A 40,995-nucleotide genomic window follows, 5' to 3' on the forward strand; every position below is an offset into this window, starting at 1 on the left:
AGCCACCCCGCGAGAAGCCCTGCATCAGCTACTCTCAGACCAAGAAAACAGCGGTGTTGCATCGACCAGTTGAATCCACCCCCGGTACGCCGGGCGCAATTGTCCGTTCGGGCAACAGTTGGGGCCGGTGTGGGTTTAGACGCGGGGCAGCAGCGGGCCGCGGGCGACCAAGGTGGTGGAGGCCTGGGCGACGGGTTTGACCACGACGAGGTCCAGGTTCACGTGCGCGGGCAGTTCGACGGCGGCCAGGATGGTGGCGGCGACGTCGTCGGCCACGAGCGGGTGCACCACGTTGGTGTAGGCGGCGGCCGCCTTCTCGGGGTCGCCGCCGAAGCGCACCAGACCGAATTCGTCGGTCTGCACCATGCCGGGCGCGATCTCGATCACCCGGATCGGTTCGCCGCTGAGCTCCAAGCGCAGCACCTCGGTCAGGGCGTGCGCGGCGAACTTGGCGGCGTTGTAGCCGCCGCCGCCGATGTACGCCGTGTGCCCGGCGGTCGAGGTGATGTTGACGATGTCGGCGGACGCGGCAGCGCCGGCGGCCGCGGCATCCGTTGCGGCGGCGATCGAGGCGCGCAGCAGCGGCAGCAGGGCGGTGGTGACCCGTTTCAGCGCGAGCACGTTGATCTCGTACATCCAGGCCCAGTCGTCGATCGACCCGGCCTCGACGGAGTCGAGCCCCTTGGCGCCGCCGGCGTTGTTGACCAGAGCATTCACCGGGCCGGAGGCGGCGAGGTAGTCCCGCAACGCGTCGACGTCGGCCTGCACGGTGAGGTCGGCGGCGAACACCGCCGCGCCGGTCTCCTGGGCCAGCGTCTCGAGCCTGTCGGCCCGGCGGGCCACGCCCACCACATCCCAGTCGTGCTCCCGGAACAGGCGCACCGTCGCCGCTCCGATTCCCGAACTCGCACCAGTGACCACGACTCTTTTTTTGCCCATTGCCCCATTCTGCCCGGAGAATGGACCCGATGAGTTCGCCGACAGAGACCCCGCACCACGCCGGCCCGCACAAGCCGAAGCGCCGCGTACCGCTGTGGGACAACGCCCGCTGGATCGCCATCACCCTGATGGTGATCGGTCACGCGATCCTTAAGCTGATCGGCGAATCCGACACCGCCTACGGCGTCTACCTGTTCATCTACGCGTTCCACGTTCCGGTTTTCGTGGCCGTCAGCGGCTACTTCGCCAAGTCGGGACCGCCGGGCCCCCGCCAGATGCACCGGCTGATCACCGACGTCGTCTTCCCGTACCTGATCTTCGAAAGCATCTGGACGCTGGTGGAGTGGGCGCTCAGCGGCACCCTCAAGGTGGACTACTCGACCCCGTCCTGGACGCTCTGGTTCCTGATCGCCCTGGCCATCTGGCGGGTGGCGCTGCCCTACCTGGTTCTGATGCGGTATCCGCTGCTGATCAGCATCGCCATCTCGGTGGGCGCCGGCTACGTCGGTGACATCGACAGCACCTTCTCGTTGTCACGCACGCTGGGGCTGCTGCCGTTCTTCGTGTTCGGCTGGAAACTGCGCCAGTGGCCGCTCACCGCCCGGTGGATGCACCTGCGCCCGGCCGCGGTCTGGCGCTGGCGTTCCGGCGCGATCGCCCTCTTCGGCGCCCTCGCCCTGGCCGTCACCGTCAATATCATCGGCGTGCGGGACCTGCGGCTGCGGAGCTTCACCCTGTACGACGAGGCGTACTGGCAGTTCGGCTACGACCAGTTCTGGGCCGGGGTCATCCGGCTGGGCCTGATGATGGCGTCGTTCCTGTTCATCCTGGCCTTCCTCATGCTGATGCCGCGCCGGGCGACCTGGTTCACACCGCTGGGCGCCGCGACCATGTACATCTACCTGCTGCACACCTTCCTGCTCTACCCGCTGCGGGAAACCGGGGTGCTCGACGGTCCGCAGCAGCCCTGGGTGCTGCCGGCCGTGATCCTGCTGGCCATCCTGATCTCGGTGGTGCTGTCGTTGCCCGTCGTGAGGCGCGTCTTCCGGCCGCTGGTGGAACCGCGACTGCGTTGGCTGTTCAGGCAGGAGCCGTCCACCCACACGGGCACCATCGTGCTGCCGCACGGGCCCGGCAGCAGATGACGTAGTGTTTCGCGAACCGTTGTCGCGCGGCATAGCCCTGCCTATGGTTGCAGCAGAGCAACGGAGCGTCTGGTTCCGCCGCTGTAGATTCCTCGGGCTTGCCGGCCCGACCACGAACAGGGAGACCGACCCATGAGCGATTCCGCAGACTGGAAGTTCGAAACCAAGCAGGTCCACTCCGGGGCCCGCCCAGACCCGGTGACCAACGCGCGGGCCACGCCGATCTACCAGACCACCTCCTACGTCTTCAACAACGCCGAACACGCCCAGAACCTGTTCGCGCTGGCAGAGTTCGGCAACATCTACACCCGCATCCAGAACCCGACCCAGGCCGTGGTCGAGGAACGGGTCGCCGCCCTCGAAGGCGGCACCGGCGCCCTGCTGGTGGCCTCCGGCCAGGCGGCGTCGACCTTCGCTGTGCTCAACATCGCCCAGGCCGGCGACCACATCGTGTCGTCGAGCTCCATTTACGGGGGCACCTACAACCTCTTCAAGTACACCCTCAAGAAGCTCGGCATCGAGACCACCTTCGTCGAAGACCAGGACGACGCCGCGGAGTGGGCCAGAGCGGTGCGGCCCAATACCAAGCTGTTCTTCGCCGAGACCATCGGCAACCCCAAGATCAACGTGCTCGACATCGCGCTGGTCGCCGAGGTCGCGCACACCAACGGGGTGCCGCTGATCGTCGACAACACCATCGCGACGCCGTACCTGATCCGCCCGTTCGAACACGGCGCCGACATCATCGTGCATTCGGCCACCAAGTTCCTCGGCGGCCACGGCACCATCATCGGCGGCGTCGTCGTCGACGGCGGCCTGTTCGAGTGGTCGGCCAACGTCGAGAAGTTCCCCGGCCTGACCGAACCGGACCCGTCCTACCACGGCGCCAGCTATACCACCGCGGTCGGCGACGCCCTCGCGTTCATCATCAAGGCCCGCGTGCAGTTGCTGCGCGACCTCGGCAGCGCCATCGCCCCGGCGAGCGCCTGGCAGCTCATCCAGGGCATCGAGACGCTGAGCCTCCGCATCGAGCGGCACGTGTCCAACGCGCAGACCATCGCGGAGTTCCTCGAGAGCCACCCCGACATCGCGTCGGTCAACTACGCGGGACTGCCGTCCAGCCCCTGGTACGCGGCCGCCAACAAGTACGCCCCGCTGGGCGTGGGCGCGGTGCTGTCGTTCGAGCTCAAGGGCGGGGTGGATGCCGGGCGGGCGTTGGTGGACAACCTCAGCCTGTTCAGCCACCTGGCCAACATCGGTGATGTGCGCTCGCTGGTGATCCACCCGGCGTCGACCACGCACGCCCAGCTCACCCCGGAGCAGCAGCTCACCGCGGGCGTCACGCCGGGCCTGGTGCGCCTGTCGCTGGGCATCGAGAACGTCATCGACCTGCAGGCCGACCTCGAGGCCGGCCTGGCCGCCGCCCGCGCCGTGGTCGCGGCATCCCGCGCGAACGCGTAGAGCTCGCCGACGTTCACCCGCCCGCATGACGTAACAATCGGCGGCCACGGCCGAACATGGCCACAATGGAGCCGTATGGAATGGCAATACTCCGCGGACACCGTCCCGTCCAGCCTGGTCACCGACGCGCAGGCGCGCTCGCTGCTGGGTAAACCGCCCGTCACGGGCGCCTGGCGTGACGGTGACCCTGTGGGCGGCCGCCGGTTCGTGGACATCGGCGCCCTCGACCTCGAGGCGGGCGGGCACCTGGCCGGCGTGCGGATCGCCTACGAGAGCTGGGGCGAGCTGAATCCGGCCGGCGACAACGCAGTTCTGGTGCTGCACGCTCTCACCGGGGACAGCCACGTCGTCGGCCCGCCGGCGGCCGGGCATCCGACCGCCGGCTGGTGGAGCGGCATCGTCGGCCGGGGCCTCGCGATCGACACCGACCGGTGGTTCGTGGTGGCGCCGAACATGCTCGGCGGCTGTCAGGGCAGCACCGGCCCGGCGTCCCTCGCGCCGGACGGCTCCGAGTGGGGCCCCCGGTTCCCGTACCTGAGCATCCGCGATCAGGTGGCGGCGCAGGTGGTCTTCAGCGACCGGATCGGCGTCGAACGCTGGGCCGGGATCGTCGGCGGTTCCATGGGCGGCATGCACGTGCTGGAATGGGGCATCGAACACCCCGGCCGGGTGACCCGGCTGGGCATCCTGGCCGCCCCGCCGGTCACGACGGCCGACCAGATCGCCCTCAATTCGGTGCAGATCGAGGCCATCCGCACCGACCCGCTCTTTCGTGCGGGCGACTACTACGACGCCGAGCCCGGCGATGGCCCGAGCCGCGGCCTCGCCCTCGCCAGGCGGATGGCGCTGCTCAATTACCGCAGCCCGTCGGAACTCAACTCCCGGTTCGAGCGCAGCTGGCAGAGCGACATCACCCCGCTGGGCGGGCACGGCCGGTTCGCCGTGGAGTCCTACCTCGACTTCCACGGCAACAAGTTCACCCGGCGGTTCGACGCGAACAGCTACATCACCCTGGTCGAGGCGATGAACTCCCACGACATCGGACGTGGCCGGGGCGGAGTCGACGCCGCACTGGCCCGCATCACGGCCCGCACCCTCGTCGTCGGCATCGACAGCGACAGGCTCTTCCCCCTGGACGGCCAGCGTGTCATCGCGGCCGGACTGGGGAGCGGCGGCGACCCCGTGGTGATCGAGTCCGGCTACGGTCACGACGGATTCCTCATCGAGGACCAGGCCATCGGCGACCAGCTCCGGTGGCTGCTCGGCTGAACCGCGGAAGGGTTGACACGCAGTGCGTTCGGGAGAACTCTGGCGCCATGAAACCCGGCCCGCTCATCATGTTGCTGATCGGCACGATCCTGACCCTGATCGGCTTCGGACTGACCGCCACCGGCACCGTTGCCGCCGTCGCCGCCGGCGTGCAGGGTGAAAACGGCTACTTCTCCACCCGCACGGTGCCCCTCGTCACCAACTCCTACGCACTGACCAGTCCTCCGCTCGGTCCCGTCACGACCACGGGAACGACCCCGCCGCTGAACCTGGACATCGCCAGGATCCGGTTGGTGGCGACGGGAGCCAACGACGACCCGGTGTTTCTCGGGATCGCGCCGCAGGCCGACGTCGACAGCTACTTGGCGAACGTGGCACACACCGAGGTGCGCGGCATCGAATCCACGCCGCTCCGCGCGCGGTATGCAGACATTCCCGGCTCAGACCGGCCCGAACCGCCCGCCGAACAGGACTTCTGGACCGTCAGCGCAGTCGGGCCCGGCAGCCAGGAGATCACCTGGCCGGTGCAGCCCGGGGCCTGGGCCGTCGTGGTGATGAATGCCGACGGCAGCAGCCCGGTCGCCGTGCAGGTCAGTGCCGGTGTGCGCTCAGGTCTCCTGGCGCCCGCGGCGATCACCCTGCTGCTGGTCGGCATCATCACCCTGGTGATCGGGCTGATCCTGGTGATCCTCGGTGTGATCGGCCTGGGCCGCAACGGTCCGGCGCCCTCCAGCCGCAGCGGCGCCACGCCAGCACCGGGCGGTGCGACCGGGCAGCCCGGCGCCGATCCCGACAGGCCGGGCGCCGACTATCCCGCACGGCTGAACGGATGGCTCGACCCCGACGTCTCGCGGGCGCTGTGGCTGGTCAAGTGGATCCTGGTCATCCCGCACGTCATCGTGCTGTTCTTCCTCTGGTTCGGGCTCTGGATCGGCACGATCGTGGCCGGGTTCGCCATCCTGTTCACCGGACGTTACCCGCGGGCGATCTTCAACTACAGCGTCGGCGTGCTGCGCTGGAACTGGCGGGTGAATTTCTACTCGTACTCCGCGCTCGGCACCGACAGGTACCCGCCGTTCACCCTCGCCGCCACCGACTATCCGGCCGACCTCGAGGTGGACTATCCGGCCCGGCTCTCGCACGGACTGGTCCTGGTCAAGTGGTGGCTCCTGGTGATTCCCCACCTGTTCATCGTGGCGATCCTCACCGGCGGCAGCTGGGGCTGGACCGCGAGCGGCAACAACGGCTGGACCACCGCCACCAGCACCGGTTTCTCGCTGCTGGGCATCCTGGTCCTCATCGGCGCCGTGATCCTGCTCTTCAGCGGACGCTACCGGCGCGGGATTTTCGATCTGATCATCGGACTGAACCGCTGGCTGTACAGGGTGATCGTCTATGCCGCGCTGATGCGCGACGAGTACCCGCCGTTCCGGCTCGATCAGGGCCCGCTCGATCCAGGCTCCGCCGTGGCTGGATCACCCGCACCGGCCGCCCCCGTCGCTTCCCATGACGGTCGATAGGCCGCTCCCCGGCCCCCGGCCCCGCAGCGGTCCCGATCGTGCCGACAGGTTCCTACGCAATTGGCTGCTGTGGGTCAGCCTCGGCGAAAGCGTCGGGTTCCTCGTCCCGGCCCTGGCCCAGCTGACCTTCGCCGGTTCATCCGTGCTGGCGCCGGCGTTGATCTTCGCCGGCGCTGCCGAAGGCACCGTGCTCGGCTGGACGCAGGCGACCGTGCTCCGCAGCCGGGTGCCGGCACTGAACCGCCGCCGCTGGGTCGGCGCCACGGCCATCGCCGGCGCCGCGGCCTGGTTCATCGGGCTGTTGCCCGCCGAGTGGGCCGAGGTCTGGCAGCGCTGGCCGGCAGCAGCCCAATTCACCGCCGGAATCCTGCTCGCCACTGTGCTGCTGTGCGCCCTCGGCTTCGCCCAGTGGTTCGAGCTCCGTCGGCACCTCAGGGGTGCCGGCTGGTGGATACTCGGCAGCGCCGCCGCCTGGGGCGCCGGCCTGGCCGTGTTCTTCGCCGTGGCCACACCGCTGTGGCAGCCGGGCCAGCCCGGCGCGCTCATCCTGCTCATCGGGGTTCTCGCCGGGATGTTCATGGCGGTGGCCATGGCCCTGGTCAGCGGCGTGGTTCTGCACCTGCTTCTGCGCCGGAAAGAAAGTCCACGTCAACAGCCGTAAATCCGCCACCGGGGCCGATAAGGTGACGGATAGGGCACTCATGAGGAGTACTGCAGCCATGCCACGTATTGCCAGAGAGCGTGATCGCGTCCTTCGTCGGACCGCCCGGATAACCGGGCTGACCGCTTCGGTGACGTCGCTGGCCTACCTGGCCGTGCCGGGCGGGCTCGATATGCCCGTGGTCCTGTTCGCCGGGTCCCTGATCCTGTTGATGGTCGGGTGCCAATACGTCCTCGGTCAGAGCGGCGCACTCCGTTGGGCGGTGTGCATCGTGCTGCTGAGCAACGCCGTCATCCTCGTCGTCGGGCTGGCCGCCAGGGTTGATGTCGGTCTCAACCCCGTCGAGGAGGCCCTGATCGCCACCCTGGCTGCCGGCGCGGCCAGCTGTGTCGCGCCGGTGCTCGTCGTCGGCCCCGGACGCCAGCTCATCCTGTTCGGGTCGTTCGGCATGACCGTGGCCGGGGTGGCGTTCGTCACCATCTCGTCTGGCGGGTCGGTGCTGCCCCTGGTCCTGACCGTGTGCGGCTGGGCCGCCCTGTCCCTGGGCGGCTGGTGGATTGCGCAGAGCGTGCCCCGGGTGCTGCAGCGGGTCGCCGCGATCGGGCGCGCCCACCAGGCCGAACGTCATGCCAGCGAACTCGAAGCGCAACGCCGGCAGGGCGCCAGGTTGCTCCACGACACCGTGCTGGCCACCCTCACCCTCCTGGCGCATTCGGGTGTGGGCGTCAGCCCCGCCGCTCTGCGACAACAATCCGGCGATGACGCCCGTCTGCTCCGCCAGTTACGTCTGGGCGCGCTGCCCACCCCCAGCCGTTCCGGGGTCTACACGCTGGAACCGTCCAACACGTCGATGCTCGGCAGCACCCTCGAGTCGGTGAAGCAGCGTTTCGGCCGGATGGGACTCGAGGTCGACTGGCACGGCAGCGGCCAGGTGCTGCTGCCCAGCGACGTTCTCGACTCGTTCCTTCTCGCCCTCGGCGAGTGCCTCGAAAACGTGCGCAGGCACTCCGGCGTCACCAGGGCCGACGTCACGATCTCCGACGACGACACGACGGTGCGCGCCATGGTGACGGATGCCGGTCGGGGGTTCGACCTCAGCGCCGTCGGCACCGAACGGCTCGGGTTCGCCGAGTCCGTCGTGGCCCGCCTTCGCGACGTCGGCGGCAGCGCACGCCTGTTCTCCTCCCCGGGCTCTGGCACCACCGTCGTGCTCGAGGTGCCCAAGTGACATCGGCGGCGACCCCGGCACCGCCGCACTCCGGCAGCTCGTCGGCCCGAGCGCACAAGCAGTTGCTCGACGACCAACGCGACGAGCGACGCCGCACCTTTCGCCGGCCGCAGCGCACCGTTCAAACCACCCTGGCCAACCGCACCGGGCTCGGTAGCCGCCACCTCGGCTTCGGCATCTCCCTGAGCAGCGGGTTCTTCGCCGTGTTCCTGCTGTGGCGGTTCGCGAGCCAGTGGGAGCGATATCCGAACCCGTTGCCGACCCTGGCGGCCTGGATCGTTCTGCTGCTCGCGGCCGTCGTGACGCTGATCCTCGTCAACAGGCTGCCCGACCGGATGCCGACCTGGTTGTTCCTCGCCGTGCTTGCCCTGGGCGAGGTCGTCGTCGGGCTCGACCTGGCCGGGTACGGTCAGGGCACCGCAGCGGGCACCTATCCCACCGCCGCCGCCGCCGTCGGCGCCCTGCTTGCCGTGCTGGTCTCGGTGCGGCGCGGACGGGAGATCGTTGCCGCGACGCTGGTCCTCGGCGCCGTGATCGCGGCGGGCTCGGTCACCGCGGCACGCTACGACCCCGAGCTGATGGCGCCGGCCATCCTGACCATCGGCCTGTGCGTGTTGCCGCCGCTGATCGGGGCGTCGGTCGTGCGAGGTTTCCGCCGCATCGTGCAGCGTGAGTTGGACCTGGTGCTCGTGCAGAGCACCATCAGCCAGCCGTCCTCCGCCGTGGGCATGCTCGCATCCGAGGAGCTGGCCCGCATCGACCTCGACGCCGAAACCCTGCTCGACGACGTCGCCACCGGACGCACCGCCCTGCCGCTCAGTTCGACGAAGTCGGCGGCGGCGGCGATGCTCGCCACCCAGCTACGACTGCACCTCATCGAGGGCCGCCGGGAGACCTGGCTACACCACGCCCTCACCGAATCCGAGTTCCTCGGCCCCGCCGTCAATCTCGATGACCCGTCAGGGTTGGCCGGTCAGCTCTCGCCGACTCAGCGCGATGCGCTGTTGCTGGCCATCTGGCTCCTGATCAGCGACACCGACGGTGCCGAACCGACGGTTTCGCTGGTTTTCGGACCTTTTGGCCGTACCAACGGCCATATTATCGGTGAAATGCTTCGGTTTCCGATCAAAATGATCATCGAGGGGGTGCCTCGTCGACGGGTGGACCCGGAGACATGGCAAGCTATCCGAGTAGTGGGCCCTCATATCGATTCGGTGCGCAGTGGACATCTCCACGTCGACATCGAATGCAGTATTGACAATCCTGCGGACGCGTGACCGGGCCGGTTGGCCCGGGATGCTCCGACAGGGAAAAATGCAACAGGAGGTAGCAGTGACGAACACAGCAGCGACGCTCATCGACAATCCCATCCGGTTGGCCCTGGTCGACGACCACCGGATGCTCCTGGGAGCGCTGACGGAGTGGATCAGAGGCGCCGCGGACGACATCAACATGGTGGCCGCCGTGACCACCTGGCCCGAGCTTCTCACCCACCCGGAGTTCCCGGTCGATGTGGTGCTGCTCGACCTGGACCTCAAGGACAACATCCCGGTCTCGCTGAAGATCTCCACCCTCAAGACGGCCGGGGTGAAGACCGTGCTGATGAGCACCTACTCCGAACCGGCTCTTGTGCGCGAGGCCCTCGCCGCCGGCGCTCTCGGCTACCTCGTCAAGACCGAGGAGGCCAGCACCATCGTTGAAGCCATCCACGCCGCGAACGTCGGAGAATCCTACATCTCCGCCGAACTCGACCTCGCCCTGCACGCCGGAGCCGCCGGCAGCTCGCCGCGGCTGAGCGCCCAGGAACGCCGGGTGATGGCGTTGTACGGAGCCGGTGAGCCGGTCAAGGCGGTCGCCCACCAGCTGGGCATCTCCGAGGAGACGGCGAAGTCGTACCTCAAGCGGATCCGCGAGAAGTACCGTCTTGCCGGTTTTGATGTCGGAACCAAGGTAGCCCTACGGAAGCGCGCCATCCACGACGGCATCCTGCTGCAGTCCGACTAGAACGCCACTGGCCGGGTCGGCGCGGCGCTCAGTCCGTGCCGACCACCGTGATCAGTGCGGTGCCGTACGGTACGTGCTGACCCCGCTTGCGACGGACCCTGTCGATCGCGAAGGTGACCACGGCCAGCGCCAACCCCACCACGCTCAGGCCGAACCCGACCCAGATCGGGGCGAGATAGCCCAGCCCGCCCGCGATGACGATGCCGCCCAGAAACGCGCCGAGCGCGTTGCCGAGGTTGAGCGCCGAGTGGTTGAGGGCCGCGGCGATCGACTGGCTGTCGTGTGCGACATCCATCAGCCGGGTCTGAATGGTCGGCGACAGCGCCGCCGCCGACGCGCCGACCAGGAACACCCCGGTCAGCAGCCCGGCCAGGTGCTGCGCGGAGAAGGCAAGCAGCAGCAGGGCCGCGAGCATGATGGCGAAGAAGGCGTACATGCTGCGCCGCACACTGCGGTCGGCGAACACGCCGCCGGCGAAGTTGCCCACGGTCATTCCCAGGCCCACCACGACGAGCACCAGCGGCACCGCGAGAGCGGGCAGCCCGGTGACCTCGATCACCAGCGGGGCCACGTAGGTGTAGACGGCGAACAGACCGCCGAACCCGACGGCGCCGATCAGGAGCGCGAACCAGACCTGCAGGCGCCCGAAGGCGCGCAGCTCGTTGCGCATGGTGGCGCCGGGGTTCCCGGCCTGGAACGGCACGGCCACGATCACGGCGACGAAGGTCACCGCGAAGAGGGCAGCCACGGCTATGTAGGCGACCCGCCAGCCCGCAACCTGGCCGAGCCAGGTGATCGAGGGCACGCCGATGACGTTGGCGATGGTGAGGCCGGAGAGCACGATCGCGACACCGCGTGCCCGCTTGCCCGGGCCCATCAGCTCGGCGGCGACCAGCGACGCGATGCCGAAATAGGCGCCGTGCGGCAGGGCGGCGACGAATCGGGCCACCAGCACCAGGCCGAAGGTCGGCAGCAGCGCGGAAGCGATGGTGGCCAGGGTGAAGCAGGCCAGCAGAACGAGCAGCAGCTGTTTGCGTGGCCACCGGGCCGCGGCCGCGGCGATCGTGGGCGCCCCGACGACGACACCGAGAGCGTATGCGGAGATGAGCCAGCCGACCTGGGCGTTGGCGGCATCCGGCGACGACGCGTAGAGGCCGGGCAGCAGGTCGGCGGCCAGATTGGGCAGCAGCCCCATGGCGACGAACTCGGTGGCGCCGATCGCGAAGCCGCCGAGGGCGAGAGCCAGGAGGGCGAGGCGAACGCGGGTCGGCGACAGGCGCGTCGACCCGTCAGAGAGTGAGGGCATCAATCCAGACTACGGGGCGGTCGTGTCTGGACGGTGACGCGGCGGCGCCAGGCCGGTGTCAGGATGCTCCGCCGGCCTCGTCCATAGCCGCCTCGAGGCGGTCCAGCTTGGCGGTGAGCTCACCGGAATAGCCGGGGCGGATGTCGGCCTTGAGCACCAGCGACACCCGGGAGCCGAACGCGCCGACGGCATCCGTCGCCGCCTTGACGACGGCGAAGACCTCGTCCCAATCGCCTTCGATGGTGGTGAACATCGAATCGGTGTGGTTGGGCAGGCCCGATTCGCGGACGACTTTCACCGCAGCGGCGACGGCATCGTGCACCGAATCGGTGGGGCCGCCGGAGGGGGCGACCGAGAATGCGACGAGCATGACTACTCCTTGAGGATAGGGCGATGCGCTGTGGCACCGGGACTGGCGGCGGTGCTCTCTGACAGTGTTGCGGAGGCGGCGCCGAGCCGCCAGATGCGAACGAGCATCCAGCCCAGCAGCACCAGCTCCAGGAGGTTGCGCACCGACAGGATCAGCACCATGGCCGGGGTGGTGGCCAGCAGGTCGTTGTAGAAGTACGGGTAGACGATCTGGGTGAGCGCCGCCATCGCGAGGGCCGTGAGCGCCGGGCCCCGCCAGGCTCGCCAGGACGAGACCAGGCCGAGGATCAGCGGGGCGGCCAGCCAGGTGATGAACTGCGGCGAGCCCACCTTGTTGACCGCGATCAGGGTGAGCACCAGGGCCAGCAGCAGCGGCGGGAACAGCAGGTCGGCCGATGCACCGGCGCGTTGGGCGCGCCAGCCCAATAGCAGCACCACGCCGACGCAGAGTGCCAGAAGCGGGGTCAGCACCGCCGCCGCCAGGTCGGTGCCCGCACCGATCACCTGGTAGGTCAGGATCTGCTGGTCGTAGTACACGACGGCGCCGGGGATGCCCAGGGCCGACTGCCACAACCACCAGGACGCCACCGGCGCCTCGATCTGGATCCCCCGGTTGGTCTGCTCGGTCACGAAGCTGAGGATCGTGACCCCGCTGCCGGCGGCGAGGGCCGCTCCGATGATCAGCGCGGAGGTGCCGGCGAAGGCGGCCAGCACCTGCCAGCGCCGCCTCGAGGCCACCACCAGCGCGATGATCGCCGCGACCGGCCAGACCTTGACCCAGGTGGCGACGGTCAGGAGCACCGCTCCCCAGAACGGCCGGCGGCGCAGCCAGAGCAGGCCCAGAATCGCCAGCGGTACGGTCACGGAGTCGATCCTGGCCAACGCGATGGGGCCCAGCAGCAGCAGGAACAGCAGCCACCACCAGGCGGCCAGGGCTGCCGCCGGACCCGGCCGGCGACCGGTGAGCGCGGCGAAGGCGACCCCGTTGAGCACGGTCACCAGGCCGAGCCAGGTGAGCGCGTACGGCCCGGCGCCGAAGACCAGCGATGCGAGAATCGGGGCGAGGGCCAGGATCGGGTAGACGAAGTCGGTGTTGATGCCCAGGCTGACGGCGCCGGATGTCGTGGCCTCGGCCCAACCCAGGTACACCCGTTCCACGTCGCCGAGTGGCCAGCCGATGCCGCTGAGGTTCAGAGCGATGAGCACCGCGTGCACGATCGCGAAGCCGCACCACAGCAGGGCGGGGCGGCGCAGGAATTCAGGCACGCTCCACTGTGGCACACTCCACTGCGGCGGGTCAGGCCAGCAGCGCCGCGATCGTCGGCGGAACGGCCTGGGCAACGTCGAGCGCCACGATCGGGCCACCGCCGGACGCCCGGTGCGCCGCCGCCGCGTGCACGAATGCGGCCGTGGCGGCGAGCGCGGCGAGCGCGTCGGCATCCGCCTGGATACGCGCGCTGTTCGTGGCCAGCAGGGCACCGAGGATGCCGGCCAGCACGTCACCGGAACCGGCCGTCGCCAGCCAGGCGGGGGCGCCGGATACCGTCAGGCGGATACCGGACGGTGAGGCCAGGTGGGTGACGCTGCCCTTCACCAGCACCGTGACATCGAGCAGGACGGCGGCGCGGATCGCCCACTCCCCCGGCTCACCGGCGATGTCGTCGACGGTGACATTCTCGCCGGACCGGCCCAGCAGAGCGGCCAGTTCCCGGTAGTGCGGGGTGATCAGCCGGGGGCCGGTGCCGGCACCGACCAAATCGAGCGCGCCGGCGTCGAGCACCGTCGGCAGACCCTGACGGAGCGCCTTCTGCAGCTGTTTGGTGGTCTCCGGGCTGCGGCTGCCGGCGTCCATGCCCGAGCCGAGCAGCCAGGCCTGCACCCGGCCGTCGACCGTCACCACCTCCGGACGGCGCTGCATCACGAGGGTCCCGACCCGGCGGGGACCGAGGTAGCGCAGCATGCCCACCCCGGTGCGGCTCGCGGCTTCCACACCGAGCACCGCCGCGCCCGGGTACTCGGTGGAACCCGTGCGTACGCCCAGCACGCCGCGGCTGTACTTGTCATCGGTCGCCTGCGGCACCGCGATCCAGTCGCGGGCCTGGGCGGCCTCCCATTCCAGCCATCGTCGAGGTTTCGCCATGCACTCACGATAGGTTGTTTCGGTGTCCGATATCAGCACCGTCCTCGCCCCCGCCGCAGCCGATTCCGCCGCGGCGGTCTCCCTGTTCGACCCGATCAGCCTGCGCGAGGTTGTCATTCGCAACCGGCTCTGGGTCGCGCCGATGTGCCAGTACTCCGTCATCGAGCGGGACGGCGTGCCGACCGACTGGCACCTGGTGCACCTGGGCTCGATGGCCGCGGGCGGCGCCGGGCTGATCGTCACCGAGGCCACCGCCGTCAGCCCGGAGGGCCGCATCACCGACCGGGACACCGGGATCTGGAACGACACCCAGGCGTCCGCCTGGGCGCACATCGTCGACTATCTGCACAGGCAGGGCGCCACCGCCGGCATCCAGCTTGCCCACGCCGGCCGGAAGGCGTCCACCTGGCCGGCCTGGGGCACCAGCCTGCACGGCAGCGTGCCCGCCGACCAGGGCGGCTGGCCGACGCTGGGGCCCTCCGCCATCGCCTTCCCCGGCTACGCGGCACCGATGGCACTCGACCACGCGGGCATCGATACCGTCGTCGCCGACTTCGTCACGGCCGCTCGACGCGCCATCGTCGCCGGCTTCGACGTCCTGGAACTGCACGCCGCCCACGGCTACCTGTTGCACCAGTTCCTGTCCCCGCTGAGCAATCTGCGCACCGACGAGTTCGGCGGCTCACTGGAGAACCGGGCCCGCCTGCTCCTGCGCGTGGTGAAGGCCGTCCGGGCCGAGGTCGGCGAGAGTGTTCCGCTACTGGTGCGGTTCTCCGCAACCGACTACACAGTCGACGGTTGGAGTGTGGAGGAGACCGCCGTCGTCGCCGGGTGGGCCGCCCAGGCCGGGGCCGACTTCTTCGACGTGTCCTCCGGCGGCAACGTCACCGGCGTGCAGATTCCCCTGACCCCCGGGTACCAGGTTCCCCTGGCGCAATTCGTCAAGGACACTGCCGCCGTACCGGTCAACGCCGTCGGGCTCATCACGACGGCCGCACACGCTAACGAGATCGTTGCCTCCGGCGCGGCGGATGCCGTCATGCTCGGCCGCGAGTTCCTTCGCGACCCGCACTTCGCCCTCCGCGCCGCCGCCGAGCTGGGCGTGCCACTGGACTACTGGCCCGGCCAGTACGCCAGGGCAGCCTGGCCGGCGGTCTAGCGACCTATACCTCCTGGGCGACGCAGAGGATGTTGCCCTCCGAGTCCTTGAACCAGGCGGCACGTTCCTGGTCGGTGGTGGCAATGCCGTTCTCGGTTTTCAGGCCGGGCAGGTCGTACTCCTCGAACACCACGCCCGCCTCCCTCAGCCGGGCGACCTCGGCGTCGACGTCGTCGGCCATCCAGATCAGGGCCGTGTTCTTGGCCGTGCCCGCGTTCTCGGTTTCGTACACCAGCACCGACCCGCCGGAGGGGGTGCGGAAGCGCATCTCGCCCTCGCGGACGTCGGTGGGCTCCAGGCCGAGCTTGTCGGTGTAAAAGGACCGGGCCCGCTTGATGTCCCTGGCGGGCAGGACCGCCACGGTTTCCAGTTGACTCAACATGAGTGTGTCCTCGCTTTCCAGCTATGCCTGTCAGGGTACGCCGGGTGCCCCGGGCCCACGAGGGGGCCCGGTCGTCGCCGGGCGAGAAGAACTAGGCTGGACCGAATGACCCACCCGAGTGAGACCGCCACCAGCCGGCCGACCGACATCCGCCTGATCGCCAGCGACATGGACGGCACCCTGCTCGACGCCGACGGAGCGGTCCCCGGGCGCTTCTGGCCGCTGCTGGAGAGCATCCTGGCGGCCGGGATCCTGTTCTCCCCGGCAAGCGGGCGTCAGTACCAGACGCTGCAGGCCGTCTTCGGCGACCGGGACGGGCTGGTCTACATCGCCGAGAACGGCACCAACATTGTGCGGGACGGCGTCAGCATCGCCATCGAACCCGTCGTCGGATCGATCATCGCCCCGGTCGTCGAGTGGGTGCGGGCCCAGGCCGCCGCCGGCGCCGACCTGGGCATCGTGGTGTGCGGGGCCAGGTCCGCGTACATCGAACGGACCGATGAGGCTTTCGTCGCGCAGGTGCGTCCGTACTACGCGGCCCTGGCAACGGTCGCCGATGTCACGGTGGCCGCCGCGGACGATGACGTGCTCAAACTGGCGATTTTCGACGCCGGCCGCGCCGAGACCCGCACCGGACCGGCCGTTCGCGCCCTCGACCTGGCCGCCGATGTTGTCGTCTCCGGCGCCAACTGGGTCGACGTCATGCGGCCGGGAGCCAACAAGGGCACGGCGCTCATCCGTCTGCAGCAGCACCTGGGCATCAGCCGGGAGCAGACCATGGCCTTCGGCGATTACCTGAACGACGCCGAGATGCTCGACGCCGCCGGGCACTCCTATGCCGTCGCCAACGGCCACCCGAGCATCCGCGCGCGGGCCAGGCACCAGGCTCCGTCGAACCTGGATGAGGGCGTCATCACGAGCATCCTCGCGGCGTTGCCGGCGCTGGCAACGGCCTGACACCTAGAGCCGGCGGGTGGCGTCCTGCACTTCGCCGACGAGCTCCTCGATGATGTCCTCCAGGAACAGCACTCCGGTGGCGTCGCCGGTGACGGTGAAGGTGCGGGCCAGGTGTGCGCCGGAGCGGCGCATGGTGGCCAGGGCATCCTCGAGGTCGGTGTCCTCGAAGATCGACACCAGTTGGCGGATCAGCTTGGCCGGGATCGGGTCGGTGTAGCCGGTCCTGCCGGTGTCGACGGGGTCGACCGGGTCGACGTCCAGGCCGAGCACGTCCTTGAGGTGAATGTAACCGCTGGGCTCGCCGGATTCGTAGTCGAGCACGTAGCGCGAGAATCCGTGCCGGGTGACGGCCTTCTCCACGTCGGCGGGGGTGGCCGATTCCGGCAGGGTGACCAGCTGGTCCAGCGGCACGGCGATGTCCTTGGCCGTCTTGGTGGTGAACTCGAACGCCGCCGACAGCGCGCCGGAGTCGTCGCTGAGCACGCCCTCCCTGGTGGACTGCGTGACGATGGTTGCCACCTCGTCGAGAGTGTAAGTGCTCGTAGCCTCGTTCTTGGGTGCAACACCGAACAGGCGCAGCACGCCGTTGGCGGTGGAGTTCAGGGCAACGATGACGGGCTTGACGAGGCGGCCGAAGAACACCAGCGGCGGGGCCAGGATCAGGACGGCCTGGTCGGGGATCGAGAATGAGAGGTTCTTGGGCACCATCTCGCCGAAGACGACGTGCAGGTACGACACTATGAGCAGCGCCATGATGAACGCGATGGTGCCGATGGCCTCCTCGGGGAGCCCGGTGAGCTTCAGCGGGATCTCCAGCAGGTGGTGGATCGCCGGCTCCGACACGTTCAGGATCAGCAGCGAGCACACCGTGATGCCCAGCTGGGAGGTCGCCAGCATCAGCGTGGCATGCTCCATGGCCCACAGCGCGGTCTTGGCGCTGCGCTTGCCGGCCTCCGCGAGGGGTTCGATCTGGGAGCGGCGCGCTGAGATCACGGCGAATTCGGCGGCGACGAAGAACGCGTTGCCGAGCAGCAGCACGAACAGCCAGCCGAGTCCGGCCCAGTCGTTCATCGGCCGCTCACCCGCTTGGTCTGTGATGAAGTGGTCACTGGTGCCTTCTGGATGGTGCGCACGGCGCCGGTCGCGGGCGCGCCGGGTTCGACAGGGTCAGGGGTGTAGCGCAAACGGTCGATGCGACGGCCGTCGAGCCGTTCCACCCGCAGTTCACCGGTGGCGATGCGCACGAGGTCGCCGACGACGGGCAGCCGGCCGAGTTCGCTCATCACGTAGCCGGCGACGGTCTCGTATGGGCCGTCCTCTGGCACGGTCAGGCCGGCCCGCTCGTGCAGCTCGTCCGGCCGCAGCATGCCGGGGAAGGTCAGGGAGCCCTGCGAGCGCACGATGCCGGCCCTGGTGCGGTCGTGCTCGTCGGCGACCTCGCCGACGAGTTCCTCCACCAGGTCCTCCAGGGTGACGACGCCGGCGGTTCCGCCGTATTCGTCGACGACGACGGCCATCTGGAAGCCGCGGCCCCGCAGCTCGCCGAGTAACCCGTCGAGCTTCATGGTCTCCGGCACGCGCAGCGCTTCAGACTGCAGGGCCGACACCGGCACGTCCGAGCGTCGTTTGCGCGGTACGGCCACGGCCTGCTTGACGTGGACGATGCCGACGACGTCGTCGGCGCTCTCGTCGATGACGGGGAAGCGGGAGTAGCCGGTCTGCCTGGTGAGGTCGATGACGGCCTGCGCGCTGGCGTTGCGCTGAATGCTGGCGAGCCGGGGGCGGGGGGTCATCACGTCGGATGCGGTGTGCCCGGAGAACAGCAGGGTGCGGTGCAGCAGGGTCGCCGTGTCGGCCTCAAGCAGGCCGGCGCTGGCGGACCGGCGCACGAGCGAGGAGAGTTCCTCGGCAGTGCGGGCCCCGGAGATCTCTTCCTTGGGTTCGATGCCGACCATCCGGAGGAGGCCGTTGGCGCTTTCATTCAGCACGGTCACCGCGGGCTTGAACACCGTGGTGAACACGGTCTGGAACGGGATGACGACCTTGGCGGTCTGGATCGGCAGCGCCAGGGCGAAGTTCTTGGGCACGAGCTCACCGACGATCATCGAGACCAGGGTCGCGAGCACGATGGCGACGGCCGATCCCACCACCGGCACCGCGGGCTCGGGGATGCCGACGAGGCCCAGCGGTCCCGCGAGCAGGGAACTGATCGCGGGCTCCAGCGCATACCCGGTGAGCAGGGTCGTCAGGGTGATACCCAGCTGGGCGCTGGAGAGGTGCGTCGAGGTGATCTTGAGCGCGGCGATGGTCATCGCCAGGCGGGTTTCCCCGCGGTCGCGGCGTGCCTCGAGGTCGGATCGGTCGAGGTTGACCAGCGCGAATTCGCTGGCCACGAACAGGCCCGTGCCCAGGGTCAGGATCAGGCCGATCCCGAGCATGATCCACTCATACACGGGCAGCACCGCCGCGGGTCACGGGCGAGGGTTTATGGTCGGGTGAATTCGCAGAAGGGGGGTCGTCCATTAGAGGGTCAACTATACCGGGGCTGCCTGCGCGGTAACACGCCTGCGTTACCAGGAAACCACGAGCGCCTTGCCCTCTTCGTAGCCGGCTGCGGACTGGATTCCGACCTTCGCCCGGTCGTGGAATTCGGCCACGCTGGCCGCCCCCGCGTAGGTGAACGAGCTGCGCACCCCGGAGGTGATCATGTCGAGCAGGTCTTCGAGCGAGGGACGCAACGGGTCCAGGTAGATCTTCGAGGACGAGATGCCCTCGGCGAACAGGGTTTTGCGGGCCAGTTCGTAGGCGTCGAGCCTGTCGAAGCGCTGCTGCACGGCCTTGGTCGATGCCATGCCCCAGCTCTCCTTGTAGAGGGCGCCGGATGCGTCCGTGTCCAGGGTGCCCGGCGCTTCGATGGTGCCCGCGAACCAGGACCCGATCATCACCGACGCGGCCCCGGCGGCGAGCGCGAGCGCCACGTCGCGCGGGTAGCGCACCCCGCCATCCGCCCAGACGTGTGCGCCGAGCTTGCCGGCGGCTTCGGCGGTCTCGATCACGGCGGAGAACTGCGGGCGCCCCACGGCCGTCATCATCCGGGTGGTGCACATGGCGCCGGGCCCGACGCCCACCTTGATGATGTTCGCCCCGGCGCCGACGAGGTGCTCGACGGCGTCGGCGGTGACCACATTGCCGGCCACGATGGGGATGCCGAGCTTGAGCTCCGAAACCGTGCGCAGCGCGCGGATCATGCCGGCCTGGTGGCCGTGCGCGGTGTCGAGCACGAGCACGTCGACGCCGGCGGCGGCGAGCGCGCGGGCCTTGGCGGCGACGTCGCCGTTGATCCCGACGGCGGCGGCGACGAGGAGCCGGCCGGACGCATCCACGGCCGGCTGGTACAGCGTGGAGCGCAGGGCGCTCTTGCGGCTGAGCGTGCCGATCAGCTTGCCGCGCAGCAACACCGGCGCGAAGTCGAGGTCGGCGGCCGTCATCACGTCGAAAGCGCTGCGCGGCCCGTCGATGTCTTCGGCGTCGAGGGAGGTGAGCGGGCCGTGCAGCAGATCGCCCAGGCGGGCGTCCGGTAACGCCGAGGCGAGCCTGGCCGCGTCGATGCAGCCCAGGTAGGTATCGTCACCGTCGTGGATGACCAGGCCCTGACCGGTGACCGGCGGGACCTGGCGCAGCGCGTCGGCCACGGTGGCGTCGGGGGCGAACACGAACGGGGTGTCGTACTGCACGGGCTGCGACTTCACCCAGCGGATGGCCGCATCCAGGTCCTGCAGGTGCATGTCCTGCGGCAACACGCCGAGGCCGCCACGCCGGGCGAGAGATGCCGCCAGCCGGGGACCGGTCACCGAGTTCATATTGGCCGAGACGATCGGGATCGTGGCCGCGGTGCCGTCTCCCGGCGCGAGGGACACGTCGAGCCGACTGCTGATCGCAGACTGGCTGGGCACCAGGAAGACGTCGGAATAGGTCAAATCGTGGCGGGGAACCGCTCCATAGAACTGCATGTTTTTAACGCTAGTCCTCCCAAGCCGTACCGGTGCAGCACCTCGATGGGATTAGTCTTGATATCAACACACTGACCCGGCGGTTGTGATCGCCATGGACAATCAGAATCAACGAAGAGAGTGGGCGATCAGCTGTGTCGAACCAGTTGACCGGCGGTGGGTCCGAAGAAACGGCCTCTGCTGAATTCGGAGCCAACGAATGGCTCGTAGACGAATTTTACGAACGTTACCTCATCGACAAGAACTCGGTGGATCGGGCCTGGTGGCCGATTCTGGACAGTTACCACCAGAGTGCAACGGCGCCGAAGCAGGCAGAGCAGGACGCCCCGGCCTTCGAGGGTGCTGCCTCGAGCATCGCCCCCGCCGCCGCAGAGGTTCCCCCGCTGGCAGAGGAACCCGCGACGCCGACGGCCGAAGCGCACCCGATCACCGCGCCGATCCCCGTTCTCGGCGGCCCGCGCACGGCCCGCACCACGTCGATCGCCCCCAAGCCGGAGCCGGTTCCCGCCGACGCCCCGATCACCACCCCACAGCCCGTGGTCTCCGCCGTCGCGCCCACTCCCCCGCAGGATGTCGTCACCCCGCTCCGCGGCATGGCCAAGAGCCTCGCGGCCAACATGGCCACCAGCCTCACCGTGCCCACCGCGACGAGCGTGCGCACCATCCCGGCGAAGCTCCTCATCGACAACCGCATCGTGATCAACAACCACATGAAGCGGGCCCGCGGCGGCAAGGTGTCGTTCACCCACCTGATCGGGTGGGCACTGATCCGGGCGCTCAAGATGTTCCCCAGCCAGAACGTCTACTACGACGAGCAGGACGGCAAGCCCTCGGTGATCGCCCCCGCCCACGTGGGACTGGGCATCGCAATCGACCTACCCAAGCCCGACGGCACCCGCTCGCTGATGGTCCCGGCCATCAAGCGGGCCGACACCATGACCTTCGGCGAGTACCTGACCAGCTACGAAGACCTGGTCGGCCGCGCCCGCAAGGGCAAGCTCACCGCCGACGACTTCTCCGGCGCCACGGTGTCACTGACCAACCCCGGCGGCATCGGCACCGTGCACTCGGTGCCGCGGTTGATGAAGGGCCAGGGCTGCATCATCGGCGCGGGCGCGCTCGACTACCCGGCCGAGTTCATGGGCGCGAGCGTCAAGACGCTCACCAGCCTGGCCATCTCCAAGACCATCACCCTCACCAGCACCTACGACCACCGGGTCATCCAAGGTGCCGGCTCGGGTGAGTTCCTCAAGATCGTGCACGAGCTGCTCATCGGCCAGCACAACTTCTACGAAGACATCTTCGCCGCGATCCGGATCCCGTACGACCCCATCCACTGGGCCCCCGACATCAGCGTCGACCTGGCCAGCGCCGTCGACAAGACCGCCCGCGTGCAGGAACTGATCAACGCCTACCGCGTGCGCGGCCACCTGATGGCCGACATCGACCCGCTCGAGTACCAGCAGCGCACCCACCCTGACCTGGACATCGCCAGCCACGGCCTCACCTTCTGGGACCTGGACCGCGAGTTCATCACCGGTGGTTTCGGCACCAAGCGCACGATGCTGCTGCGCGACATCCTCGGCGTGCTGCGGGACTCGTATTGCCGCACGACGGGCATCGAGTACATGCACATCCAGGACCCGGCCCAGCGCAAGTGGGTGCAGGAGAAAATGGAGAAGACCTACGTCAAGCCCACCCACGACGAGCAGATGCGCATTCTCGGCAAGCTCAACGAGGCCGAGGCGTTCGAGACGTTCCTGCAGACCAAGTACGTCGGCCAGAAACGCTTCAGCCTCGAGGGCGGCGAGTCCACTATCGCGCTGCTCGACGCGATCCTGCAGGGCTCCGCGGAGGCCGGCCTCGACGAGGTCTGCATCGGCATGGCCCACCGCGGCCGCTTGAACGTGCTCACCAACATCGCCGGCAAGACCTACGGCCAGATCTTCCGCGAGTTCGAGGGCACCCAGGACCCCCGCAGCGTGCAGGGCTCCGGCGACGTCAAGTACCACCTCGGCACCGAGGGCACCTTCCGCGGCACCAACGGCGAGGAGGTGGCCGTGTACCTGGCCGCCAACCCGTCCCACCTCGAGGCCGTCGACGGTGTGCTCGAGGGCATCGTGCGCGCCAAGCAGGACCGCAAGCCCATCGGCACGTTCTCCACCCTGCCCGTCCTGGTGCACGGCGACGCCGCCATGGCCGGCCAGGGCGTGGTGCTCGAGACCTTGCAGATGTCTCAGCTGCGCGGCTACCGCACCGGCGGCACCATCCACCTCGTCGTCAACAACCAGGTCGGCTTCACCACGCCTCCCGGTGAGGGCCGCACCTCGGTGTACTCCACCGACGTGGCCAAGACCATCCAGGCCCCGATCTTCCACGTGAACGGCGACGACCCCGAAGCCGTCGTGCGGGTCGCCGAACTGGCGTTCGCGTACCGGCAGGAATTCAAGCGCGACGTCGTGATCGACCTCGTCTGCTACCGCCGACGCGGCCACAACGAGGGCGACGACCCCTCGATGACGCAGCCGTTGATGTACAACCTCATCGAGGCCAAGCGCAGCGTGCGGAAGCTCTACACCGAGGCGCTGGTCGGACGCGGCGACATCACCCAGGCGGAGTTCGAAGCGGCCCACGCCGACTTCCAGGACCGCCTGGAACGGGCGTTCCTGGAAACGCACGCCGCCCAGACCTCGTCGATCCCGATCATCACGCCCGGCGAAGCGGCCGCGGCGGCCCGCGGACTCGCCGGCCACGGCGCCCCTGACGACGCCGTCGGTGAACCCGAGACCACCGGGGTGCCCGAAAGCGTCGTGCACCTCATCGGCGACACTTTCAACAACAAGCCGGCCGGGTTCACCGTGCACAACAAGCTGCAGCAGCTGCTGCAGAAGCGCCTCGATATGAGCCGCAACGGCAACATCGACTGGAGCTTCGGCGAACTGCTCGCGCTCGGGTCGGTGCTGCTGGAGGGCACTCCGGTGCGGTTCGCCGGCCAGGATGCCCGCCGCGGCACCTTCGTGCAGCGTCACGCGGTGCTGCACGACCGGATGAACGGCCAGGAGTGGTTGCCGCTGGCAAATCTCAGCGAGAACCAGGCCAGGTTCTGGATCTACGACACCCTGCTCAGCGAATACGCGGCGATGGGCTTCGAATACGGTTACTCCGTGGAGCGGGCCGATGCCCTCGTGCTCTGGGAGGCCCAGTTCGGTGACTTCGCGAACGGCGCCCAGACCATCATCGACGAGTTCATCTCCTCGGCCGAGCAGAAGTGGGGCCAGCGTTCCAGCGTTGTGCTGCTGCTCCCGCACGGCTACGAGGGTCAGGGCCCCGACCACTCGTCCGCCCGGATCGAGCGGTACCTGCAGATGTGCGCCGAGAACAACATGACCGTCGCCCGCCCGTCGACGCCGGCGTCGTACTTCCACCTGCTGCGCCGCCAGGCGTACATGCGTCCGCGTCGCCCGCTGATCGTCTTCACACCGAAGTCGATGCTGCGCCTGCGCGGAGCGACCAGCCCGGTCGCCGACTTCACCAGCGGCAAGTTCGAACCGGTGATCGACGATGCGCGGATCCAGGACAAGGCCGCCGTCAAGAGGGTGCTGTTCATGGCCGGCAAGCTGTACTACGACCTGCTGGCCGACCTGGAGAAGAACCCGAACCCCGAGATCGCCCTGGTGCGCCTGGAGCAGTTCTACCCGCTGCCCGGCGCCGAACTGAAGCAGGTCGCCGAGCAGTACCCGAACGCCGAACTGGCCTGGGTGCAGGACGAGCCGGAGAACCAGGGTGCCTGGCCGTTCTTCTACCTGCAGACGAACAAGCTCGGCACGCGCCCGATCCGCCTGTTCTCGCGGGCCGCGTCCGCGTCTCCCGCCGCCGGTTCGGCCAAGCGTCACGCCGCGGAACAGACCGAGCTGCTCAAGAGCGCACTCACCCTCTAACGCAACGCACACGAAGAAGGGCCGCACCCGCCAGGGTGCGGCCCTTCTTCGTACGAGGCGGTCAGGACTTGGCGAGCTTGCTCGGCCACCAGATCTTCGGGCCGATGTCGTGGGCCAGGGCCGGCACCAGCAGCGAGCGCACCACGAAGGTGTCCAGCAGCACCCCGAACGCGACGATGAACGCGAGCTGGGCCAGGAACAGGATCGGCAGCACGCCCAGCGCGGCGAACGTGGCGGCGAGCACCAGACCGGCCGACGTGATCACCCCGCCCGTGGCGACGAGTCCGCGCAGGATCCCGGTCCGGGTCCCGAACCGGATGGACTCTTCTCGCACCCTGGTCATCAGGAAGATGTTGTAGTCGATCCCGAGGGCCACCAGGAAGACGAATCCGTACAGCGGAACAACCGGGTCAGCGCCGGGGAACCCGAGCAGGCCGTCGAAGACCCACGACGCCACACCGAGCGCGGCGGCGAACGAGAGCACGACGGTGGCTATCAGCAGCACCGGCGCGAGGATCGAGCGCAGCAGCAGCATCAGGATTACCAGGATCACGCCGAGGATGATCGGGATGATCAGGTTGCGGTCATGGATGGCCGTGTCGGTGGTGTCCACGGCGATGGCCGTGGTGCCGCCGACCAGCACGGTGCCGGCCACGTCGTCCAGGGCCACCCGGAGCTCGCGAACCGTGGCTTCGGCCGGGGCGGAGTCGCCCACGTCGGTGAGGGTCGCCTGCAGCATCACGTCGCCATCGATCACCGTCGGCTCGCCCACCGGGGTGCCCGGAGGGCCGAACGCCTGCACACCGTCGCCGGTCACCGGCAGGGTGCCGCTGACGGACTCCTCGGAGAGCACGGTGACGGAATCGATGCCGTCGTTGGCGAGCAGCACATCGGTCATCGCCTGCAGCTCCGACTCCGGGCCGATGATGACGGCGGGGGTGCCGGATCCGCCGGGGAAGTGCTCCCCGACCACGGCCTGGCCGTCCCGGGCCTCTGAGGTGCCGAGTACGAATTCGCTCTGTGAAACGCCATCCGCCTTGAACTGGAACGCGCCGATGGCGGCGACGGCGAGAAGGAGCGTGCTTGCGACCCAGATGAGCCGGGCCCGGCGGCTGATCAGCCTGGCCAGCCACGGCCAGGCCCCCTTCGCGTTGTCGCCGTCGAGGCCGGGGTGGGCGGAGCCGAGTTTCGGGCGCACCGGCCAGAACGCGGCACGGCCGGCCCAGAGCATCAGCGCCGGCAGCAGGGTCAGTGCGGCCAGGAGGGCGAAGCCGATACCGATCGCGGCGACCGGGCCGAGGGCCTTGTTGGAGTTCAGGTCGCTGAACAGCAGGCACAGCAGACCCACGATCACGGTGCCGCCGGCGGCCAGGATCGGCTCGAACGAACCGCGCAGGGCGACGAGCGTCGCATCCCACTTCTTCTCGTGGTCCCGCAGGGCTTCGCGGAACCTGGCGACGTAGAGCAGCGAATAGTCCGTCGCTGCCCCGATCACGAGGATGAACAGGATGCCCTGCGTCTGTCCGGTCAGGATCAGCACATCTGCGCTGGCCAGCGCGACGACCACGAGCACCGAGGCGCAGAGCGCCGCGAGGCTGGTGAACAACACGATGACGGGCAGCAGCGGCGATCTGTAGACGATCACGAGGATCACCAGCACGGCCGCGAGGGCGGTGAGCAGCAGGATGCCGTCGATGCCGGCGAACGCACCGGTGAGGTCGGCGATCAGGCCCGCCGGTCCGGTGACATAGGTATCGACGCCCTCGATGGGGTTCTCAGCGAGGTAGGCGCGGATCGACTCGACGGTGTCGGCCGGGGTGATGGCGGTGTCGAGGGTGAGGATCGCCTCGGCCGCTTCCCCGTCCTCGGAGAAGATCGCCGGCGACACGCTTTCGGTGACGACGCCGTCCAGCTGGGCCAGGTCGGCGATCTGGTCGGTGATCGCGGCCTGGTCGGCCTCGGTGAGTCCGCCGGAGCGTTCGTAGATCAACACACCGGGCAGCACGTCATCCCCCCGGAACTCGGCCTGCAACGCCTGCACCTTGGTGGCGTCGGCGCTGGCCGGCAGCTGCTGCACCTGGTCGTTGGTGGACACGTCACTGATCCGGCCGAACGACGCCCCGCCGGCACCGAACATGACGAACCAGACCAGGATCAAAATCGTGGGTATCAGGATGCGCAGCCAGAGCGGCACCCGGCTGCCGGAGCCGGTCCGTCTGGTCCGGCGCTCCGGGTCTGAGTGCGGTGCGGGGTCAGTCGTCTTCATCACAGTCCCGAGCGTAGGCGAGCGTGCAAACCGCTGCGTCGTCCGAAAGTTGGAAGATCGTGACCGGGAAATCGAAAAAGGCGGCACCCGCACCCTGTGGGTGCGAGTGCCGCCTTTTCACTCCGGGGAGACCCCGCTGCTGTTACGCCTTGCGACGGCCCACGGCGAAGCCGTAGATGAGCAGAACGATGATGGATCCGCCGATGGCGAGAAGCCACGTCTGGATGGAGAAGAAGTCTTCAAGCGGTGCGCCGAAGAGGGCGCTACCGAGGAATCCGCCGAGCAGTGCGCCGACAACGCCGAGCAGAAGGGTGATGAACCATCCGCCACCCTGGTTGCCCGGGAGGATCAGCTTGGCGATGGCGCCCGCGAGGAGGCCGAGAAGAAGGAATCCGAAAAACCCCATGGAGTGTCTCATTTCTGTTGGTGTGGGTACTGCTGGTGTTTCGGACGTGCTGTGCATGTCCGACCGGGCTCTTGCGAGCCGGCTTGATTACGCGGCCGGGAACCTAAGCGACGTCATTGTCTTCGGGTTCCTTGGCCACGTAAATGTCTGTGATGGTCACGTTCACGGTTGACACCGCGATTCCCACCAAACCTTCGATGGCTCGCGTCGTCGCGGCGCGGACCTGATCGGCGAGAGCCGTCAGGGGCACCGGATAGTCGGCGACGAGCACGATTTCGACGGCGACGTCGTCGTCGCTCACCGTGACGGAGATGCCGGGGTTGACGTCGGCACTGCTGATGGCGTCGAGGATCGCACCGAGGGCCCTGGTCGGCACGCTGCCCAGGGAGTGCACGCCCGCTACCTCGCGCACGGCCAGACCGGCCACCTTGGCGATGACGCTGTCCTTGATGGTCGTGACGCCCTGCCCCACCCTGTCGACAGCACCGTCGGTCACCTCGCCGGCGTTGGCCGGCAGGGTGGTGGCCGAGGTCGGCTGCTCGGGGGTGCTACTGAACATCTGGAAACTCCTTGGTAGTCCTCGATGAGGGCAGAAATTGCATCGTCTAAGTTACGACGCGGCCCACGCTCGATTCGTCACGGATTCGCAGGAAAGTTTTTTCAGCGCCGAAGATCTACACTGATCTGGTACCACCCGCTCCCCCGAGACTGGAGATGTCATGAGCACATCCACGAAGCCGACCGAGGAGCTGGCCGCAGCCGTCGAACAGGTTCCGGGCGTTGACGAACTCTACCCGGCAGCGCCCATCGTGGCCACCGTGGTGCACCAGGTTGTCGGGGCGATCACGGCGAAGCCGACGGCTCCGGAATTCGTCACACTGACCGAGACGGACGAGGGCGTCACGGCATCCGTCGCCATCGGCATCGCGGACGCTGACGCGGCGACGGAGGTCTGCCGCAGGGTCTACGACACCATCGAGGAGTACTTCGTCGAGTCAGGCGACCCTGCCGTGACGACGATCGAAGTGAAGGTGGCGCGGATCGGCTAGTGCGCCTGCCGTCAGTGCGCTGACTGGATGGCACGCAGCCGCAGCAAGACCTGATCGCGCAGGTCCTCGGGAGCGGTCTCCTTGCAGGCCCGCTGCATCACCTCGGTGAGGGTGCGCCCGACGTGGTGTTCGCTGCGACAGTCCGGGCAGTGCTCCAGGTGCTCCCGGATGTCGATGGCGTCCTCCTTGCGGAGTTCGTTGTGCAGATACTCTTCGAGTTCGGCCTTGGCCTTCTCGCAACCGCAATCGGTCATTTTCCTGTGCTCCCGGATGTCTTCTTGATCGGTGCGCTCTGGCCGGTGCCGAGTCCGCGCTCGAGGGCGTAACCGGCCAGCAGCTCGCGCAGCAGGCGGCGGCCACGGTGCAGGCGACTCATCACCGTTCCGATGGGGGTCTTCATGATTTCGGCGATCTCCTGGTAGGAGAAGCCTTCGACGTCGGCGAAGTACACCGCCAGGCGGAAGTCCTCCGGGATCGATTGGAGGGCGTCCTTGACGGCGCTGTCGGGCAGGTGGTCGATCGCTTCGGCTTCCGCGGAGCGGCTCGACGTCGCCGTCGTGGATTCCGCGCCGCCCAGCTGCCAGTCCTCGAGGTCGTCGATGGTGCCCTGGTAGGGCTCACGCTGCTTCTTGCGATAGGTGTTGATGAAGGTGTTCGTGAGGATCCGGTACAACCACGCCTTGAGGTTGGTGCCCTGCTCGAACTGCTTGAACGACGCAAACGCCTTGACGAAGGTTTCCTGCACGAGGTCCTGGGCGTCAGAGGGGTTCCGTGTCATCCGCATCGCCGCTGCGTAGAGCTGGTCGATGAACGGCATGGCCTGTGCTTCGAACAGGTCCCGCGTGGCAGTTGTATCTGTTGTCATCACGGGCAATTCTAAGCCGTCGACGCCACTGGGCGTCGCGGCCGTGCGTTCCATAAGCGTGGATGCGCTCACGTGACCTCCTGTGCCTCACTGTGTATCGGCAATCCCGACTATTCTGATAACCGATGTTGATCTCGAGATATTCCAAGCCGGAGTTCGATCCATACGGCGACAATTCGCCCGAAGAGACGGATGCCCTGTGGGCGGCCCCCGTCGCGCCGCGAGCGCTGACGGCAACCCTGTCGCTGCCCGGCTCCAAGTCGCTGACCAACCGTGAACTCGTCCTGGCTGCCCTGGCCGACGCGCCCTCGGTGCTGCGCGCCCCGCTGCACTCGCGGGACAGCGACCTCATGGTTGCCGCGCTGCGGCAGCTCGGCACAACCATCGAGTCCGTCGACGGTGACGGCGAATATGGCCCCGACCTGCGCATCACGCCCGGCGAGCTGTTCGGTTCCACCACGATCGACTGCGGTCTGGCCGGCACCGTGATGCGGTTCCTGCCGCCGGTGGCCGCGCTCGCGCTGGGCCCGACCACCTTCGACGGTGACGCCGGCGCCAAACGCCGACCTATGAAGACCACGATCAGTTCATTGCGCGCGCTGGGCGCCGACATCAACGACGACGGTCGCGGTGCCCTGCCGTTCACGGTGCACGGCACCGGCGGCCTGGACGGTGGCGAGGTGACCATCGACGCGTCCTCCTCCAGCCAGTTCGTGTCCGGCCTGCTGCTCGCGGCCCCCCGCTTCACCAACGGCCTGCGGCTGCGCCACTCCGGCGAGCGCCTGCCGAGCCTGCCGCACATCGAGATGACCATTCACACCCTTGCGCAGCGCGGCGTCACCGTCACCAGCCCCGAGGTCGGCGTCTGGTGTGTCGAACCGGGTCCGATCCGCGGCACCGAGGTCGACATCGAACCCGACCTCTCCAACGCCGCCCCGTTCCTGGCCGCGGCTCTGGTCGCCGGCGGCAGCGTCACCATCACGGGCTGGCCGACCACGACCACCCAGGTGGGCGCCCACCTGGCCGAACTGCTGCCGCGCTTCGGCGCCACCGTCACCGTCGACGGCGACAGGCTCACGGTCACCGGCACCGGCCGGATCACCGGGGTGGACCTCGACCTGTCCACCGGCGGCGAGCTGGCCCCCACCCTGGTGGGCCTGGCCGCCCTGGCCGACTCCCCGAGCACCATCACCGGCATCGGCCACATCCGCCACCACGAGACCGACAGGCTCGCCGCCCTGGCGACGGAGATCAACAATCTCGGCGGCCACGTCACCGAACTGCCGGACGGACTCGCCATCGAGCCGCGGCCGTTGCACGGCGGCACCTGGCACAGCTACGACGACCACCGGATGGCCACCACCGGAGCGCTGCTCGGGCTGGTCGTCGCGGGTGTCGAGGTGGAGAACATCGGCACGACGGCGAAGACCCTCCCGCAGTTCGCCGAGCTGTGGCACGGCCTGGTGTCCGGGCCGGTCGCTTCGTGACGGGCACAGAATGACCTGGTGGTCGAGCCCGGATGACGATGAGCCGGAGTTCGACGAATCGAGCGTGCGGATTCGCCCGGGCCGTAAGGGCACCAAACCGCGCACCAAGACCCGGCCGGAGCACGGCGACGCCCTGACCGGACGAATCCTCTCGGTCGACCGCGGCCGTTACACGGTGATGCTCGACGAGAACGAACCCACCGAACGCCGGGTCACCGCCGCGCGCGCCAGCGAGTTGCGCAAGCACGCCGTCGTCACCGGCGACCGCGTCGACATCGTCGGCGACACCACCGGCGCCGAGGGCAGCCTGTCCCGCATCGTGCGCATCGTGGCCCGCGAGACCCTGTTGCGCCGGAGCGCCGACGACACCGACGCCGTGGAGCGCGTGATCGTGGCCAACGCCGACCAAATGCTCATCGTGGTGGCCGCGGCCAACCCGGAACCGCGCATCCGTCTCGTCGACCGCTACCTCGTCGCCGCCTACGACGCCGGGGTCTCCCCCATCCTCTGCATCACCAAGACCGACCTCGCCGACCCCGCCGAGTTCCTGAACAACTTCGCCGGCCTGGACCTGCCCGTATTCCAGAGCCGCGACGACGCCATGCCCCTCGAGGAAATCTCCGCGGCGCTGGTCGGCCACGACACCGTCTTCGTGGGCCACTCCGGCGTGGGCAAGTCCACCCTGGTGAACGCCCTCGTGCCCGACGCGCACCGCGCCGTCGGCGTGGTCAACACCGTCACCGGCCGCGGCCGGCACACCTCCTCGTCGACGATCTCGCTGCGGCTCGAAACGGAGGCCGGACGCGGCTGGGTCATCGACACCCCCGGCGTGCGCTCCTTCGGCCTGGGCCACATCAACACCGACAACATCCTGCGCGCCTTCACCGACCTGGCCACCATCGCCGAGAAGTGCCCGCGCGGCTGCACGCACCTGCCCAGCTCGCCGGACTGCGCCATCAACGAGGCCGTGGCTGCCGGGACCCTGGGCGACACCGGGAAGGCCCGCCTGGACTCGCTCCAGCGCCTCCTGGCCACCTTCGCGGCCGCGCCGGCGCACCGCCCGGGTGAGAACTGACCGGTAGCGTGGGTTCCATGACGGATTCCACGCGGCTCGCAGCCGGCGACACGGCCCCAGACTTCACCCTCACCGACCAGGACGGCGCCTCCGTCAGCCTGGCCTCCTACCGCGGCCAGAAGGTCGTGGTGTACTTCTACCCGGCCGCCATGACCCCGGGCTGCACCACCCAGGCCTGCGACTTCCGCGACAGCCTGGGCTCGCTCGCCGCAGCCGGCTACCAGGTGCTCGGCCTGTCCAAGGACACCATGGCGAAGCTGGCGACCTTCGCCGAAAAGGATCACCTCACCTTCCCGCTGCTCAGCGACGAGGACCTCGCCGTTCACCGCGCCTACGGCGCCTGGGGAGAGAAGAACCTCTACGGCAAAATCGTCACGGGCGTGCTGCGCTCGACCTTCGTGATCGATGAAGCCGGTCTGGTGACACTGGCCCTCTACAACGTGAAGGCCACCGGCCACGTTGCCAGCCTGCGCAAGAAGCTCGGGATCTAACTAGGGCTCGCGGCGGCTCGTGGCCTCGACCACGCTGCGGGTCAACAGCAGCACGATCACGAGCACCGACGGGATGAGCAGCGCCCAGCCGAGGTCCGGCCTGGCGTACAGGCCCTGAAAACAGCCGATGGCGACGAAGACCTGAACCAGCTGCCAGGTCACGGCCGCCGCCCGGATCCAGGAACGCCCGCGGAGCGCGCCGACGGTGATGGCCGACACCCAGACCGCGGCGACGATGGTGAGCACCAGAATCGCCAGTGCGCTGGCGAAGGAGGCGGGCTGATCGGTCAGCAGCTCCAGGATCAACCACAGCACGGCCGCCCAGAGCAGGGCGGCTTCGGCGGCCAGGAGCAGCACCAGCGCGATGAGCGCGCGGGACCGACGGGCCGGCCTGGGCGCGTCCAGGCCGTCCTGGCTGGGGTCGAACGGTTGTCTCACAGCGATATCCCATACAAAACTATTGATTTGACATCCCTATTATGGGACCATATTTAAGGCCCGGTTGACGCTCACAGGGTGGTGAGCAGATCTCTTCGCAGATCTGACCTTCCTGCAACCTGGGCATCCCCGCATCTTCGGCCGATCGGCCAGGCATCCCCCCGCAATAAAGGAGCACCCCTATGGATTGGCGCGATAAAGCAGCCTGCCTTACCGCTGACCCGGAACTTTTCTTCCCGGTCGGTAACACTGGTCCCGCAGTCGACCAGATCGAGAAGGCCAAATCCGTTTGTGCCCGCTGCAACGTCACGGAGGTTTGCCTTCAGTACGCTCTCGAGACCGGGCAGGATTCCGGCGTCTGGGGCGGCCTCAGCGAAGACGAGCGCCGCGCCCTCAAGCGCCGCGCCGCCCGCGCACGCCGCGCCTCTTAGAGCCTCTCCTCTAGCTTCTGAACGGGCGAGCAGCTTCGGCTGCTCGCCCGTTTTGTTGTATCGCGACGCGGTGCCGCCGGTTGATTCGATCAGTCGAATTCCATGAAGCGCAGCGGGATCTCGATGGTGACTTCTGTGCCGCTGTCCATCATGGTGTGCCAGTCGATCGTGCCGCTGAGCTCACCCTGAATGAGCGTGCGGACGATCTGGGTGCCGAGCCCGGATCCGACCTTGCCCTCCGGCATCCCCGAACCGTTGTCACGGACGCGCACGGTGAGGGTCTCCTCGTTGCGCTCGGCCTCGATGGCGACCTCGCCCTCCCGGCCGGCGAGTCCGTGCTCGACGGCGTTGGTGACGAGCTCGGTCAGTGCCAGGGCCAGCGGGGTGGCGTAGGCGCTGGGCAGGATGCCGAAGCTGCCGGACGACTTCGGGTGCGCCGTGGTGTTGTGCGCGGAGGCCACTTCGGCGATCAGCAGCAGTACCCTGTCGAACACGGCGTCGAAGTCCACGTTCTGGCTCAGGCCCGAGGACAGGGTGTCGTGCACGACGGCGATGGCCGCCACCCGGCGCATGGCCTGGTTGAGGGCCTCGCGGGCGGTGTCGGAGTGGGTGCGCCGCGCCTGGATGCGCAGCAGCGACGCCACGGTCTGCAGGTTGTTCTTGACCCGGTGGTGGATCTCCCGGATGGTGGCATCCTTGGTGATCAGCTCGCGCTCCTGGTGCCGCAGCTCGGTCACATCGCGGGAGAGCACGATGGCGCCGATCCGTTCGCCCCGGTTGCGGATCGGGATGGCGCGCAGCGACACCGTCACCCCTCGGGCCTCGATGTCGGTGCGCCACGGGGCCCGGCCGGTCACAACCAGAGGCAGGGACTCGTCGACCACGGCCTTGCCGGAGAGCAGGCTCGTCGTCACCTCGGCCAGCGACTCGCCCTCGAGTTCGTCGGCGAAGCCCATCCGGTTGAACGCGGAGAGCGCGTTGGGGCTGGCGAAAGTGGTGACGCCGTCCAGATCCAGCCGGATCAGGCCATCCGACGCCCGGGGGGCGCCGCGCCGAGGACCGGTCGGGGCACCCAGGTCGGGGAAGTCGCCGGAAGCGATCATGGCGAACAGGTCGTTCGCGCAGTCGTTGAAGGTCAGCTCCTGACGGCCGGGGGTGCGCGTCTCGCTGAGGTTGGTGTGCCGGGTGAGTACGGCGATGGGCTCCGGAGTGATCTCGGCGCCGCTGGAACTGATGCGGCGGCGCACCGGGATGGCCCTCACCCTGGTGGGGGTCTCCTCGTACCAGTCCGGCGCCGTGGTGTCGATGATCTTCGCGGTGTCGAAGGCCTCGGTCACCTGCTTGCGCCATTCGGCCTTGATCTCCTGGCCCACGAAGTCCCGGTAGAACAGGGTGGCGGCGCTGGACGGCCGGGCGTGGGCGACGGCGACGAAGCTGCCACCGAGCGTCGGCACCCACACGACGATGTCGGCGAAGGCGAGGTCGGCCAGCAGCTGGCCGTCGGAGACCAGCATGTGCAGCCAGTCGACGTCCTCCGCGCTGTTGCGGCCTTGGGCAAGTACGAGATCACTGAGCGTCGACACGTGACCAGCCTATGTGGTGCCGCAGCGGCGGATACGCCATGCTCTCGATATGACCTCTGCTGTTCCTCCGACTCCCGCATCGCCCGCCCGGCGAGACCCGGCGCTCTGGGTGGTCCTGGGCCTGATCATCCTTCTCGTCGCGGTGGCTCTCGTCGTGGTGTTCACCCAGAGCGAGCCCGCCCTCCTCGACGCCGGCACGCCCGGCGGGGTGGTGCAGCGATATTCGACGGCGGTGTTGGACGGCGATGAGACGAGCGCGGCCCGCTACCTGAGCGCTGCCGTACTGGCGGACTGCGACAGCGGGGAGACCGCGGCGGACTCGTCGGCCACCGACGACATCCGGATCAACCTCGTCGACACCACCGAACGAGGCTCGACCGCCGACGTGCGGGTGCTGATCGTCACCTCGTACGGCAGCGGCCCGTTCGGGTCGTCGGAGTATGAAGCAGAGGAGGCCTTCGAGCTGGTGCGGGTCGACGAAGACTGGCTCATCGACGAGGCGCCGTGGCGACTCACCGTGTGCCCGCCCCGCAGCCAGGGAGACACCCCGTGACCGCGATGACGGCGGCGACCTCGCCGCGACCAGGTGCCGCACCGATCGTGCGCAGGGTCATGGTGTACACAATCCTCTTCGTGCTGGTGGTGCTCACGGCGAGCGGTGTGAGCGACCTGTTGGGCCGGCTGTTCGACGTGGTCACCGGTGAGCAGCTCGCCGGCACCGACACCGTCGGCCTCGCGGTGTCGCTGACCTTCACCCTGATCGCTGGACCGTTGGCGGCGGTTCTGGGCTGGTTCGCCTGGCGCCGCCTGGCCGATCCGCCGGAGCGGGCGTCGCTGGCCTGGGCGTTGTACCTGGTGGGCATGGGCACCCTCGCCCTGGTCGTTTCAGCCACGGCGCTGCTGAGCGCCGTCGCCGCCGCCGTGACCGCTGAGGCCGTCACAGCCGAGACGGCGACGGGTCTGGTCTGGGCGGGCGTGTGGGCCGGGCACGGGTTTGTGCTGCGCCGAACCGACCGGCGGCCCACTCGGCTGCCCGGCACCGCCGCGGTGCTCGGCGGCACGTTCGGGCTGGTGATCGGGGCCGGCGGCGCGGTGACTGCGCTCACGATGCTCGTGGACGAGGCCCTCGCCGTCGGGCTGGGCACGGATGGTGCGGCCGGGTCAGTGGGGTCGCCCTGGTGGACCGGTGCCGTGCAGGCCCTGGTCTGGGCGGCCGGCGGCGCTCTGGTCTGGTGGTGGCACTGGCGCCGCGACGGTGGCCGCACCGCCGGGACCGCCCTGGCCGGGGTGGCCCTGGTCGGCGTCGGCATCCTGGGTGGTGCCCTGCTGACCCTAGCCGGTACCGGCACCGTCGTGTTCGTGCTGCTACGGCTGGCCGTCGACCGCACCGACGCCGTTGCGGTGGTGTGTGAGCCGCTGGGGCCGGCGATTGCTGCAGCCCTCGTCGGCGGCCTGATCTGGGTCTATCACCGCGGGGTGGTGCGTCGGCGGACCGCCGCTGTGCGCCAGGCGAGCACCCTCGTGACCAGCGGAATCTCGCTGGTCGCCGCCGCGACCGGGCTCGGAGTCATCGTGAACGCGCTCCTGGCCACCGCGACCACTCCGCTGTCCGGGTCGGACCCCCGCACCCTGCTGCTCGGCGGCATCAGCTCGCTGCTGGCCGGCGGGCCGGTGTGGTGGCTCACCTGGCGGCCGGCCACCGGGCCGGCGGCCGACCCTCGCCGTTCCGCCGGCCGCAGCGTCTATCTCGTGGTGGTATTCGGCATCAGCGCCATCGTCGCCCTGATCACACTCCTGGTCATCGGCTTCCGGCTCTTCGACACCGTTCTGGCCGGCGACCCCGGACTCCTGGACCGTATCCGAGCGCCCCTCGGATTGCTCGCGGCCACCGCTCTGGTGGCGGGATATCACTTCACGGTCTGGCGCCAGGACCGAGCCGCGGTCGCCGCGACCGCTCCCCCGGCTCCGCCTGCCAGCGCCCCGGCCGCCCCGCCGGCCGGTGTGGTCGGCGAGCTGGTGCTGGTCATGGGTCCCGGCGCGGAGCCCGTCGTGACGCATCTGCGCCGACTCACCGGTGCACCCGTGGTCTATTGGCAGCGGGCCGGCGGGACCGCGGTGTTGCCGAATCCGGCGCACGTCGAGCAGGCCCTGCACGGCGTCAGCGGCGACAGGGTCCTGCTGATAGTCGGCGTCGACGGCACACTCACGGTGATCCCGGTGGCGGCGGCTCAGGTGGCCTGAGCCGTTCGCCGCCAGGCGAAGACCCGGCGCCACGGCCGCCGGGCGGGGTGGGCATCCGGGGCCGGCAGCAGTTCGTCGCGGACGAGGGCGAGGATGCCCAACCTGGCCGGTGACCGCGGCGCCGCGTCCCGCAGGGTGCGCCCGGACAGCACAGCGGCATCAACCCCGGCCTGGTCATGCGGCACCAGAACGGCCGCGTCGATGCCGCCGAACCGCCGCAGCGCACTGCTCACCTGGGCGGCGGGAGCCGGGCCGACGGCGCTGGAGCGCACCCTGTTCATCACGACGTACACCCGATGGGTGCTGATCACGTCGGTGAGATCGCTCCAGGCGCGCAGGAACCTGGCCATGCCCACAGGGTCGGCCAGACCGCAGGCCACCACCCGGTCGGCGATCCCCAGGGCGGCCAGTGTCGCCGCGTTGCGGCGGGGCGCGAACAGGTCGCTCGAGATCTCCTCGTCGCTCTCCAGACTGAACCCCGTATCGAGCACCACGTAGTCGGCCCAGCGCCGCAACGCCGAGATCGTGCCGCTGACCCGTTCCGCCGACAACTCGGGCCACCTGGACGGTCGTCCGATCCCGGTCAACACCCAGAAGGCGCCCCGTGGCGAGTTGTAGCGGTGGGCGATGCGTTCCAGTTCGACCGGCGTGAGGGTGTCGGAACCGGACAGCCGGCAGGCCGCCGCGAATCCAGGCGCCTCATCGAGGAGGCCCAGGCTCGGCGCTATCGAACCGCTGTAGGTGTCGACGTCCGCCAGCACCACGGTGTGACCCGCGGCCGCGATCTCGGCCGCGATGTTGATGGCCAGGGTGGTGCGGCCAGGAGCCCCGGCCGGACCCCACACTGCGATCACGGTGCCCGATCCGGTGAGTCCCGCGGTGACGTCGTCGGTGAACGCGTGCGGGTCCGACTCGAATGCGTCGGATGCGTACGGGTCGGATGCGTACGGGTCGCCGGCCGCGGAGTCGGCGGTGGGGGTCTCGGCCCTGGGTCGGCGGCGGGCCCGACGCGCCTCCGGCCGATCGGCTCGCCGGCCCTCTTTCGCCCGTCGTCCGGAGCCGGACCGTCGGGGCAGTACGGGAGGGACGGCGTCGGGCGGTGGGTCATCGTCGATGCGCAGCGGGATATCGCCGCCCTCCGTCAGCACGCGTTCGATTTCGGCCCAGGCGGCCTCGGCGTCGACGACCTCGTGCAGCCCGAGCTCGGCGGCGTAGCGGCGCTCCGCTTCCGTCGCGGCGAGGGCGACGACGCGGATGCCGTTCGCGTCGCTGGCCGCGAGTACCTCGATGGTCAGGGTGCCGGCCGTTGCTCCCACTATCAGCGCCTCTGGGTCGTGCCGGTCGATCGCGGCGAGGAGTTCGCGCACGTTCGCCGGCCGGGCGACGATCACGTGCCCGTGCTCGATGATGTCGGCGAGCAGCCGGTCCTCGGTCTCCCGGTCCAGGGCCAGGGCTAGCAGCGTCATCGTCAGCCTCCGATCGGGGCGTTCACGGCCACGAGGGACAGCGCCTCGTCGTTGGCAATCGCCTCCAGCACCGCCGCGACCTTGTCCTTGGGCACCAGCACCTCCACGGCTCGGCCGTCACCGGACTGGATCAGTCCGGACGGCTCCAGGATGCGCACGATGGCCGCACGACCGACGAGGACGGCCGGAGGGCCGAACAGGCCGCTCTCGACCTCGCCGGCTGACCACACATCCACGACGGACCCGGCCGCCAGGCTCGTCGACAGCCTCCCGCGCAGGTCGAGGACCAGGCTCGTGACGGCCTCGCCCGCCCGGGTTCCCACGGCGGCCGCCGGGACGAGTTCGCCGGCGGTGACGGTGCGCGTTACGACCAGGCCGTCGGCGGGGACCAGGGAGGGGGTGAGGTACAGCTCCACAGCCGCCCCGATCCGCACTTCGGTCTCGACCAGGTCGGCCGCGTCCAGACGATCGCCGACGGCCAGCGGTACCCTGGCCGCATACACCGCGACGGTGCGGTCGCTGCCGGCCACGACGACACTGACCCCGACGATGGAGGCCACGACGAGAACCAGGCCGAGTGCGAACCGTGGATCGAACCAGAACCGGGTCTTCGTCGATGTCGTCGGTCGGCCCGAACCGGCCGGCTGTCCTGTCCTCATCCGCGCACCTCGTCCACTGTCTTATCCACTGTCTCGCTTATCCACTGTCTCGCCAGGTTCAGGCTGGCTACCATCGTGACGGGACCTGGAGCAGCGCGCTGAAGTTATCCACAGGTCGTCGGCTCACCCCACGGGATCGGCGAACACGACGGATAATCGTTCTCATGAGCGATCCCGTATCCTCCGCATCGGTGGGCCGATTCCTGACGCTCGCCGACACCGCCCAGATCCTGAATCTCTCGCTCGCCGCCGCGAATGATCTGGTGCGAACCGGTGAGCTGCCCGCCATCCGCATCGGCGCCACCGGCGCCTGGCGGGTGGAGCGGGTCGTGCTCGAGTCATACATCGAGGCGAAGTACGAGGAGGCCCGCCGGCTGTCGCTCTGGGAACAGTCCGACTTCGGCAACATCCCCGAGCTGTCCGGGGGCCGGATTCTGCGCCCCGACGAGCTCACCGATCCCCCAACGGGCGACGACACCCCGCCCTGATCGTCTCAGTCCAGGCGCACCAGGTGGATTTGGTTCAGCGGCACGATCCGGTACTGCCGCACCTCACCGGCCCGCCTAAGGGTACCCGGCGCGTGCACCGCCAGGTCCACATGATCCCGGCCCACCCTGTCGATGGTCCCGGTCACCGGCCCCACCCCGGTCTGGATCTGCAGGCTCTTGCGGCGCCGGCACAGATCTCGCAGAACGAACGAGAGGCCGATGCGGTCGACGAGCCGGGCCGGCGCCCCCGTCTCGACCGCCAGCGAGTCCGGCACCTGATCGGGCTGCAGGATGACTGCGCCGATACCCGCAAACGGGAGTATGCACTGCGGGCTGCCGGTACCGGCTTCGAGGAGGTCGGCGGCCAGCCAGTCCCTGCCGAATGTGGTCGGTCGCACCGTGAGGACCTGGCCGTCGACAAGCACCACCCTGAGCACCCGTGACGGCGCCGGACCGTTGACCACGCCGGTCAGCCGTTGACGGAGCGCCAGCCGGCCCAGGCGCAACCGCTCCTCCTCCGCGCGCAGCTCGAGGTCCTCGGCGTTCAACTCGTTCTCGAGCTGACTTTCGAGGTCGTCGAACAGATTGTCCCAGCGCACACCCCGACGGTAGTCGGCTGGCCGCCTGCGACGCTGACGTTATCCACAGCCGCCCGGACAAGCCTAGACAGACCGGTTTTCGGGTGGTTGAGTGTCGCCCAAGGCCTCAGCCGTCTCGGGGTCGATCCGGTGTTCCACCCGTTAGACAGCCACAACAGCCCGCTCTCCTCGTCGACACCACGGATCCATGCATCTGGAGCAACCCATGAGCGATCCACTTGCCGAGCCCGACCCCCTGCTTTCGCCGTCTGCGAACGGCCCCAATCCCCGGGGCACTCCCCCCGGCGCGGCCGCTCCCGACGTCACCCGCGAGTCCGCCGAGGGATTCCAGTCCGACGACTTCTTCGACCATCAACCGACGTCCCGCGCCGTGCTCCCCGATCCGGAGCCCCTGCTGATCAACCTCACCCGGTGCGTCATCGAGGTCCTGGCCGGCGCCAGGGAGCTCGACCAATTGGCTCGCTGGGTGAGCGACGACGTCTACAGGCACCTGCTCAAGCGGGTGGTGCTCTCGGCCAGGGCCCGCGCGGTCAAGGGGCAGCGCGCGCAACGCCCCGCCATCACGATCGGCCGGGTGAGCATCAACGAACCCAGGGACGGCATCATCGAGGCCGTCGTGATCGTGCACAGCAAGGTGCGCGTGCGCGCCGTCGCGGTGCGCCTGGAAGGGCTGGACAACCGCTGGCGGGCCAGCGCCATCAACGTGCTCTGACCCTGCGGACGCCCCTGCGGCCGGCCGACTGTTGCCCGAGCGGACAACTGTGCCCGGTGTACCGGACGCAATTGTCCGCACCGGGCCCAGTTGTTTGGCCGCGTGCTGCTTACTTCTTTTTGCCCTGGGTGCGACGCTCGGCGCGGTTGTTGGCCGCCGGGGTGTCGGACTCGGCGCGCTGGCCGAAGGCACCGCGCTGCGGCGGGCCGGCCGGCACGGCCGGTTCAGCGTCGGCGACGGCGGGCGCGGCG

Annotated in this window: 39 protein-coding genes; 20 read left to right on the top strand and 19 right to left on the bottom strand. The window is 69.0% G+C overall.

The window, feature by feature from the left end; all coding sequences use genetic code 11:
- Positions 1–135 precede the first annotated feature (135 nt).
- Positions 136–939 (bottom strand): SDR family NAD(P)-dependent oxidoreductase, encoded by an 804-nt coding sequence (locus tag E3T19_RS00170; protein WP_088455353.1) that lies wholly within the window; start codon positions 937–939, stop codon positions 136–138.
- A 29-nt stretch (positions 940–968) separates the two neighbouring features.
- On the opposite strand from E3T19_RS00170, the gene E3T19_RS00175 reads away from it, so the two are divergent.
- From E3T19_RS00175 to E3T19_RS00210, 8 genes are all read left to right on the top strand, one after another.
- Complete coding sequence (locus E3T19_RS00175; protein WP_088457879.1) at positions 969–2,084, top strand: acyltransferase family protein; 1,116 nt, start codon at positions 969–971, stop codon at positions 2,082–2,084.
- 132 nt (positions 2,085–2,216) lie between these two features.
- The gene (locus tag E3T19_RS00180; protein WP_088455352.1) at positions 2,217–3,545 is read left to right on the top strand and encodes a bifunctional o-acetylhomoserine/o-acetylserine sulfhydrylase; all 1,329 of its coding nucleotides are present in this window, start codon (positions 2,217–2,219) and stop codon (positions 3,543–3,545) included.
- 75 nt (positions 3,546–3,620) lie between these two features.
- The gene (locus tag E3T19_RS00185) at positions 3,621–4,814 is read left to right on the top strand and encodes a homoserine O-acetyltransferase (protein WP_134407775.1); all 1,194 of its coding nucleotides are present in this window, start codon (positions 3,621–3,623) and stop codon (positions 4,812–4,814) included.
- A gap of 47 nt (positions 4,815–4,861) precedes the next feature.
- A complete protein-coding gene (locus E3T19_RS00190; RefSeq protein ID WP_134407776.1) occupies positions 4,862–6,334 on the top strand; it encodes a DUF4389 domain-containing protein in 1,473 nt (490 codons plus the stop codon).
- Positions 6,321–6,995: a hypothetical protein gene (locus tag E3T19_RS00195; RefSeq protein ID WP_198418758.1), complete on the top strand. Its 675-nt coding sequence runs from the start codon at positions 6,321–6,323 to the stop codon at positions 6,993–6,995. The genes E3T19_RS00190 and E3T19_RS00195 overlap by 14 nt, the downstream gene beginning before the upstream one ends.
- Positions 6,996–7,053: 58 nt before the next feature.
- Positions 7,054–8,223: a sensor histidine kinase gene (locus E3T19_RS00200; RefSeq protein WP_103460844.1), complete on the top strand. Its 1,170-nt coding sequence runs from the start codon at positions 7,054–7,056 to the stop codon at positions 8,221–8,223.
- A complete protein-coding gene (locus E3T19_RS00205) occupies positions 8,220–9,500 on the top strand; it encodes a hypothetical protein (RefSeq protein ID WP_088455348.1) in 1,281 nt (426 codons plus the stop codon). The genes E3T19_RS00200 and E3T19_RS00205 overlap by 4 nt, the downstream gene beginning before the upstream one ends.
- 55 nt (positions 9,501–9,555) lie before the next feature.
- Complete coding sequence (locus tag E3T19_RS00210) at positions 9,556–10,227, top strand: response regulator transcription factor (protein ID WP_255416771.1); 672 nt, start codon at positions 9,556–9,558, stop codon at positions 10,225–10,227.
- Between the two features lie 28 nt (positions 10,228–10,255).
- Here the strand turns inward: E3T19_RS00210 and E3T19_RS00215 are convergent, their stop codons facing one another.
- The 4 genes from E3T19_RS00215 to E3T19_RS00230 are packed head-to-tail and all read right to left on the bottom strand — an operon-like array spanning position 10,256 to position 14,042.
- A complete protein-coding gene (locus E3T19_RS00215) occupies positions 10,256–11,533 on the bottom strand; it encodes an MFS transporter (RefSeq protein WP_088455346.1) in 1,278 nt (425 codons plus the stop codon).
- 58 nt (positions 11,534–11,591) lie between these two features.
- On the bottom strand, positions 11,592–11,903 hold the full coding sequence (locus tag E3T19_RS00220; protein WP_088455345.1) for a thiamine-binding protein: 312 nt from the start codon (positions 11,901–11,903) through the stop codon (positions 11,592–11,594).
- 2 nt (positions 11,904–11,905) lie between these two features.
- Positions 11,906–13,168 (bottom strand): glycosyltransferase 87 family protein, encoded by a 1,263-nt coding sequence (locus E3T19_RS00225; RefSeq protein WP_088455344.1) that lies wholly within the window; start codon positions 13,166–13,168, stop codon positions 11,906–11,908.
- 31 nt (positions 13,169–13,199) lie between these two features.
- Positions 13,200–14,042, bottom strand: a complete 843-nt coding sequence (locus tag E3T19_RS00230; protein WP_088455343.1) for an ADP/ATP-dependent (S)-NAD(P)H-hydrate dehydratase — start codon at positions 14,040–14,042, stop codon at positions 13,200–13,202.
- Between the two features lie 22 nt (positions 14,043–14,064).
- On the opposite strand from E3T19_RS00230, the gene E3T19_RS00235 reads away from it, so the two are divergent.
- Entirely contained in the window at positions 14,065–15,201 is a 1,137-nt protein-coding gene (locus E3T19_RS00235) for an NADH:flavin oxidoreductase/NADH oxidase (RefSeq protein ID WP_241979874.1), read from the top strand.
- A 4-nt stretch (positions 15,202–15,205) separates the two neighbouring features.
- On the opposite strand, the gene E3T19_RS00240 is transcribed toward E3T19_RS00235, so the two are convergent.
- On the bottom strand, positions 15,206–15,583 hold the full coding sequence (locus E3T19_RS00240) for a VOC family protein (RefSeq protein WP_088455342.1): 378 nt from the start codon (positions 15,581–15,583) through the stop codon (positions 15,206–15,208).
- A 105-nt stretch (positions 15,584–15,688) separates the two neighbouring features.
- Here E3T19_RS00240 and E3T19_RS00245 point away from each other — a divergent pair, with 105 nt between their 5' ends.
- Positions 15,689–16,540 carry a Cof-type HAD-IIB family hydrolase gene (locus E3T19_RS00245; protein WP_088455341.1) on the top strand — a complete coding sequence of 284 codons (852 nt, stop codon included), beginning with the start codon at positions 15,689–15,691 and terminating at the stop codon, positions 16,538–16,540.
- Between the two features lie 3 nt (positions 16,541–16,543).
- On the opposite strand, the gene E3T19_RS00250 is transcribed toward E3T19_RS00245, so the two are convergent.
- From E3T19_RS00250 to E3T19_RS00260, 3 genes are all read right to left on the bottom strand, one after another.
- Positions 16,544–17,611 (bottom strand): hemolysin family protein, encoded by a 1,068-nt coding sequence (locus tag E3T19_RS00250; RefSeq protein WP_103430718.1) that lies wholly within the window; start codon positions 17,609–17,611, stop codon positions 16,544–16,546.
- Positions 17,608–18,978 (bottom strand): hemolysin family protein, encoded by a 1,371-nt coding sequence (locus E3T19_RS00255; protein WP_103460856.1) that lies wholly within the window; start codon positions 18,976–18,978, stop codon positions 17,608–17,610. The genes E3T19_RS00250 and E3T19_RS00255 overlap by 4 nt, the downstream gene beginning before the upstream one ends.
- 132 nt (positions 18,979–19,110) lie before the next feature.
- Entirely contained in the window at positions 19,111–20,550 is a 1,440-nt protein-coding gene (locus tag E3T19_RS00260; RefSeq protein ID WP_088455339.1) for a GuaB1 family IMP dehydrogenase-related protein, read from the bottom strand.
- A gap of 134 nt (positions 20,551–20,684) precedes the next feature.
- Here E3T19_RS00260 and E3T19_RS00265 point away from each other — a divergent pair, with 134 nt between their 5' ends.
- Positions 20,685–24,488, top strand: coding sequence for a multifunctional oxoglutarate decarboxylase/oxoglutarate dehydrogenase thiamine pyrophosphate-binding subunit/dihydrolipoyllysine-residue succinyltransferase subunit (locus E3T19_RS00265; protein WP_134407777.1), 3,804 nt, complete (start codon positions 20,685–20,687; stop codon positions 24,486–24,488).
- 61 nt (positions 24,489–24,549) lie between these two features.
- Here E3T19_RS00265 and E3T19_RS00270 read toward each other — a convergent pair whose 3' ends face one another.
- From E3T19_RS00270 to E3T19_RS00280, 3 genes are all read right to left on the bottom strand, one after another.
- Positions 24,550–26,754: an MMPL family transporter gene (locus E3T19_RS00270; protein WP_134407784.1), complete on the bottom strand. Its 2,205-nt coding sequence runs from the start codon at positions 26,752–26,754 to the stop codon at positions 24,550–24,552.
- Positions 26,755–26,896: 142 nt separating this feature from the next.
- Positions 26,897–27,160: a GlsB/YeaQ/YmgE family stress response membrane protein gene (locus tag E3T19_RS00275; protein ID WP_088455336.1), complete on the bottom strand. Its 264-nt coding sequence runs from the start codon at positions 27,158–27,160 to the stop codon at positions 26,897–26,899.
- Between the two features lie 103 nt (positions 27,161–27,263).
- On the bottom strand, positions 27,264–27,719 hold the full coding sequence (locus E3T19_RS00280; protein WP_088455335.1) for an Asp23/Gls24 family envelope stress response protein: 456 nt from the start codon (positions 27,717–27,719) through the stop codon (positions 27,264–27,266).
- A 160-nt stretch (positions 27,720–27,879) separates the two neighbouring features.
- Here E3T19_RS00280 and E3T19_RS00285 point away from each other — a divergent pair, with 160 nt between their 5' ends.
- A complete protein-coding gene (locus tag E3T19_RS00285) occupies positions 27,880–28,209 on the top strand; it encodes a hypothetical protein (protein WP_088455334.1) in 330 nt (109 codons plus the stop codon).
- 11 nt (positions 28,210–28,220) lie between these two features.
- On the opposite strand, the gene E3T19_RS00290 is transcribed toward E3T19_RS00285, so the two are convergent.
- Positions 28,221–28,463 carry a zf-HC2 domain-containing protein gene (locus E3T19_RS00290; protein WP_088455333.1) on the bottom strand — a complete coding sequence of 81 codons (243 nt, stop codon included), beginning with the start codon at positions 28,461–28,463 and terminating at the stop codon, positions 28,221–28,223.
- The gene (locus E3T19_RS00295; protein WP_240632378.1) at positions 28,460–29,074 is read right to left on the bottom strand and encodes a sigma-70 family RNA polymerase sigma factor; all 615 of its coding nucleotides are present in this window, start codon (positions 29,072–29,074) and stop codon (positions 28,460–28,462) included. Before E3T19_RS00295 ends, E3T19_RS00290 begins: the two co-directional genes overlap by 4 nt.
- Positions 29,075–29,199: 125 nt before the next feature.
- On the opposite strand from E3T19_RS00295, the gene aroA reads away from it, so the two are divergent.
- Genes aroA through bcp form a run of 3 tightly spaced genes read left to right on the top strand, consistent with a single transcriptional unit; the run spans position 29,200 to position 32,127 of the window.
- The gene (gene aroA / locus E3T19_RS00300) at positions 29,200–30,561 is read left to right on the top strand and encodes a 3-phosphoshikimate 1-carboxyvinyltransferase (RefSeq protein WP_088455331.1); all 1,362 of its coding nucleotides are present in this window, start codon (positions 29,200–29,202) and stop codon (positions 30,559–30,561) included.
- A gap of 10 nt (positions 30,562–30,571) precedes the next feature.
- Positions 30,572–31,636, top strand: coding sequence for a ribosome small subunit-dependent GTPase A (gene rsgA, locus E3T19_RS00305; RefSeq protein WP_134407778.1), 1,065 nt, complete (start codon positions 30,572–30,574; stop codon positions 31,634–31,636).
- 17 nt (positions 31,637–31,653) lie between these two features.
- Positions 31,654–32,127 carry a thioredoxin-dependent thiol peroxidase gene (gene bcp / locus E3T19_RS00310; RefSeq protein ID WP_134407779.1) on the top strand — a complete coding sequence of 158 codons (474 nt, stop codon included), beginning with the start codon at positions 31,654–31,656 and terminating at the stop codon, positions 32,125–32,127.
- Here bcp and E3T19_RS00315 read toward each other — a convergent pair whose 3' ends face one another.
- Entirely contained in the window at positions 32,128–32,565 is a 438-nt protein-coding gene (locus E3T19_RS00315) for a hypothetical protein (RefSeq protein ID WP_240632377.1), read from the bottom strand.
- 182 nt (positions 32,566–32,747) lie between these two features.
- Here E3T19_RS00315 and E3T19_RS00320 point away from each other — a divergent pair, with 182 nt between their 5' ends.
- Positions 32,748–32,996, top strand: coding sequence for a WhiB family transcriptional regulator (locus tag E3T19_RS00320; RefSeq protein ID WP_035837005.1), 249 nt, complete (start codon positions 32,748–32,750; stop codon positions 32,994–32,996).
- A gap of 89 nt (positions 32,997–33,085) precedes the next feature.
- Here E3T19_RS00320 and E3T19_RS00325 read toward each other — a convergent pair whose 3' ends face one another.
- Positions 33,086–34,579, bottom strand: a complete 1,494-nt coding sequence (locus tag E3T19_RS00325; RefSeq protein ID WP_088455328.1) for a sensor histidine kinase — start codon at positions 34,577–34,579, stop codon at positions 33,086–33,088.
- A gap of 49 nt (positions 34,580–34,628) precedes the next feature.
- Here E3T19_RS00325 and E3T19_RS00330 point away from each other — a divergent pair, with 49 nt between their 5' ends.
- The gene (locus E3T19_RS00330; protein ID WP_134407780.1) at positions 34,629–35,132 is read left to right on the top strand and encodes a hypothetical protein; all 504 of its coding nucleotides are present in this window, start codon (positions 34,629–34,631) and stop codon (positions 35,130–35,132) included.
- Positions 35,133–35,137: 5 nt separating this feature from the next.
- Complete coding sequence (locus E3T19_RS00335; protein WP_241979878.1) at positions 35,138–36,820, top strand: DUF5671 domain-containing protein; 1,683 nt, start codon at positions 35,138–35,140, stop codon at positions 36,818–36,820.
- Here E3T19_RS00335 and E3T19_RS00340 read toward each other — a convergent pair.
- Positions 36,808–38,286, bottom strand: a complete 1,479-nt coding sequence (locus E3T19_RS00340) for a septum formation inhibitor-activating ATPase (RefSeq protein ID WP_134407782.1) — start codon at positions 38,284–38,286, stop codon at positions 36,808–36,810. The two genes, E3T19_RS00335 and E3T19_RS00340, sit on opposite strands and share 13 nt — an antisense overlap.
- Before the next feature lie 2 nt (positions 38,287–38,288).
- Positions 38,289–38,945, bottom strand: a complete 657-nt coding sequence (locus E3T19_RS00345) for an SAF domain-containing protein (RefSeq protein ID WP_088455325.1) — start codon at positions 38,943–38,945, stop codon at positions 38,289–38,291.
- Positions 38,946–39,109: 164 nt separating this feature from the next.
- Here E3T19_RS00345 and E3T19_RS00350 point away from each other — a divergent pair, with 164 nt between their 5' ends.
- Positions 39,110–39,433, top strand: coding sequence for a helix-turn-helix domain-containing protein (locus E3T19_RS00350; protein ID WP_103460881.1), 324 nt, complete (start codon positions 39,110–39,112; stop codon positions 39,431–39,433).
- Between the two features lie 5 nt (positions 39,434–39,438).
- Here the strand turns inward: E3T19_RS00350 and E3T19_RS00355 are convergent, their stop codons facing one another.
- On the bottom strand, positions 39,439–40,032 hold the full coding sequence (locus E3T19_RS00355; RefSeq protein WP_088455323.1) for a hypothetical protein: 594 nt from the start codon (positions 40,030–40,032) through the stop codon (positions 39,439–39,441).
- A 205-nt stretch (positions 40,033–40,237) separates the two neighbouring features.
- Between E3T19_RS00355 and E3T19_RS00360 the strand changes: the two genes are divergently transcribed.
- On the top strand, positions 40,238–40,744 hold the full coding sequence (locus tag E3T19_RS00360; protein WP_174776453.1) for an Rv3235 family protein: 507 nt from the start codon (positions 40,238–40,240) through the stop codon (positions 40,742–40,744).
- Positions 40,745–40,995 lie beyond the last annotated feature (251 nt).

This window comes from Cryobacterium sp. TMT4-31 (genome assembly GCF_004403385.1).
In the GTDB taxonomy this organism is placed as follows: Bacteria; Actinomycetota; Actinomycetes; order Actinomycetales; family Microbacteriaceae; genus Cryobacterium; species Cryobacterium zongtaii.

Bases quoted from the DNA above. Each gene is read 5' to 3' on its own strand.
- E3T19_RS00275 (WP_088455336.1), bottom strand. From the start codon at position 27,160: ATGGGGTTTTTCGGATTCCTTCTTCTCGGCCTCCTCGCGGGCGCCATC.
- E3T19_RS00260 (WP_088455339.1), bottom strand. From the start codon at position 20,550: ATGCAGTTCTATGGAGCGGTTCCCCGCCACGATTTGACCTATTCCGAC.
- E3T19_RS00330 (WP_134407780.1), top strand. From the start codon at position 34,629: ATGACCTCTGCTGTTCCTCCGACTCCCGCATCGCCCGCCCGGCGAGAC.
- E3T19_RS00185 (WP_134407775.1), top strand. From the start codon at position 3,621: ATGGAATGGCAATACTCCGCGGACACCGTCCCGTCCAGCCTGGTCACC.
- bcp (WP_134407779.1), top strand. From the start codon at position 31,654: ATGACGGATTCCACGCGGCTCGCAGCCGGCGACACGGCCCCAGACTTC.
- E3T19_RS00295 (WP_240632378.1), bottom strand. From the start codon at position 29,074: ATGACAACAGATACAACTGCCACGCGGGACCTGTTCGAAGCACAGGCC.
- E3T19_RS00245 (WP_088455341.1), top strand. From the start codon at position 15,689: ATGACCCACCCGAGTGAGACCGCCACCAGCCGGCCGACCGACATCCGC.
- E3T19_RS00340 (WP_134407782.1), bottom strand. From the start codon at position 38,286: ATGACGCTGCTAGCCCTGGCCCTGGACCGGGAGACCGAGGACCGGCTG.
- E3T19_RS00335 (WP_241979878.1), top strand. From the start codon at position 35,138: ATGACGGCGGCGACCTCGCCGCGACCAGGTGCCGCACCGATCGTGCGC.
- E3T19_RS00345 (WP_088455325.1), bottom strand. From the start codon at position 38,945: ATGAGGACAGGACAGCCGGCCGGTTCGGGCCGACCGACGACATCGACG.
- E3T19_RS00320 (WP_035837005.1), top strand. From the start codon at position 32,748: ATGGATTGGCGCGATAAAGCAGCCTGCCTTACCGCTGACCCGGAACTT.
- E3T19_RS00230 (WP_088455343.1), bottom strand. From the start codon at position 14,042: ATGGCGAAACCTCGACGATGGCTGGAATGGGAGGCCGCCCAGGCCCGC.
- E3T19_RS00360 (WP_174776453.1), top strand. From the start codon at position 40,238: ATGAGCGATCCACTTGCCGAGCCCGACCCCCTGCTTTCGCCGTCTGCG.
- E3T19_RS00285 (WP_088455334.1), top strand. From the start codon at position 27,880: ATGAGCACATCCACGAAGCCGACCGAGGAGCTGGCCGCAGCCGTCGAA.
- E3T19_RS00280 (WP_088455335.1), bottom strand. From the start codon at position 27,719: ATGTTCAGTAGCACCCCCGAGCAGCCGACCTCGGCCACCACCCTGCCG.
- E3T19_RS00215 (WP_088455346.1), bottom strand. From the start codon at position 11,533: ATGCCCTCACTCTCTGACGGGTCGACGCGCCTGTCGCCGACCCGCGTT.
- rsgA (WP_134407778.1), top strand. From the start codon at position 30,572: ATGACCTGGTGGTCGAGCCCGGATGACGATGAGCCGGAGTTCGACGAA.
- E3T19_RS00250 (WP_103430718.1), bottom strand. From the start codon at position 17,611: ATGAACGACTGGGCCGGACTCGGCTGGCTGTTCGTGCTGCTGCTCGGC.
- E3T19_RS00350 (WP_103460881.1), top strand. From the start codon at position 39,110: ATGAGCGATCCCGTATCCTCCGCATCGGTGGGCCGATTCCTGACGCTC.
- E3T19_RS00195 (WP_198418758.1), top strand. From the start codon at position 6,321: ATGACGGTCGATAGGCCGCTCCCCGGCCCCCGGCCCCGCAGCGGTCCC.
- E3T19_RS00240 (WP_088455342.1), bottom strand. From the start codon at position 15,583: ATGTTGAGTCAACTGGAAACCGTGGCGGTCCTGCCCGCCAGGGACATC.
- E3T19_RS00290 (WP_088455333.1), bottom strand. From the start codon at position 28,463: ATGACCGATTGCGGTTGCGAGAAGGCCAAGGCCGAACTCGAAGAGTAT.
- E3T19_RS00200 (WP_103460844.1), top strand. From the start codon at position 7,054: ATGCCACGTATTGCCAGAGAGCGTGATCGCGTCCTTCGTCGGACCGCC.
- E3T19_RS00170 (WP_088455353.1), bottom strand. From the start codon at position 939: ATGGGCAAAAAAAGAGTCGTGGTCACTGGTGCGAGTTCGGGAATCGGA.
- E3T19_RS00180 (WP_088455352.1), top strand. From the start codon at position 2,217: ATGAGCGATTCCGCAGACTGGAAGTTCGAAACCAAGCAGGTCCACTCC.
- E3T19_RS00255 (WP_103460856.1), bottom strand. From the start codon at position 18,978: ATGCTCGGGATCGGCCTGATCCTGACCCTGGGCACGGGCCTGTTCGTG.
- E3T19_RS00270 (WP_134407784.1), bottom strand. From the start codon at position 26,754: ATGAAGACGACTGACCCCGCACCGCACTCAGACCCGGAGCGCCGGACC.
- aroA (WP_088455331.1), top strand. From the start codon at position 29,200: ATGTTGATCTCGAGATATTCCAAGCCGGAGTTCGATCCATACGGCGAC.
- E3T19_RS00220 (WP_088455345.1), bottom strand. From the start codon at position 11,903: ATGCTCGTCGCATTCTCGGTCGCCCCCTCCGGCGGCCCCACCGATTCG.
- E3T19_RS00175 (WP_088457879.1), top strand. From the start codon at position 969: ATGAGTTCGCCGACAGAGACCCCGCACCACGCCGGCCCGCACAAGCCG.
- E3T19_RS00190 (WP_134407776.1), top strand. From the start codon at position 4,862: ATGAAACCCGGCCCGCTCATCATGTTGCTGATCGGCACGATCCTGACC.